55 protein-coding genes, 1 tRNA gene and 1 other RNA gene (1 of these 57 cut by a window edge) are annotated in these 55,408 nt (G+C 70.0%); 32 read left to right on the top strand and 25 right to left on the bottom strand.

Features of this window, described 5'->3' with window-relative positions; genetic code table 11:
- Positions 1-179: 179 nt before the first annotated feature.
- Complete coding sequence (locus V6S02_RS10405) at positions 180-1,547, bottom strand: ABC transporter substrate-binding protein (RefSeq protein ID WP_336400750.1); 1,368 nt, start codon at positions 1,545-1,547, stop codon at positions 180-182.
- Between the two features lie 221 nt (positions 1,548-1,768).
- Here V6S02_RS10405 and V6S02_RS10400 point away from each other — a divergent pair, with 221 nt between their 5' ends.
- Entirely contained in the window at positions 1,769-2,908 is a 1,140-nt protein-coding gene (locus V6S02_RS10400) for a LacI family DNA-binding transcriptional regulator (protein ID WP_336400749.1), read from the top strand.
- On the opposite strand, the gene V6S02_RS10395 is transcribed toward V6S02_RS10400, so the two are convergent.
- Positions 2,826-3,191 (bottom strand): DUF2834 domain-containing protein, encoded by a 366-nt coding sequence (locus tag V6S02_RS10395; protein WP_336400748.1) that lies wholly within the window; start codon positions 3,189-3,191, stop codon positions 2,826-2,828. The genes V6S02_RS10400 and V6S02_RS10395 overlap by 83 nt on opposite strands.
- 31 nt (positions 3,192-3,222) lie before the next feature.
- Between V6S02_RS10395 and V6S02_RS10390 the strand changes: the two genes are divergently transcribed.
- Entirely contained in the window at positions 3,223-3,795 is a 573-nt protein-coding gene (locus tag V6S02_RS10390) for an AAA family ATPase (RefSeq protein WP_336400747.1), read from the top strand.
- A 40-nt stretch (positions 3,796-3,835) separates the two neighbouring features.
- Here the strand turns inward: V6S02_RS10390 and V6S02_RS10385 are convergent, their stop codons facing one another.
- A complete protein-coding gene (locus tag V6S02_RS10385; protein WP_336400746.1) occupies positions 3,836-5,188 on the bottom strand; it encodes an HNH endonuclease signature motif containing protein in 1,353 nt (450 codons plus the stop codon).
- Positions 5,189-5,334: 146 nt separating this feature from the next.
- Here V6S02_RS10385 and V6S02_RS10380 point away from each other — a divergent pair, with 146 nt between their 5' ends.
- Positions 5,335-5,850 carry a GNAT family N-acetyltransferase gene (locus tag V6S02_RS10380; protein WP_336400745.1) on the top strand — a complete coding sequence of 172 codons (516 nt, stop codon included), beginning with the start codon at positions 5,335-5,337 and terminating at the stop codon, positions 5,848-5,850.
- A gap of 85 nt (positions 5,851-5,935) precedes the next feature.
- Here the strand turns inward: V6S02_RS10380 and V6S02_RS10375 are convergent, their stop codons facing one another.
- The 5 genes from V6S02_RS10375 to msrB form a co-directional block, all read right to left on the bottom strand.
- The gene (locus V6S02_RS10375; protein ID WP_442927911.1) at positions 5,936-6,967 is read right to left on the bottom strand and encodes a fatty acid desaturase family protein; all 1,032 of its coding nucleotides are present in this window, start codon (positions 6,965-6,967) and stop codon (positions 5,936-5,938) included.
- Positions 6,968-7,220: 253 nt separating this feature from the next.
- Positions 7,221-7,424 (bottom strand): cold-shock protein, encoded by a 204-nt coding sequence (locus V6S02_RS10370; protein WP_124293899.1) that lies wholly within the window; start codon positions 7,422-7,424, stop codon positions 7,221-7,223.
- A 139-nt stretch (positions 7,425-7,563) separates the two neighbouring features.
- A complete protein-coding gene (locus V6S02_RS10365) occupies positions 7,564-7,776 on the bottom strand; it encodes a DUF2945 domain-containing protein (protein ID WP_124293898.1) in 213 nt (70 codons plus the stop codon).
- A 92-nt stretch (positions 7,777-7,868) separates the two neighbouring features.
- A complete protein-coding gene (gene msrA / locus V6S02_RS10360) occupies positions 7,869-8,429 on the bottom strand; it encodes a peptide-methionine (S)-S-oxide reductase MsrA (RefSeq protein ID WP_336400744.1) in 561 nt (186 codons plus the stop codon).
- The gene (gene msrB / locus V6S02_RS10355) at positions 8,426-8,893 is read right to left on the bottom strand and encodes a peptide-methionine (R)-S-oxide reductase MsrB (protein WP_336400743.1); all 468 of its coding nucleotides are present in this window, start codon (positions 8,891-8,893) and stop codon (positions 8,426-8,428) included. Before msrB ends, msrA begins: the two co-directional genes overlap by 4 nt.
- Positions 8,894-9,083: 190 nt before the next feature.
- Between msrB and V6S02_RS10350 the strand changes: the two genes are divergently transcribed.
- Both V6S02_RS10350 and V6S02_RS10345 read left to right on the top strand, forming a co-directional pair.
- Positions 9,084-9,578, top strand: a complete 495-nt coding sequence (locus tag V6S02_RS10350; protein ID WP_336400742.1) for a pyridoxamine 5'-phosphate oxidase family protein — start codon at positions 9,084-9,086, stop codon at positions 9,576-9,578.
- Entirely contained in the window at positions 9,575-10,786 is a 1,212-nt protein-coding gene (locus V6S02_RS10345; RefSeq protein WP_442927910.1) for an NAD(P)/FAD-dependent oxidoreductase, read from the top strand. Before V6S02_RS10350 ends, V6S02_RS10345 begins: the two co-directional genes overlap by 4 nt.
- A gap of 1 nt (position 10,787) precedes the next feature.
- Here V6S02_RS10345 and V6S02_RS10340 read toward each other — a convergent pair whose 3' ends face one another.
- The gene (locus V6S02_RS10340; RefSeq protein WP_124293894.1) at positions 10,788-11,372 is read right to left on the bottom strand and encodes a helix-turn-helix domain-containing protein; all 585 of its coding nucleotides are present in this window, start codon (positions 11,370-11,372) and stop codon (positions 10,788-10,790) included.
- 93 nt (positions 11,373-11,465) lie between these two features.
- Between V6S02_RS10340 and speB the strand changes: the two genes are divergently transcribed.
- The 4 genes from speB to V6S02_RS10320 are packed head-to-tail and all read left to right on the top strand — an operon-like array spanning position 11,466 to position 14,861.
- The gene (speB, locus tag V6S02_RS10335; protein ID WP_336400741.1) at positions 11,466-12,431 is read left to right on the top strand and encodes an agmatinase; all 966 of its coding nucleotides are present in this window, start codon (positions 11,466-11,468) and stop codon (positions 12,429-12,431) included.
- On the top strand, positions 12,428-12,817 hold the full coding sequence (locus V6S02_RS10330) for a YybH family protein (protein ID WP_336400740.1): 390 nt from the start codon (positions 12,428-12,430) through the stop codon (positions 12,815-12,817). Before speB ends, V6S02_RS10330 begins: the two co-directional genes overlap by 4 nt.
- Positions 12,818-12,848: 31 nt before the next feature.
- Complete coding sequence (locus V6S02_RS10325; protein WP_336400739.1) at positions 12,849-14,225, top strand: purine-cytosine permease family protein; 1,377 nt, start codon at positions 12,849-12,851, stop codon at positions 14,223-14,225.
- Between the two features lie 6 nt (positions 14,226-14,231).
- Entirely contained in the window at positions 14,232-14,861 is a 630-nt protein-coding gene (locus tag V6S02_RS10320) for a cyclase family protein (RefSeq protein WP_336400738.1), read from the top strand.
- 1 nt (position 14,862) lies between these two features.
- Here the strand turns inward: V6S02_RS10320 and V6S02_RS10315 are convergent, their stop codons facing one another.
- The gene (locus tag V6S02_RS10315) at positions 14,863-15,264 is read right to left on the bottom strand and encodes a glucose-6-phosphate dehydrogenase (RefSeq protein ID WP_336400737.1); all 402 of its coding nucleotides are present in this window, start codon (positions 15,262-15,264) and stop codon (positions 14,863-14,865) included.
- Between the two features lie 22 nt (positions 15,265-15,286).
- Positions 15,287-15,682 carry a hypothetical protein gene (locus tag V6S02_RS10310; RefSeq protein WP_124293888.1) on the bottom strand — a complete coding sequence of 132 codons (396 nt, stop codon included), beginning with the start codon at positions 15,680-15,682 and terminating at the stop codon, positions 15,287-15,289.
- Positions 15,683-15,737: 55 nt separating this feature from the next.
- Here V6S02_RS10310 and V6S02_RS10305 point away from each other — a divergent pair, with 55 nt between their 5' ends.
- The 4 genes from V6S02_RS10305 to V6S02_RS10290 all read left to right on the top strand — a co-directional run bounded on the left by V6S02_RS10305 (position 15,738) and on the right by V6S02_RS10290 (position 19,911).
- The gene (locus V6S02_RS10305) at positions 15,738-16,253 is read left to right on the top strand and encodes a glycine cleavage system protein R (protein ID WP_336400736.1); all 516 of its coding nucleotides are present in this window, start codon (positions 15,738-15,740) and stop codon (positions 16,251-16,253) included.
- Between the two features lie 74 nt (positions 16,254-16,327).
- Entirely contained in the window at positions 16,328-17,443 is a 1,116-nt protein-coding gene (locus V6S02_RS10300; RefSeq protein WP_336400735.1) for an NADH:flavin oxidoreductase/NADH oxidase, read from the top strand.
- A 136-nt stretch (positions 17,444-17,579) separates the two neighbouring features.
- Entirely contained in the window at positions 17,580-18,164 is a 585-nt protein-coding gene (locus tag V6S02_RS10295; RefSeq protein WP_124293885.1) for a PadR family transcriptional regulator, read from the top strand.
- A 37-nt stretch (positions 18,165-18,201) separates the two neighbouring features.
- Complete coding sequence (locus V6S02_RS10290) at positions 18,202-19,911, top strand: ABC1 kinase family protein (protein ID WP_336400734.1); 1,710 nt, start codon at positions 18,202-18,204, stop codon at positions 19,909-19,911.
- Between the two features lie 3 nt (positions 19,912-19,914).
- On the opposite strand, the gene V6S02_RS10285 is transcribed toward V6S02_RS10290, so the two are convergent.
- The 3 genes from V6S02_RS10285 to V6S02_RS10275 are packed head-to-tail and all read right to left on the bottom strand — an operon-like array spanning position 19,915 to position 22,621.
- Complete coding sequence (locus V6S02_RS10285; RefSeq protein ID WP_124293883.1) at positions 19,915-20,484, bottom strand: hypothetical protein; 570 nt, start codon at positions 20,482-20,484, stop codon at positions 19,915-19,917.
- Positions 20,481-20,834, bottom strand: a complete 354-nt coding sequence (locus V6S02_RS10280) for a hypothetical protein (RefSeq protein WP_124293882.1) — start codon at positions 20,832-20,834, stop codon at positions 20,481-20,483. Before V6S02_RS10280 ends, V6S02_RS10285 begins: the two co-directional genes overlap by 4 nt.
- Entirely contained in the window at positions 20,831-22,621 is a 1,791-nt protein-coding gene (locus V6S02_RS10275; RefSeq protein WP_124293881.1) for a TIGR03767 family metallophosphoesterase, read from the bottom strand. The genes V6S02_RS10280 and V6S02_RS10275 overlap by 4 nt, the downstream gene beginning before the upstream one ends.
- Before the next feature lie 223 nt (positions 22,622-22,844).
- On the opposite strand from V6S02_RS10275, the gene V6S02_RS10270 reads away from it, so the two are divergent.
- Both V6S02_RS10270 and V6S02_RS10265 read left to right on the top strand, forming a co-directional pair.
- Positions 22,845-23,657, top strand: a complete 813-nt coding sequence (locus tag V6S02_RS10270; protein ID WP_336400733.1) for a cation-transporting ATPase — start codon at positions 22,845-22,847, stop codon at positions 23,655-23,657.
- 84 nt (positions 23,658-23,741) lie between these two features.
- Positions 23,742-24,050: a hypothetical protein gene (locus V6S02_RS10265; protein ID WP_124293879.1), complete on the top strand. Its 309-nt coding sequence runs from the start codon at positions 23,742-23,744 to the stop codon at positions 24,048-24,050.
- 18 nt (positions 24,051-24,068) lie between these two features.
- On the opposite strand, the gene V6S02_RS10260 is transcribed toward V6S02_RS10265, so the two are convergent.
- Positions 24,069-25,058, bottom strand: a complete 990-nt coding sequence (locus tag V6S02_RS10260) for a lytic transglycosylase domain-containing protein (protein ID WP_124293878.1) — start codon at positions 25,056-25,058, stop codon at positions 24,069-24,071.
- A 200-nt stretch (positions 25,059-25,258) separates the two neighbouring features.
- Between V6S02_RS10260 and V6S02_RS10255 the strand changes: the two genes are divergently transcribed.
- Positions 25,259-26,011 carry an NUDIX hydrolase gene (locus V6S02_RS10255; protein ID WP_442927909.1) on the top strand — a complete coding sequence of 251 codons (753 nt, stop codon included), beginning with the start codon at positions 25,259-25,261 and terminating at the stop codon, positions 26,009-26,011.
- Here V6S02_RS10255 and V6S02_RS10250 read toward each other — a convergent pair.
- From V6S02_RS10250 to V6S02_RS10240, 3 genes are all read right to left on the bottom strand, one after another.
- A complete protein-coding gene (locus tag V6S02_RS10250; RefSeq protein WP_336400732.1) occupies positions 25,983-26,522 on the bottom strand; it encodes a hypothetical protein in 540 nt (179 codons plus the stop codon). The two genes, V6S02_RS10255 and V6S02_RS10250, sit on opposite strands and share 29 nt — an antisense overlap.
- A gap of 157 nt (positions 26,523-26,679) precedes the next feature.
- Positions 26,680-29,646: a helix-turn-helix transcriptional regulator gene (locus V6S02_RS10245; protein WP_336400731.1), complete on the bottom strand. Its 2,967-nt coding sequence runs from the start codon at positions 29,644-29,646 to the stop codon at positions 26,680-26,682.
- Positions 29,647-29,743: 97 nt separating this feature from the next.
- Positions 29,744-29,935: a hypothetical protein gene (locus tag V6S02_RS10240; RefSeq protein WP_336400730.1), complete on the bottom strand. Its 192-nt coding sequence runs from the start codon at positions 29,933-29,935 to the stop codon at positions 29,744-29,746.
- 158 nt (positions 29,936-30,093) lie between these two features.
- Between V6S02_RS10240 and V6S02_RS10235 the strand changes: the two genes are divergently transcribed.
- Complete coding sequence (locus V6S02_RS10235) at positions 30,094-31,173, top strand: DNA glycosylase AlkZ-like family protein (protein WP_336400729.1); 1,080 nt, start codon at positions 30,094-30,096, stop codon at positions 31,171-31,173.
- A gap of 13 nt (positions 31,174-31,186) precedes the next feature.
- Here V6S02_RS10235 and V6S02_RS10230 read toward each other — a convergent pair whose 3' ends face one another.
- Together V6S02_RS10230 and V6S02_RS10225 are read right to left on the bottom strand one after the other, a co-directional pair.
- Positions 31,187-32,230 (bottom strand): LLM class flavin-dependent oxidoreductase, encoded by a 1,044-nt coding sequence (locus V6S02_RS10230; protein WP_336400728.1) that lies wholly within the window; start codon positions 32,228-32,230, stop codon positions 31,187-31,189.
- A 26-nt stretch (positions 32,231-32,256) separates the two neighbouring features.
- Positions 32,257-32,892, bottom strand: coding sequence for an LON peptidase substrate-binding domain-containing protein (locus V6S02_RS10225; protein WP_124293871.1), 636 nt, complete (start codon positions 32,890-32,892; stop codon positions 32,257-32,259).
- A 104-nt stretch (positions 32,893-32,996) separates the two neighbouring features.
- Between V6S02_RS10225 and V6S02_RS10220 the strand changes: the two genes are divergently transcribed.
- From V6S02_RS10220 to V6S02_RS10210, 3 genes are all read left to right on the top strand, one after another.
- Positions 32,997-33,494 (top strand): DUF427 domain-containing protein, encoded by a 498-nt coding sequence (locus V6S02_RS10220; RefSeq protein WP_336400727.1) that lies wholly within the window; start codon positions 32,997-32,999, stop codon positions 33,492-33,494.
- Positions 33,495-33,536: 42 nt separating this feature from the next.
- Positions 33,537-33,625 (top strand) — tRNA-Ser (locus tag V6S02_RS10215).
- A 222-nt stretch (positions 33,626-33,847) separates the two neighbouring features.
- A complete protein-coding gene (locus tag V6S02_RS10210) occupies positions 33,848-35,341 on the top strand; it encodes a dicarboxylate/amino acid:cation symporter (RefSeq protein ID WP_336400726.1) in 1,494 nt (497 codons plus the stop codon).
- Between the two features lie 38 nt (positions 35,342-35,379).
- On the opposite strand, the gene V6S02_RS10205 is transcribed toward V6S02_RS10210, so the two are convergent.
- From V6S02_RS10205 to V6S02_RS10195, 3 genes are read right to left on the bottom strand one after another with little or no spacing between them, the layout of a single operon-like run.
- The gene (locus V6S02_RS10205) at positions 35,380-37,689 is read right to left on the bottom strand and encodes a transglutaminase family protein (RefSeq protein ID WP_336400725.1); all 2,310 of its coding nucleotides are present in this window, start codon (positions 37,687-37,689) and stop codon (positions 35,380-35,382) included.
- The gene (locus V6S02_RS10200) at positions 37,676-38,926 is read right to left on the bottom strand and encodes a DUF58 domain-containing protein (protein WP_336400724.1); all 1,251 of its coding nucleotides are present in this window, start codon (positions 38,924-38,926) and stop codon (positions 37,676-37,678) included. Before V6S02_RS10200 ends, V6S02_RS10205 begins: the two co-directional genes overlap by 14 nt.
- A gap of 4 nt (positions 38,927-38,930) precedes the next feature.
- Positions 38,931-39,914 carry an AAA family ATPase gene (locus tag V6S02_RS10195; RefSeq protein ID WP_336400820.1) on the bottom strand — a complete coding sequence of 328 codons (984 nt, stop codon included), beginning with the start codon at positions 39,912-39,914 and terminating at the stop codon, positions 38,931-38,933.
- Between the two features lie 161 nt (positions 39,915-40,075).
- Here V6S02_RS10195 and ffs point away from each other — a divergent pair.
- From ffs to V6S02_RS10155, 8 genes are all read left to right on the top strand, one after another.
- Positions 40,076-40,172, top strand: an RNA gene (gene ffs, locus V6S02_RS10190) — signal recognition particle sRNA small type.
- Positions 40,173-40,218: 46 nt separating this feature from the next.
- The gene (gene pta, locus V6S02_RS10185) at positions 40,219-42,372 is read left to right on the top strand and encodes a phosphate acetyltransferase (RefSeq protein ID WP_124293867.1); all 2,154 of its coding nucleotides are present in this window, start codon (positions 40,219-40,221) and stop codon (positions 42,370-42,372) included.
- Entirely contained in the window at positions 42,369-43,610 is a 1,242-nt protein-coding gene (locus tag V6S02_RS10180; RefSeq protein ID WP_336400723.1) for an acetate/propionate family kinase, read from the top strand. Before pta ends, V6S02_RS10180 begins: the two co-directional genes overlap by 4 nt.
- A 120-nt stretch (positions 43,611-43,730) precedes the next feature.
- Complete coding sequence (locus V6S02_RS10175) at positions 43,731-44,477, top strand: HAD family hydrolase (protein WP_336400722.1); 747 nt, start codon at positions 43,731-43,733, stop codon at positions 44,475-44,477.
- A complete protein-coding gene (locus V6S02_RS10170) occupies positions 44,474-47,005 on the top strand; it encodes a glycoside hydrolase family 65 protein (RefSeq protein ID WP_336400721.1) in 2,532 nt (843 codons plus the stop codon). Before V6S02_RS10175 ends, V6S02_RS10170 begins: the two co-directional genes overlap by 4 nt.
- 67 nt (positions 47,006-47,072) lie before the next feature.
- Positions 47,073-49,286 (top strand): DNA polymerase III subunit gamma and tau, encoded by a 2,214-nt coding sequence (locus tag V6S02_RS10165; protein ID WP_336400720.1) that lies wholly within the window; start codon positions 47,073-47,075, stop codon positions 49,284-49,286.
- Complete coding sequence (recR, locus tag V6S02_RS10160) at positions 49,286-49,879, top strand: recombination mediator RecR (protein WP_124293862.1); 594 nt, start codon at positions 49,286-49,288, stop codon at positions 49,877-49,879. Before V6S02_RS10165 ends, recR begins: the two co-directional genes overlap by 1 nt.
- Positions 49,876-50,829: a DMT family transporter gene (locus tag V6S02_RS10155; protein ID WP_336400719.1), complete on the top strand. Its 954-nt coding sequence runs from the start codon at positions 49,876-49,878 to the stop codon at positions 50,827-50,829. Before recR ends, V6S02_RS10155 begins: the two co-directional genes overlap by 4 nt.
- On the opposite strand, the gene V6S02_RS10150 is transcribed toward V6S02_RS10155, so the two are convergent.
- Complete coding sequence (locus V6S02_RS10150; protein ID WP_124293861.1) at positions 50,830-51,327, bottom strand: hypothetical protein; 498 nt, start codon at positions 51,325-51,327, stop codon at positions 50,830-50,832.
- A 122-nt stretch (positions 51,328-51,449) separates the two neighbouring features.
- On the opposite strand from V6S02_RS10150, the gene V6S02_RS10145 reads away from it, so the two are divergent.
- On the top strand, positions 51,450-52,736 hold the full coding sequence (locus V6S02_RS10145; protein ID WP_124293860.1) for an aspartate kinase: 1,287 nt from the start codon (positions 51,450-51,452) through the stop codon (positions 52,734-52,736).
- Here V6S02_RS10145 and V6S02_RS10140 read toward each other — a convergent pair.
- Positions 52,715-53,317, bottom strand: a complete 603-nt coding sequence (locus V6S02_RS10140) for a TetR/AcrR family transcriptional regulator (RefSeq protein WP_124293859.1) — start codon at positions 53,315-53,317, stop codon at positions 52,715-52,717. The two genes, V6S02_RS10145 and V6S02_RS10140, sit on opposite strands and share 22 nt — an antisense overlap.
- Positions 53,318-53,387: 70 nt before the next feature.
- On the opposite strand from V6S02_RS10140, the gene V6S02_RS10135 reads away from it, so the two are divergent.
- The 3 genes from V6S02_RS10135 to V6S02_RS10125 all read left to right on the top strand — a co-directional run.
- On the top strand, positions 53,388-53,969 hold the full coding sequence (locus V6S02_RS10135; protein ID WP_336400718.1) for a dihydrofolate reductase family protein: 582 nt from the start codon (positions 53,388-53,390) through the stop codon (positions 53,967-53,969).
- Positions 53,970-54,119: 150 nt separating this feature from the next.
- Positions 54,120-55,196 (top strand): aspartate-semialdehyde dehydrogenase, encoded by a 1,077-nt coding sequence (locus V6S02_RS10130; protein WP_336400717.1) that lies wholly within the window; start codon positions 54,120-54,122, stop codon positions 55,194-55,196.
- Between the two features lie 98 nt (positions 55,197-55,294).
- Positions 55,295-55,408 carry the start of a malate:quinone oxidoreductase gene (locus tag V6S02_RS10125; RefSeq protein WP_336400716.1) on the top strand. Its footprint extends 1,398 nt past the window's final position, so the window shows 114 of its 1,512 coding nt (coding positions 1-114); the start codon lies at positions 55,295-55,297; its stop codon lies off the right edge, out of view.

Here is a 55,408-nt window from a genome sequence, read left to right as displayed (position 1 = left end):
CGACACCGGGTACCTCGTGCGGCGGCGGGGCCGGTACGGCGGCACCTTCGTCGCCGACCCGCTTCCGCAGCCGGCGTGGGGGGGGGGGGGGGGGGGCGCGGGGGGGGGGGGGGGGGGGGGGGGGGGGGGGGGGGGGGGGTCGGGCCCCCCCCCCGCGACCTGGGAGCGTGAGCTCATGCCTACTGACCGACCTCGGCTTCGTAGTCGGCCTGGACCGAGCTCAGCAGGCCCGCCGCGTCCTGCTCACCGGCGACCAGTCGCTGCACGTTGGGCGTCCAGCTCTGGGCGTAGATCGCTCCGGTGGCGTTGGCGATGAAGTCCATCGCGCCGTCGGCGTCGTTGATCGTGGTGCCGGCGGCGAGGGTCTCGGCGGTGACCGAGCCCTCGGCGACCTCGGGCATGAAGGCATCGGCCGGCCCCATCGGGTGGGATCCGCCGACCTCGACCGTGATGGTGCGCGCCGTCTCATCCGTGGCGACCCAGTTCAGGAAGAATGCGGCGCAGTCGGGGTTCTCGGCGTTCGCGGAGATGCCGTACGTGAGGGGTGCCGACATGGCGCCGATCGTTCCGCCGTCTTCCAGCGGCGGCATGACGAAGAAGCCGGCGTTGTCGGGCATCTGGGTGTCGAGGTTGCCCGACTCCCAGTCGCCGCTGAAGATGAAGACGCTCTCGCCGCCGATGAAACGGCTCATCATCTGCGAGTAGTCCATCGAGTTGACGTCGTCGGCGAAGAAGCCCTCCTCGACCCAGCCCTGCAGGTGCTCGGCGGCCTCGAGGTTGTCGGGGGTGTCGATCGTCGCCCCCTCCTTCTGGAAGATCCAGTCGTTGATCGGTGCGGTCTCGCCGTACGAGGCCATCAGCAGCTGGAGCGGGAACAGCAGACCGCCGGTCGCGCCGCCGTTGAACTGGGCGATCGGCGTGAGCCCGGCGTCGCGAGCGGCGGCGAGGTAGCCGTCGAACTCCTCGAGCGTCGCGGGCGGCTCGGTCATGCCGATCTGCTCGGCGAGCTCCTTGTTGTAGAACACCCCGGTCATCGAGAAGTTCAGGCCCATCGCGTACAGCGGTCCGTCGCCGCGACGGCCCTCATCGTCGACGCGCAGCTGCTCGAGCTGCGAGGCGGGCCAGTCGGTCCACCCGAACGCCTCGGCGTACGGGTCGAGGTTCAGAAGGAGGCCACTGGAGGCCAGTTCCGACATCTGCGGCAGGCGCATGAGGTCGGGCGGCGAGTCCTGGAGCACCCGGGGCGCGTTCTGCGTGATGACGGCGAACTGGTCCTCGCGGATGTCGAAGGTGACGTTCGGGTACTGCGTGGTGAATTCGTCGGCCAGCTCCTTGGGAAGGGGGAAGCCGGTCTCGATGTACATGTCGAGGACGACGTCCTCCTCTCCGCAGGTGGGAGCGCCGTCCAGGGTCGGCGCAGCCGACCCGTCGGTGTCGGTCGCGCCGCCGCCGCCGGGAGGGGCGCAGGCGACGAGAGCGAGGGCGGATGCTGCGAGCAGGCCGGTGGCGAGGTAGAGGCGTGACCGGTTGCCGTGTGATTGAGACACCAATGTCTCCCTTCCTTGGGATTTCGATGGCTTCGATCGGGTGGGCGAGGAACGCAGGGGGCTGCGAGTACCTTGAGCTAACTCGATTCAGCATCGTGCTAAATCGTGTTAGCAAGGATCATCATGACCAGCGACCGCGTGTCTGTCAACTCCGTTGATCGCGACCCGCGGGGTGTTGTTACCCACCCGTTAGGATCGGCCTGGAACGAAGGACGAGTGACGTGACCCGACGCCGTGTGACCCTCGCCGATGTGGCTCGCGCCGCCGGTGTCTCGCGGACGACGGCATCGCTGGTGCTGTCGGATCGTGGAACCGAGCTGCGCATATCGGAGGCGTCGCAGCAGCGGGTGCGCCAGGTCGCCTCGGAACTCGGCTACCGTCCCAACATCCTCTCCGCCGACCTTCGCCGCGGATCCAGTCGCACGATCGGCTTCATCTCCGACACCATCGCCACCTCGCAGCTCGCCGGTGACATGATCAAGGGCGCCCTCGACCATGCCCATCGCGAGGGGTATCTGCTGTTCATCGGTGAGACCGAGGGGGATCTCGCCGAAGAGGAGCGCCTGGTCCAGACGATGCTGGACCGACAGGTGGACGCCGTGGTGATCGCCTCGATGTTCACCCGGGAGCGGCCGATTCCCGAGGGGGTGCGCGGCCGATCCGTCGTGCTGCTGAACGCTCTGCCTGACGAAGCGGGAGCGGTCACCGCGATCATCCCCGATGAATACGACGCCGGACGGCGTGCGGCGGAGCTTCTGCTGGCGGCCGGTCACACGCGCATCCACCTCGTGGGCGCCGGACCGGATCGTGACCAGGTGGCGCCCCAGACGGTCGCGGGTCGCGAGCGGCTCGCGGGCATCCTCGACGCGCTCGCCGATGCCGGCATCGCGCCGGCGAGCGGACGGATGTGCAAGGTCTGGCTCCCCGAGGACGGATGGAGGGCGACCGCCGACCTCGTCGCGTCCGGTGCTCGGGGCGAAGCGATCATCACCTTCAACGACCGGCTCGCCTTCGGCGCCTACCAGGCGCTGCAGGAGGCGGGCATGCGGGTTCCCGACGACTTCTCGCTGGTCTCCTTCGACGACCACCAGCTGGCCGGGTGGCTGCACCCGGGCCTGACCACTTTCGCCATTCCGCATTACGAACTCGGGCGCCGTGCCATCCAGTACCTCCTCGACGGAGAGGATGATGCGGTCGCCGCCGTCGAACGCATCGAGATGCCGTTGCGCTCGCGCGGCTCCGTCGCGCCGGTCGGCGGCGTCGCCGCCTCCGGTGCCGTCACCCCGTCGGAGCGGCCTCGTCCGTCGCGCGCTGCGCGGCCAGTCGGCGCTCGCGCATCGCGAGGAACAGCGGAAAAGTGAAGGCGATCGCCGTGATGCCCGACAGCACGATGTAGAGCCACCACCGCTTCATCCCGAGCCGTCGCCCCTCGACGACGATCACAACGCAGGCTGCGATCGCGACGACCAAGAGGTCGACGGTGATGGATGAGACCGCGGGGCCGCTGCTGACGAGGTCGCCGATGAAGTCGCGCATCTGCACGACAGCCCAGACGTTGAAGACGAAGGTGGCGACGAGTCCCGCCATAGCCAGGACGAGGAAGGCGATGGCGAGTGGGGGCCAGGGGTCGCGGGCGCGGGTCATGGGTCGAAGGCTAGCGCCGTATCATCGTGCGGTGCTCGCCTTCGACGATCCGCTGCCCCGCCGCCCGCGCCGGGTCGCGGTGGCAGGGGTGTCGGGGGCGGGGAAGACGACGCTCGCGGCGAGGATCGCAGAGGTCACCGGCGCGCCGCACACTGAGATCGACGCCCTCTTCCACGGAGCCGGTTGGACCGAGCGGCCAGAGTTCCTCGACGATGTCGGGCGGCTGGTGGCGGGGGAGTCGTGGGTGACCGAATGGCAGTACGCGACCGCGCGTCCTCTCCTCACCGCGCGTGCCGACATCTTGGTCTGGCTCGACCTGCCCTACTGGAGCTGCGTGTTCCCCCGGGTCGTGCGGCGGACCCTTCGGCGGCGGCTCCGCCGCGAGGAACTGTGGAACGGCAACATCGAGCCTGCGCTCCACACCTTCTTCACCGACCCCGAGCACATCGTGCGCTGGTCGATCAGCACCAGGCACAAGTACGACGAGCGGATTCCCCGACTGGCCCGTGATGACACGGCGCCGGCGGTGATTCGTCTGCGTTCGCAGAACGAGGTCGATCAGTGGGTCGATGGACCGCTGCGGGCCAGTGCGCGACTCTTTTGATCCCGCACCCTCGCCACCATGCTCACCCGCTCCTGCTCATTCAGAAGGGGGCGACGGTGAGTCCGTCGTCGTCGGTGGGGACGAACGCGACCCGTGAGGGTGGGTGGCTGTCGTAGGTCTTCCCGCCGGGGCTGGTGAATTTCAGCACCCCGCCGGGGAGTTGTTCCACGTGCCAGTTCGTCGCGTGTTTCAACGTGTGGTGCCTCACGCATTCGTTGCAGAGGTTGTCGTTGGAGGTCGGTCCGCCCAACGCGAAGTCTTTGGAGTGGTCTTTGTCGCACAGTTTCGCGGGCCTTCGACATCCGGGTGTTCGGCCGGTGACGTCGCGGGCGTTGAGGAACCGGGTCTGGGAGGGATGGAGCACGTATCGGTCCACGGCGGTGACGACCCCGGTGATGGGGTCGGTCATGACCCGGTCCCAGACCCTGGTCGTTCCCGCCATCTTTCTGGCTGTCTCGGGGTCGACCGGGGTGACTCCGTTGAGTTCGGCCCCCGACGTCGTCACCCCGGTGAGGGTGGTGATCGGGATGGTGATCTGCACTTCGGCCCGGATGGCGCTGAGCCCGCCCTGCGCCCCGTCGGTGGGGTCGATCACCGGGGACCCGGCGAGGAGCATGTCCAGGGCGAGGTCGCAGCGGATCTCATCCAGCGACCGGTCGTCGAACCACGGCTCCGTCGTTTCCTCCTCCGGCGCATCCGCTTCACCCTGCGTCGCGGCGTACTCGCGCCGCTTGGCGCGGTCGACGTCCTTGATCGTGGTGCCCTGCCCGGTGAGCCGGTTGAAGGCGCCGTGGATGTACACGTTCCCGCCGAGGATCGTCAGGGTCGACAGGGTGTCGTCGAGGTCGGTGACCCACACCCGGCGTTCCCGGATCGCGGTGTCGTGTCGTTCCTGCAACGGCCTCGGGTCGAGGACCGCGGCACGTTGGATGGCGTACTTCTTCGTCCTCGGGACGGTCTGACGTTCGGCTTCGACGAGGACGATGCGTTCGAACGCCGCCCGGTCGGTGGCATCCTCGATCACCCGGCCCGCGTCTTGGATCACCTGCGCATGCGCCCGACTGACCCGCCCCTCCACCAGCGCCGCCATCGTCTGAGGGAACAGCTCGATCAACTCGTGGGCGTCGTGCATCTGCGACTGCATCGACCGGTCATTCACCCTGACCGCCATCCCCAGTTCCAGCGCCATCGACCGCAGCGGCATGTCCCGTTCCCGCGATGAGACCGAGCCGATCCGTGACCGCTGCTCGAGCGTCAGCGCGTATGCGTCGGCGAGCAACCGGGTCTCCTTCGCCTCGAGCGCCGCCCGACGCCGCCGCAGCTTCGCCAGCTCATCCGCGAACACCCCGGCGCGCTTGTCCTCCGCCCGCCGCCGCTTCTCGTCCGCGTCCACTGGAAACCCCGTCTCGATGACCTATCAGAATCATCGCAGAGGGTTCCGACATTACGCATGGAAAAGAGGCACGTAGTGTCGTATATATCTTCGCAATCCGGATGCGCTACCGGCCGCCGCTCACGTCGAGACAGTACGCTCAACCGGTGACCTCGCACACCCTCCCCGATGGTGCGGTTCTCCGCCGCGCCCAGCCCGGCGATGAGCCGGGCATCCTCGACGCCATCTCCGCCCTCGCGGTCTACGAGCGAGAACCCGATGCGGTGGAGAACACCGTCGAGGCGCTGACCGCTTCGCTGTTCGGACCCGAGCCGCGTGTCTTCGCCCACGTCGTGGAACGCGACGGGGCGATCTTCGGCATCGCGATCTGGTTCCTCACCTACTCCACCTGGACCGGAACGCACGGCATCTGGCTCGAGGATCTCTACGTGCACGACGTCGCCCGGGGCCGCGGCTACGGTCGCGCGCTCATGCAGGCGCTCGCGGACGAGTGCGTCGAACGCGGGTACGCACGGTTCGAGTGGACGGTTCTCGACTGGAACGAACCCTCGATCGGGTTCTACCGGGCGATCGGCGCCCTGCCGATGGAGGAGTGGACCACCCAGCGTCTCAGCGGTGACGCCCTGCGAGCCCTCGCGCAGACCGCTCCCGAGCGGGGATGACCGCGGGGATCACCTCCCACACGCCCACACGAAAGCGGCGGGTGCGGCATGTCCTGCACCGCACCCGCCGCTTCGCGCGCCCATGTCAGACGCGGCGATATGTTCCCGTCATCGGGCAGTCGAAGGGGTCGCGGGCCGCGAGCCCCACCCGGTTCAGGTACGCGATCACAATGGCGTAGGAGCGCCACAGTGTGGTCTCGGTGTACGGCACATTCAGCGTCTCGCAGTGGTCGCGGACGATGTCACGGGCCTTGGCCAGATGCGGGCGAGGCATGTTCGGGAAGAGGTGGTGCTCCACCTGGTAGTTCAAACCGCCCATGAGCACGGTCGCCCACCATCCGCCGCTGACGTTGCGCGAGGTGCGCACCTGCTTGGAGAAGAAGTCGAGCTTGGCGTCCTTGGCGATGACCGGCATGCCCTTGTGGTTGGGGGCGAAGGAGGCTCCCATGTAGACGCCGAAGACGGCCAGCTGCACGCCCAGGAAGGCGAAGGCCATGCCCAGGGGCAGGAAGAGGAAGACGGGCACGAGCACGACGCCGAAGCGAAGGAACAGCAGTGCGAGCTCGGTGATCCGGCCCTTCACGGGCTGCCGGCTGAACAGGTGGCGGAACGCGATGGCGTGCAGGTTCAGCCCCTCGAGCGTCAGCAGGGGGAAGAACAGGTACCCCTGTCGCCGCGTGATGGCCCGCCGCAGGCCCCGGGCCGTCGCCGCATCCTCATCGATGAACGAGATCGTGTCGATCTCGATGTCGGGGTCCTTCCCGACGCGGTTCGGGTTCGCGTGGTGCCGGGTGTGCTTGCTGGCCCACCACGAGAAGCTCATGCCCACGACCCCGTTGCCGAGGATGAGCGCCAGCCGATCGTTCGCGGGGCCGGAGCTGAGGATCTGACGGTGAGCCGCCTCGTGCGCCAGGAAGGCCACCTGAGTGAAGAGGATGCCGAGGGCCGCGGCGATGAGGAGCTGGAACCAGCTGTCTCCCAGCAGGATGAAGCCGGCGATGCAGGCACCGAAGCCGAGTGCGATCGCGGCGCCCACCAGGGCGTAGAACCAGCGTGCGCGGGCGAGGAGGCCGGTTTCACGGACGATCTGCGCCACATCGGTGTAGGCGCGGGCCATGGGCGGGAATTCCGCCGTGCCGGCGTACGTCTGACGAACAGGTCCGAGGCGGGGCTCGAGGACGGTGGAAGAGATGGGGTTACCTCGGTTTCGATCGCGACCACTTCGGCCTGGAAAGCCAAAGGCGGATGCCGATCGCTTTCTTCAGCGTACGTACCCTCGTATCCACGAAGCGGTATACGCCGAGTTCCCAGAAAGCCGTCAGCCGGCGGGGAGACCTTTCGGTCACCCCCGCCGGCTGACGGAATGAAGATCAGAGTGCGCGGATGTTCGCAGCCTGCATGCCCTTGGGGCCACGCTCGGCGTCGAATTCGACTTTCTGCGCTTCGTGGAGCTCCTTGAAGCCCTCACCGGTGATCGCGCTGAAGTGCGCGAAGAGATCGGCCGAGCCGTCGTCGGGTGCGATGAACCCGTAGCCCTTCTCGGAGTTGAACCATTTCACGGTGCCAGTGGCCATCGTGTCTTTCCTTTTTCTTTTCGGGCCGCGGAGGCGACCGGGTGTGCCGCTCCCACAAGTGCGGAGCGGACGTGTTCAGCGCGGCCCGATAACAGACCCGCGTGAAGCCCGTCAACCGTAGCACGGCAACGGGTGCGGATCAGGAGAGCTTTCGCAGCGCGGAGCCCTTATGTGCGGCTTTGTCGCCGCTCTTCTCCGATTCGACGATGTACGCCGGCTCGTCGTCACTGGCGGTGAACTTCTGGCCGGCGAACTGGAAGTCCTTCGTACGACGCTCCACCACCGTGCCCTGGGTGCGTCCCTGCGACGTGCTCCAGCTGACGCGATCGCCCTTCTTGAGGTCCTTGGTCACGACATCCTCCTTCTCTTCCGAGAATGGTCGCGCCCCCGCGGCGTGGGACGAAGCCCTTGACCGCGGGGGCGAAACCTGCGAAGAGCGGCCGGTCAGACCGTCGATGTCGCCTCCGAGCGGCGGGGGAGGACCCACCCTGCGCGCGGGAAGTGGCAGGTGTAGCCGTTCGGGATGCGCAGCAGGTAGTCCTGGTGCTCGGGCTCGGCCTCCCAGAAGGGTCCTGAGGGCTCGATCGTCGTGACGGCCTTGCCGGGCCAGAGGCCCGAGGCGTCGACGTCGGCGATGGTGTCGCGCGCGACCCGCTCCTGCTCCGGGGTCAGCGGGAAGATCGCCGAACGGTAGCTGGTGCCGATGTCGTTGCCCTGACGGTTCAGCGTCGACGGGTCGTGGATCTGGAAGAAGAACGCCAGGATGTCGCGATATGTCGTCTGCGAAGGATCGAAGACGATCTCCACCGCCTCGGCGTGGCCGGGGTGGTTGCGGTAGGTGGCGTGATCGTTGCTCCCGCCCGTGTAGCCGACGCGGGTCTGCAGGACCCCGGGCTGCCTGCGGATCAGATCCTCCATGCCCCAGAAGCATCCGCCCGCGAGGACGGCGGTCTCGGTGCCGGGGAGGCGGGTGATCGCTCCGGTGTCGGTGGGTCCACTGGTCATGAGGCGTTCTCCTTCTGGGTGTTCTCGAACAGTCTGCGGTATGCGCCGTACCCCTGGGCCTGCAGGTCCGATGCAGGCACGAAGCGCAGCGCGGCGGAATTCATGCAGTAGCGCAGCCCACCGGCATCCCGCGGTCCATCTCGGAAGACGTGCCCGAGGTGGCTGTCAGCGATCGCCGACCGCACCTCGGTGCGCGGCAGGATCATCTTCCAGTCCGTCTTCGTCGTCACCGCTTCGGGGTCGATGGGGCGCGTGAAGCTCGGCCACCCCGTTCCGCTGTCGAACTTGTCGGTGGAGGAGAACAGCGGTTCTCCCGACACCACGTCGACGTAGATTCCCGGGTCGTGGTTGTTCCAATGGGAGTTGCGGAACGGCGGCTCGGTGCCGTCGCGCTGCGTGACCTGGAACTGCAGGTCGGTCAAGGCGCTGATCGCCTCGGGGGTCTTGCGGTACTCGTTCGTCACGATTCCTCCTCACGCGGCTGGCTGCCGCGTCACAGTAAGAGAACCGTCGGCAGGACGGATTTGGTCCCGTGAAGCTGGGAGCCGCCTGCGAATCCGGCGCCACTGGCAGGGTGGTGGCCGCTTGTCAACCGGGGAGCGCCCCCTGTGCCTGGGGGATGGAATGGACGCAGACCTCGACGAAAGGGACGTGATGAACGAGACGGCCACCCCAGAGAACGACGAGCAGGCCAAGCTCCGAGAACTGCTGAAGAAATTCCGCTTCGCGATGGTGACCACGCGTGCCGCGGACGGTTCGCTCCAGGCGCACCCCCTCACCGTTCAGGAGGCGGAATTCGACGGCGACCTGTGGTTCGTGATCGCACGCCATGCGTCTGCCGTGCAGCACGTCCAGGCCGACCCTCGCGTCGGGGTGTCCTTCAGCTCGAACGACGCCTGGCTGTCGCTGTCGGGTCGTGCCGAGGTGGTGACCGACGACGCGAAGCTGCGGGAGCTCTGGAACGCCGGCGTCGAGGCCTGGTTCCCGAACGGTCCCGAGGATCCCGAGATCGTCCTCCTTCGGTTCGACGCCGAGGGAGGGGAGTACTGGGACAGCCCAGGTGGCCGGGTCGCCACCCTCCTGGCCTTCGTGAAGCACAAGGTGACCGGCGAGCGCCTCGAGGGTGAGCACGAGAAGTTCGACCTGTGACACCCATCGCGACGGTGACCCGCCGACACCGGGTCGTGGTGATCGGCGGCGGCAACGGCGGGCTCTCGGTCGCCGGTCGACTCGTCCGGCGCGGAGTCTCCGACATCGCCGTCATCGAGCCCCGCAGCGAGCACGTCTACAAGCCGCTGCTCTCGCACGTCGCGGGCGGGACGGCGCGACTTCACGAGACGCTGCGTCCGCAGGGTGAGGTGACCCCGCGCGGAGTCGCCTGGATCCAGGATGCTGCGAGCGACATCGATCCGGAACGCTCGACGGTGACCCTCGGCAGCGGCGAGGTCATCGGATACGACCACCTCATCGTCAGCGCCGGCGTGCAGCACGACTGGACGCAGGTGCCGGGGTTGTCTGCGGCGCTGACCACTCCGAACGTGGTGTCGAACTACGAGCCCGATCTCGCGGGGAAGGCGAGCGTGGCTCTGCGCGACCTCCGGCGCGGCACCGCGGTCTTCGTCCAGCCACCCGGCCCCGCCTCCTGCGCGGGGGCCGGGCAGAAGCCGATGTACCAGGCGTGCGACTACTGGCGTCGAATCGGCGTGCTCGACGACATCCGCGTCATCCTCGTCCTTCCCACTCCGACGATGTTCGGGATTCCCGAGATCGACGCCGAGCTGGAGCGGGTCGTCGCCCGGTACGGCATCGAGGTGCGCTACTCGACCGAGCTGGCGATCGTCGACGGTGACCAGCGTCACGTCACCCTCGAGTCGCACGGGACGCGGGAGAGGATCGATTACGACGTGCTGTCGGTCGAACCGTCCCAGTCGGCACCCGATTGGCTCAAAGCGACGCCGCTGTCCGCGGAATCCGACCCGGGCGGATTCGTCGCCGTCGACGCCGAGACCCTCCGGCACCCCCGATGGCCGAATGTCTGGAGTCTGGGCGATGCCGCGGACACGACGAATTCGAAGTCGGGTGGGGCCCTGCGCAAGCAGAGTTACGTGCTGGCGAAGAACCTCGCGGCCGTGATCGCCGGGCGTCGTCCGACGGCACGCTACGACGGGTACTCGGTCTGCCCGTTCACCGTCTCCCGCTCGACGGTCGTCTTCGCGGAGTTCGATGATCGCGGCGAGCTCAAGCCGACGATCCCCTTCTGGCGGTCGATGTACCGCGAGAACCGGCTGTCGTGGATCTTCGACCGACGCATCCTCCCCTGGCTGTACTGGCACGCCATCCTGCCGGGTCGGCTCTGACTCAGGCGGAGCCGCTCCAGGGGGCCGGGACGATGACCCAGAGGACGACCGCGGGGGCGCCGCCGTCGACCTCCCATGTGTGGGGTTCGCGGCCCGGGAAGGTCAGGGCGTCGCCCGGCGAGAGCGAGACCGTTCGATCGGCGAACCGCACGGTCATCCGGCCCGTGACGACGTGGACCACCTCGACGTCGCAGTTGATCGTGTAGAGCTCGCGGCCCCCGTGGGCGTCGGCGGCGAGCTCGGATCGCAGCAGTTGCACCCGCTGTTCGGAACGCGGCGAGAGGAGTCGATCGTCGACGTGGACGCCACCGAGATTGACGCGGGGAGCATCGTCCCAGGTCACGCGCTGCACTTCGGGCTCGGCGAACAGCGCACCCATCGGCAGGGACAGCACCTGGCACAGCTGCACGAGCGTCGACACGCTCGGTGAGGTCTCGTCCCGCTCGACACGGCTGAGGAATCCCTTCGACAGGCCGGTGGTCGTGGCCACCTGCGCGAGCGACATGCCCTGCGCAGTGCGAGCGGCGCGCAGCTTCGCGCCGATGGGGGCCACCTTCTCTTCGGCCGCCGGATGGATCGCCCTCACCGATCCTCCTTCCGCGTCGCTCTTGACGCCGGGCGTGCACGGGCGTAGCGTGCAGCGCAGCAGTTGCGCCCAGCGTACCAAAGGTTTACTAATATGCAACCCTCTTCTTCTTCGACACCGCGTGGCCCGGTGGATGCGAGCGTCGTCCCTCGATTCGCAGGCATCGCCACCTTCGCGCGCCTGCCGACCCTCGACGAGGTCGGACGCGCGGACGTCGCTGTCGTGGGCGTGCCCTTCGACAGCGGGGTCAGCTACCGGCCGGGCGCGCGCTTCGGACCCGCGCATGTGCGCGAGGCCTCGCGACTGCTGCGTCCGTACAACCCCGCCCAGGACGTCTTCCCCTTCGGGGCTCAGCAGGTCGCCGACGCCGGCGACATCGCCGCCAACCCGTTCGACATCGACGCAGCGGTGACCGAGATCGCCGCGGCCGCGAGGAAGCTCGGCGAGCGGGCCACGCGCCTGGTCACGATCGGCGGCGACCACACCATCGCCCTGCCGCTGCTGCGAGCGGTCAGCGAGCGCCACGGCCCGGTCGCCGTCATCCACTTCGATGCGCACCTCGACACCTGGGACACCTACTTCGGCGCGCCGACCACCCACGGCACACCGTTCCGGCGGGCGTCGGAGGAGGGGCTGATCGATCTCACCGCCAGCATGCACGTCGGCATCCGCGGACCGCTGTACGACAAGAGCGACCTCAGCGACGACGAGCGGCTCGGTTTCGCCATCGTGACGACCGACGAGATCGAGCGCGACGGCGTGGCGCGTGCGATCGAGCGGATCCGCACCCGCGTCGCCGGTGCGCCGGTCTATCTGTCGATCGACATCGACGTCCTCGACCCCGCGCACGCCCCCGGTACCGGCACCCCCGAGGCCGGAGGGCTCACCAGCCGCGAGCTCCTCACCATCATCCGCAGTCTCAGCGATCTGCCGATCGTCGGCGCCGACGTCGTCGAGGTCGCACCGGCATACGACCACGCGCAGATCACCGCGGTCGCGGCCAGCCACACCGTCTACGAGCTGCTCAGCGCGATGGCTCCGAAGGGGGCGAACGCATGAGGACCCCGACGCATGACGAGGTGATCCAGGCCGCGGCCGAGATCGTCGACGCCTACGCCGCCACCGACGGCGGGCGGTACTTCTCCCTGTTCGCGCCCTCGGCGACCTTCCTCTTCCACACCGAGCCGCGGCGGCTCGACGACCGCGCCGCCTACGAGCGGCTCTGGGACTCGTGGATCGGCGAGGGATGGCGCGTCGTGTCGTGCGTCTCGTCCGATCCGCTCGTGCAGCTCCGCCCGGGGTTCGCCGTCTTCACCCACACCGTGGACACCACGGTGGCGACCGAAGGCGGTGAGGAGTCCTTCCGCGAGCGCGAGACCATCGTCTTCGCCGTCGAGGACGCACAGCTCGTCGCCGTCCACGAACACCTCTCGCCTCTCAGCTGAGACCCTCCCTCTCCCTCTCCCAAGGAGCCCGATGATGTCGCTCTACACCCGCCTCGATCGCCGTCTGCAGTCCCAGTCCGATGACGCCGGGCCCGTCCGAGGGGACTATTCGCTCGGTCGCATCCTGATGATCTGGCTCGCTGCCAACCTCGTCGTGACCACCCTGCTCACAGGAACGCTGTTCGTTCCCGAGGTCGGCTTCGGCACCGTCATCGGCCTGATCGTCGGGGGAACGATCCTCGGCGCCGCGGTGCTCGTGACGGTGGGTGCGATCGGAACCCGCACGGGACTGCCGACGATGGCGCTCACACGGGGCCCGTTCGGCACGCGCGGCAGCCTTCTCCCGGTGGCCGCCAACGTCGTGGTCCTCATGGGGTGGAGCTGGGTGCAGGCGATGCTCGCCGGACTGGCCCTGAACTACATCGTCGCAGCGGTGACGGGGTTCTCCAGCCCCGTGCTCTTCGCCGTGATCTGCCAGACGATCGTCGTCGTCCTCGCGATCTTCGGTCATGCGGGGGTGGCACGGGTGGAGCCGTGGTTCGCAGCGGTCATCCTCGCCATCGCGGTCTACATCTTCGCCGTCTCGTTCGCGACCTTCAGCCCGGCGGAGTTCGCCGCCATCCCGGCTCCTGAGGTGCCGTTCTACACGCCCGGTCTCGTCTTCGACGTGGTGCTCGCCACCGCCATCTCGTGGACGGTGCTCTCAGCCGACTTCAACCGCTTCGCACGCTCGACCCGCGCCGGTGTCATCGGCGCGGGCGTGGGCTACACTCTTTCGACCGTGATCGCGATGTCGCTCGGAGCGACGGCGATCGGATATGTGGTCCTCAGCGGTGGCGAGGCGATCCCGTTCGATCCCGCGACCGTCGTGGAACCCTTCGGCGCCCTGTTCGCGGTGGCCATCTTCCTCTCCGTCATGGCGACGAACACGATGGTGGTCTACGGGATGGTGACCACGGTGGTCAACGCCGTACCGGGGTCACAGGTACGGTTCCTTCCCGCCGCCCTCGTGCTGGGTGTCATCTCGATCATCGGTGCGACGTTCTTCGGGCTGCTGGATCAGTTCACGACCTTCCTCGTGACGATCAGCGCGCTGTTCGCACCGGTCTTCGCAATCATGATCGTCGACTACTACGTCATCAAGCGGGGTGACTACGACGGCGACATCCTCCGGCCCAACGGCGGCCGCTTCTGGTACACCGGGGGTGTCAACCTCCTGGCGGTGGCAGCCTGGGCAGTCGGTGCGGTCCTCGCCTATGTGTGGGCCTACGTCTGGCCGCTGCCGTTCGGAGCGACCGTGCCCGCCTTCGTGGTCACCTTCCTGCTCTACCTGCTGGTCTCCCTTCGCACCCGCCGGAGCGGACCGTTCGCGCCGGAACGCCATCTCGCTGAGAGTCGGATGGACTGAGGCGCCGTGATCCACGATCTCAGCCATGTCGTCTCCGACGGGATGCCGGTGTACCCGGGTGATCCCGAGGTGCACGTCGAGGCCGGGCTGACCATCGCGGCGGACGGGGTCGATGTCGCTCGGCTGACCATGGGCTCGCACACGGGCACGCACGTCGACGCGCCCTCGCACACCGTCCCGGGCGGACGGACGATGGCGTCGGTGGGTCTCGACGAGCTCGTGGGCGACGCCATCGTGTTCCGGGTTCGGGTCGGCGAGGGCGAGACCTACGGCTGGGCCGAACTCGACCCGCGGGGAGATCTGCCGGAGACGCTGCCCTCGATCGCCCTGATCAGCACCGGCTGGGACGCCTTCTTCACCGATGATCGGCGGCGCCTGCGGCATCCGGCCCTCGATCCCGCTGCCGCGCGGATTCTCATCGACCGCGGTGTTCACGTTATCGCCGTCGACACCCTGAGCCCCGACCCGACGGGCGCTGCCGACTTCCCCGTGCACGACGTCGTCCTCGGCTCCGATCACCTCATCGTCGAGAATGTCCGCGGGGTCGCGGCGCTGCCCGATCACGTGCGCGTGGGGTTCTTCCCGCTGAGGATCTCCGGCGACGGTGCGCCGGTGCGCGCGGTCGCCTTCACCTGAGTCAGGCGATCCGCTCGCCGCACATGCCGCAGATCCCGGTCGCCGACACCTCGATGAAGCAGTCGGGGCACACCGGCCGGGGTTTGTCCTCCACCACCCGGCGTTGCGGCGTCGTCTGCTCGCGCGGCGCACGGGGAGCTCGCGCCTTGCGGACTGGTGCCGGCGCGGCTGGTGGAGGGGGCGTCACAGCCGGCACGTGCGCGGCGCAGTAGAAGCGGACGAACCCCGAGTGATGATTCGGATGACGGTGCTTGACCGCGAAGAGCGCGGTGCGTTCCCACGTCGCCACCTCGGCCGGGCACCCCGAGCAGCGCGCGGGATCGCCGGGAGCGACGTCGGCGGCGGGGACGGGGGTGTCGAACGGGAGGGCGTCTCGCCAGTCCGCTGAGGATGCGACTCTCATCTCGGTGGGCCTCCCGGAGGTGTCATCGGCTGTCGGTGGTCGACGCCGACGCCGCGCTGTTCATCGTAGGCGCCGCGCGGGGCGGGTCGCTCTCGGGGAACGCTGTGGTCACCGACCATTCGGTGACGCTTCGGAGAACGCCGCGCAACGCGATCGCCTCGCGCCTGGCAGCGGCCGGCCCCTCGGTCGCATGGACATCGATCGCCAGCGGCGGGGGCTCACCGAACTTGGGGATCTCGATCTCGATCCACACTCCGTCGCGGAGGGGGATCCGAGGGTGCGCGGTGCCACCGCCGACCACGGTGCTGCCCGTCGCACGCGCGATGATCGCGAGGGCCGCGAGCTTGTCGACCGCGTCGGCGGCGACGAGGGTGGCCACGGCAGGCTCGGCGGCCGACGCATCAGGTGGGGCGGACATGAATCCAGTCAACCAGCCCCCGGCGACGCGTGGCGCGGAGTCGTACGCTGAATCTATGGCGATCCTCGTGCTCACCCTCGTCGGAACCGACCGCGCCGGCCTCGTGGCCGCGGTGGCCGAGGTGATCGACGCCCACGGCGGCAACTGGGAGCACAGCGAGCTGGCAGAGCTCGCCGGGGCCTTCGCCGGCGTCGTGCAGGTGTCGGTGCCCGAGGAGCGACTCGACGACCTGCAGGCGGCTCTGGATGCGGTCCCTGGGCTCGTCACGGTGAGTGTGCCGGGGAAAGGGGGCGGTGCGCCGCACGACACGACGTCGCGCCGCCTGTCTTTCACCGTGCTCGGCAATGATCACCCGGGGATCGTCCACGAGATCTCCGCAGCCCTCGGCTCCCACGGCGTGAGCATCGACCGGATGAGGACCGAGACCCGCGATGCGGCGATGGCCGGCGGTCGCCTGTTCGAGGCGACCGTCTCGGCCGTGGTGCCGCCCTCGGTCGAGGTCGCCGCGGTCATCGCCGACCTCGAGCGGATCGCCGCCGAGCTCCAGGTCGACGTCGCCGCGCGCGACTGAGCGCACCACCACTCCCTTCCCCGGTGGGAATTCCCTGCCGCGCCGGCGGCGTTGCGATCAATGGAGGTACGCCCGTGACATCCCCGCTGTTCAGCCCGCTCACCGTGCGCGGCATCACCCTGGCCAACCGGATCGTGATGGCGCCCATGTGCCAGTACTCCGCCGATCCCGACGGACCCGACGTCGGCGCACCGAACGACTGGCACGTTCAGCACTACGGTTCCCGGTCGCTCGGGCGCCCCGGCCTCATCATCGTCGAAGCGACCGCGGTCAGCGCCGAGGGTCGCATCTCGGCCTACGACCTGGGCATCTGGAACGACACGCAGCTGGCCGCACACCGCCGGCTCACCCGGTTCTTCCGCGACAACGGCGTGGCCGCCGGGATCCAGCTCGCCCACGCCGGGCGGAAGGCGAGTTCACCGCGACCGTTCGACGGCCCGTTCGGGAGTGACGAGCCTGCCGCCGACTGGCAGCCGGTCGCCCCGAGCGCCGTGGCGTTCGCGCCCGGCAAGCAGGTTCCGACGGCGCTGGACCGTGCGGGAATCGACGAGGTCATCGGGCAGTTCGCCGCCGCTGCGGAACGTGCGCGTGAGGCCGGCTACGACGTCATCGAGATCCACGCCGCCCACGGGTATCTGCTGCACGAGTTCCTCTCGCCCGTGTCGAACACCCGCACCGACGAGTACGGCGGCTCTTTCGAGAACCGCGTGCGGCTCCTCGAGCAGGTGACGGATGCGGTGCGGCAGGCGGTCGGCGACCAGACGCCGATCTTCGTGAGGATCTCGGCCACCGACTGGGTGGAACCGGCCGGCTGGACGGCGGATGACAGCGTGCGGCTCGCCGGCCTGCTTCGCGAGCGCGGCGTGGACGTCGTGCACGTCTCGACGGGCGGAAACGTCGCCGACGCGCGGATCCCCGTCGGACCGGGGTATCAGGTGCCGTTCTCCCGCCGCATCCGGCAGGAGGCCCAGGTGCTCACGGCGGCCGTGGGTCTGATCCGCGACCCCGAACAGGCCGAGGAGATCCTCGATGCCGGAGACGCCGACCTGGTCGCGCTCGCGCGGGAGTTCCTCCTCGACCCCCTCTGGCCCGTGACCGCCGCGCGCCACCTGGGGGAGGAGTGGTCGCTCGCGCCGCAGTACGAGCGGGCGGAGATCCTCGCGCGACGGGACGCACGCACATCGGTCTGAATCCGACGGCGCCCCAGGGTGCCCCGGGGCGCCCCGCGCCTGCGAGTTTGCTCCATGCCGACCCTCAGCGATGCATAACGACATATCGTTGAGTATCGCTCGACGTCGCGACCGCGACGGAGCGGAGGAGGTCATCATGAGCAACTCATTCTTCGGCGAAGCATTCTCGGGGCGCGGCGGGTCGGCGTCGGGATGGCCGATGTCGAACATCGCGGAGGCCATGGACCAGTTGCGCTCCGCCTTCGAGAAGGGCGTCGGCAGCGGGTCCGCGCCGCGGATGAACCGAGGCGACGTGCGCACGGCCGTCCTCACCCTTCTGCTGGAGCGCCCCATGCACGGCTACCAGATCATCCAGCTCATCGAGGAGCGCAGCGGCGGCAGCTGGAAGCCCAGCGCCGGCTCGGTCTACCCCACGCTCCAGCTCCTCGCTGACGAAGGCTTGATCGAGGCCACGGAAGCGGATGGGCGCAAGACCTACAGCCTGACCGAGGGCGGAATCGCCGAGGCCGAGGCCGCCGCCGAACGCGGAGCGCCCTGGGAGTCCGGCGGGGCGTCGCACCGCGAGTCGCCGCGCATGACCGCTCTCCCCAAGGCTGGTCTCGACCTGGCACAGGCCGCGGCACAGGTGGCGCGCTCCGGCTCGTCGGCTCAGGTGGAAGAGGCTGTCGCCGTCCTCGAGGACGCGCGCCGTAGGCTCTACTCCATCCTCGCCCAGAGCTGATTCGACGCCACTCGTGCGTCGGCGTCCAGGAGAATCGATGACCGACGCCCGACGGATGCGCGCCCGCTACCGCCGCATCACCCGCTTCGCGCTGCGCGTCATGCTGCAGACGTGGTGGTGGGAGCTGTTCCTTCCGAGGTTCGGACTCACCGCCCTCGTGGCGCATGGGCGCGCGCGGCGGATGCGACGGATCGCCCAGCGCTTCCACGCGCTCGCCGTGGACCTCGGCGGTCTCATGATCAAGGTGGGCCAGTTCCTCTCGTCTCGGCTCGACATCCTGCCGCCCGAGATCACGAAGGAACTGGAGGGCCTGCAGGACGAAGTGCCCCCGGTCGCGTTCGACCGGATCCGTGCGTTGGCCGAGAGCGAGCTCGGCGTGCCGCTCGAGCAGGCTTTCTCGTTCGTCGACCCGCAACCGGTCGCCGCGGCCTCGCTCGGGCAGGCGCACCGGGCGCGGCTGTCGACCGCTGACGCTGAGCTCGCCGGGTTCACCGACGTCGTGGTCAAGGTCCAGCGCCCCGGCATCGACCAGATCGTCGACGTCGACCTGCGGGCGCTGCGCAAAGTCGGCGTGTGGCTCAGCAGGGTGTCGCTGGTCTCGCGGCGGGTGGACATGCCGGAGCTCGTCGAGGAGTTCGCCGAGACGTCGCTGCAGGAGATCGACTACCTGCAGGAGGGCGTCAACGGTGAGCGATTCGCGCGGGATTTCGCCGATGACTCCCGCGTGGCGACGCCCGCGGTCGTGTGGGAGCGATCGACCCGGCGCGTCCTGACGCTCCAGGACGTGACGGCGATCAAGATCAACGACCGCGAGGCGCTCGTCGCCGCGGGGATCGACCCCACCGACGTCGCGCTGGCCTTCGCCTCGGTGATGTTCCAGCAGCTGTTCGGCAACGGCTACTTCCACGCCGACCCGCATCCGGGGAACATCTTCGTCACCCCCTCGGCGAGTGAGCCCGGTACCGCGGAGGAGGGCGGGGCGGAGGGCTGGACGCTCACCTTCATCGATTTCGGGATGATGGGCCAGGTCCCCGATTCGCTTCGCGCCGGGCTTCGTCGCCTCGTGATCGCCGTCGCGGCGCGCGATGGCGTGGGCCTCGTCGACAGCATCCGCGAGGTCGGGGTTCTGCTTCCGTCGGCCGACACCGCCGAGCTCGAGCGAGCCATGACGCAGCTGTTCGCGCGGTTCGGCGGCATGGGGTTCGCCGAGCTCGCCGAGGTCGATCCCCGCGAATTCCGTGACTTCGCGATCGAGTTCGGCGATCTCGTCCGGGCGCTTCCCTTCCAGCTGCCGGAGAACTTCCTCCTGGTCATCCGGGCGATGTCGCTGACCTCCGGTGTGTCGAGTGCGCTCGACCCCGCCTTCAACATCTGGGAGGCCGTCGAGCCGTACGCCGCCACCCTGTTGCGCGAGGAGCGGGGCAACGTCGTGCAGGCCGTCACGCGTCAGGCGGTCGACACCGTGGGGCTCGTCGCGCGCCTCCCGCGCCGGATCGACAAGCTCGCCACCCGTATGGAGGAGGGGCGCCTCGCGGTCGACGCGCCGCGGGTCGACCGTCGCCTCGCGCGGCTCGAGCGCCTCGGGCGTCGCCTTCTCTCGGCGGTGCTGTTCGGTGCCCTCCTCATCGGCGGCATCCTGCTCCGACCCGACGATCCGGTGTTCGGAACGATCCTCCTCATCGCCTCAGTGCCGCCGCTTCTGCATGCGCTCCTGGCGGGCGTCCTCGGTTCCCGCGGACCGGTCTGATCGTCACATCGCCTGGAGGTGCGCCGCCGCGGCGAGCAGAACCGCCGCCGCGGTGCCGAAGGCGATCCACATCGCCATTCCGCCCAGCAACCCGGTCAGGAACAGGCCTGCGGCGACCGCCACGACCGCGAGCGTGACGAGGGCGATGATCGCGCCGAGCGCGAGGAGGACTGATCGCCAGGGATGACGCCGAATCATGCGTCCCGCCTCCCGGAGGGCGTGCCCCATACCGGAACTCGCACCGGGGAGGACGAAGAGCGCCGCGAGCCCCGCGAGCGCCGCACCGAGCGGAAAGACCACGAGCAGCACCCCGACGACGATCAGGGTGATCCCCGACCATGCCGCGATCGGGAGCACTCGGACGGATGCTGCGCCGCGATCGAGAGCCATGATCGCCCACGTGAGGCCGCTGAGCTGCGCCCACAGGACGAGGAGCGAGGCGAGGGCGGCCAGCACGAACCACACCGGGGCCACGCGCCCGAGGCCCGGGACGGCGGTGGCGGCCTGGAGAAGGGCACCGATGACGATCGCGGCGGCGGCGACGAGGAGCGGAAGGGTGCGCGACCGCCTCATCCGCTGGATCCCCTCTCGAGGACGGTCATGAGCGAGCCCTCGTAGACGACCTCTTCGTCGACGCGGACGACGATCTGATCGGATGATGCCGCCTCGGAGACGGCGTCGATCGCGCGCTCGTCACGGGTCGACCCCTCGCACGCGACCGTCACCTCGTCGGCCGCGACCGTGCAGACCGGCGCGACGAGGATGTCGATCCCTTCCTCGAGGAGGATGTCGTTCACGGCGTACCGGACCTCTGCCAACCTGTCACCGCCGACCGGCGCGATCGCGGCGATCTGCGAACAGCCCGCGGCAGTGATTGCGACGGTGAGCGCCAACGCGGCCGCCGAGGCGAAGCGACCGATCATGAGGCGATCCGCTCTTCGTGCGCGAGGATGCGCGCCCGCTCCGTCATCCGCTGCGCCTCCAGGGAGGCGTCGGTGATGGTCTCCAAATCGAACGGGGAAGGGAGGAGGAGCTCGGTGTTGCGGTCGAGCGGAGATCCTCGACGCATGATCGGCGTCTCGGCCCAGTCGTTGGCGGCCAGCTCGCGGGCCCGCGCGGCGAGGTCACCCGTTCGGCCAGGCGCACCCGGTGAGACCGGAGAGGCGTGGTCGAGAACCGTGGTGAACAGCGACAGCGTGCCATCCCGGTTGTCGACGATCTCGACGACCTGCTGCTGCTGGGGGAAGTCGATGCACGAGGCCGTCGTGATCTCCCAGAACCCTCGGTCGCCTGATCGGTGGGCGAGGATCTGATTCAGATGCGTGTGCCCGTTCAGCCAGGCGATGGCGACGGGGAACTGCAGGATGAGATCGACCACCTCGGGCCCGTGACGCAGGATCTCGGTCTCGCCCGGGCGCTGAGCGGTGTTCTCCATGGTCAGACTGTTGTGGTGGCTGAGGATGAGCACGAGCTTCTGCTCACGCTGGGCGCGCTCGAGCTCGGTGCGGAGCCACCGGAACTGCACGTCGGGGAGGGCGCCGTCGGGGCCTGCGACGGCGTTGCAGGTGTCCAGGCCCAGCGCACGCACATGCGGACTCAGTTCGGCGCGCCACCACGTCTCACCCGTCTGGAGGTTCCGACGGGTGAACCCGTGCCCGATCGGCCCCGGCTCGGGCTGCGTCACGAAATGCTCGGCCATGAATTCCCGCGTCTCGTAGATACGGCGTTCCGGGTTCGCAGAGACCGCGCGGAAGCCCGAACGGCCCCACGCGAGATTGAGGGCGTCCCATCCCTGCTGGATGGCGCTGCCGCTCGCGGCCCAGCCGCGAAGGAACGTCGATGCCGTCGCATCCAGCGTGTAGGACTTCCGCCCGCCGACCGCGAGCGCATGCAGGGAGGGGCTGAGCTCGAACGTCCCGAGCAGGAGCGTGTCGTGGTTTCCGTACACGGCGTACCAGGGCGCGGGGAGCCCGGTCGAACGGATCTCGCCGGCGATCGCCCGCTCGAGCATGTCGGGGAGTGCCGGGAAGCCGTAATCGCCGAATGATCCGCCGGTCGGATCCTCGGGGCGATACGCCCAGATGGCTTCCGGCCACGCCTGCACGCCCTGGAAGACCGGACCCGCGGTGGCGGGGTCGATGGCCAGCCCGTCCATCAGATCGATGTACCAGCGCAGCTCGAGGTGCGAGTGCATGTCGGCGCTGTCACCCGTGACCACTGCGGCTCCCATCGGTGCTCCGGTGAGCGGACTGGACCGCGCGTCGTGGAACGCGCCCACCATCGCCGCGACCGTGTGGGGGCTCAGCGGATCGTGCGGGTGGAACGCCGAGCCCCATGCCGAATGATCCTGGACGATCATCGGCTCGATCCGGCCCGGCGACTGGGCGTCGATGACGTGGAGATCGGAGAGATGGCCGAGGTAGAGCAACGACCGTCGCCGCGACGTCCGGGACGGGTCGGGATCACGTCCGAGCACGTCCACGCGGGGGAGGTAGGGTTCGCCAGGTCCGGCGACCAGCCGGCGGTAGCTGCCCTGCACCGTCGGTCCGTACAGGATCGTCTGCAGGAGCGTGGAGGGGATGTCGGTGGTGCCGCTCGTCGCCGTCGGGGCGGCGGCGAGGAGGCGACCGAGATCGTCGGGGTCGAGGGACAGCGCGGCGGCGAGCGCGGCGGTGCGCGCAAGGAACTGTCGACGCGTGAGCGAGCGCATCGTGCCCCTTCGGTCAGGGCGGATCGGGTGACGCCATCATGCCAGGAACAGCGGAGGTCCGCGCTTCTTTTTCAAGCGAATCCATAGGTCCGCCTGGCTACCGTGGGGGAGGCAAGGGGAGTACTCCCGATTGCGGTGGACCCGTCAGTACGAACGCCCCGTGGCGTTCCGGCCCACCGGCCCGTGAGGGTGGAGGAGACCTTGACGTTCAGAAGGGATCGTCATGAGCAAGCTCTCCAAGCTGATCGGCATGGCCGCCAAGGCGCTGGACAACCAGGGCGGCTCCGCCCAGAGTTCCTCCTCCCCGGATTGGCGGGGGATCGTCCGAAGCGCCGCCGACGCACTCGGCGGTGACGGTCGTCCCCCCGCGGGCGCCGGGTCGACCGCCCCGCCGTCCTCGTCCGTGCCGCGCGGTCGTCCCTCGACCACGCCGCCACCGGGGGGCGGCACATCCTCCAGCCGTCCGAGCGAGGCCGACCGGGCGGCGATCGCCCGGTACGACTATCTGATGCAAACCGCCGACCCGCACCAGGTGGAGCAGATCCATCGCGAGGCGTTCGCCCGGCTCACTCCGCAGCAGCGCCAGCAGATCGAGTCGCGCATGCGGACAGAGTTCCCGCCCGCGGAGCGACCGCGGTCGGCCGCTCCGGAAGACCTCGCTCGTGCGGCGGGCCGCGCCGAGGCCCTGCGCCCTGGCCGGATGCGCGGCCTTCTCGGCCGGGTCGGAGGCGGTGCGGCGATGGTCGGCGCCGGCGGCCTCGCCATCGGAGTCCTCGGAGCGGTGGCGGGAGCCGCGGTGGTCAGCTCGGTGGCGACGCCGCTCCTCGAGCAGGCCGCGGGGGTCGGGGTCGACTTCGACGCCCTCGCCCACGGTGTCGACCTCACGGGCCTGGCGGACGGCGTCGACGTCTCGGGCTTCGCCGAGGGCGCGGAGGGCCTGGTCGGAGGCGCCGGGGACGTCGTGTCGGGATTCGGCGATCAGGTCTCGACCATCGGCGACCAGTTCGGCGCCCTCGGTGACTTCTTCGGACGGTGAGGCGGGCGACCCGGCCGTGCCGGGTCATCCCTGATCATCGGACACCGAACCGGTTCGACCTCGGCGGGGTCGGGGTCTGCGACCATGGAGGTCGTGCACGTGGTCTCGCTCGTGGTGAATCTTCCCATTGCGAAGCCTGACGCGCTCGCCGTCATCGCACTGGTGTCCGACGGCGAGGTCCAGGATGCCGGTTCAGCCGACCCGCGGGTGTGGGTCAGTGCGAAATCGTGGGCGATGGTCGATCTGCCCCGCTTCGCCGAACCGCCGCCGTTCGCCGTCGACGTCTGCTCGCACGAGCCTGCCGCGGCGCGGGAGGATGCGCTGCGCCTGGCAGCGGCCCTGGAACGCGTCGGCTGGCGGATCGAACCTTTCGGTGATCCGCCAGCCGAGTGAGTCGCGTCGGGTCTGAGCTCAGTACCAGCCGACCGACTGCGAGTGGTTCCAGGCGCCGCAGGGGGTGCCGTAGCGGCCGGAGATGTAGCCGAGTCCCCACGAGATCTGCGTGGCGGCGTTGGTCTGCCAGTCGGCGCCGGCCGAGGCCATCTTGTTGCCGGGGAGGGCCTGCGGAATGCCGAACGCACCGCTCGAGGCGTTGTAGGCCTGGTAGTTCCAGCCCGACTCCTTGTTCCACAGCGACACCAGGCATGAGAACTGGTCATCGCCCCAGCCGTAGTTGCCGAGCATCGCCCGGGCGGTCGCCTGAGCGCCCGCGGGGCTGTTGTCGCCGCCGGTGCTACCGCCGGTGGGGATGAAGCCACCGCCCCCGCCGCCGCTTCCGCTCGGGGTGCTCCGGGCCTGAGCGGCTGCCTCGGCCGCCGCTGCGGCCGCCGCCTCGGCCTCGAGACGTGCCTTCTCGGCGGCCTCTTCCTCGGCCTTCTTCGCCAGCGCTCCGTCGAGGCTGCCCCGCAGCTGGGTGACCCGCTGGTCGACTTCCGCCACCGCGTCGGTCACGTCGTCGGCGAGATCGGGCAGGAACGCCGCGGGCAGGACGTCGGCTGCCTGCAGCCTCGCGAGCGCCGCTTCGAGCTCAGCGGTGTCGACGGTCGGGTCGGCCTCGCCGATGTCGAGTGCTGCCGCCTGGATGTCGGCCTCGATCGTGTCGGCGGCGGCCAGGGCCGCGCCGGCCGCGTCGGTCGCCGTCGCGTCGACGTCGGCGGTCGCATCCGCCGCCGTGTTCGCGGCCAGGGGCGAGGTCGACGCCGTCGTGTACGAGGCGAGCGTGACCGGGCCGAAGGCGGTCGTCGACGATGCCGCGGCCGTGGGTGCGGTCGCGGTGATGCCGACGGCCGCGAGGACCGAGAAGCTCAGGCCGGCGACGACGAGGGCGGGCCGGCGGCGTGAGCGCCGGTCAGCGGCGCGACGGGTGCGGCGGGCGGAGGTGGTCGTCGTGGTGGAGCGCATGAAGTACCGGTTTCGTGTCGGGGGATGCGTCTTCGGGTGACGCGGCACGCGCCCGGGCGGGGCACAAGTCCCCGAGTCTGGTCTCTGAGTCTGGACGCTTCCCGTACGTTACCTGAATGTGATGTTCTCCTCGCGCGTCCGGAAAAGTCCTGATCGCCGGGCGGCGGAGCGGATGTCGGGGCGCCGCGTACGCTGTCAGGGTGACCCCAGCTCTCCGGGCGGATGCCGCGCGACAGGCGCTGCGAGAGCTCGTCCGCGCGGCGGCATCAGACCCCCGCGGCGGCCTCGGCGACCGTGTGGCGGAGCTTCCCGATGTCGCTGACGCTCGAGACGCCGCGGTACTGATCCTCTTCGGCGTGCTCGATGCCGAGCCCAGCGCCGGGGGAGCCGACGGCGGTGCGGTCTCGCGCGACCTGGACGTGCTGCTCCTCGCTCGGGCGCTGACGCTCCGATCGCATCCCGGGCAGGTCGCCTTCCCCGGGGGACGGGTGGATGACGGGGACGACGGACCCGTCGCAGCGGCGCTCCGCGAGGCCCAGGAGGAGACCGGGCTGGATCCCGACGGGGTCGAAGTGCTCGGCACTCTCGGTGCGATTCCGCTGGAGTACTCCCGACACCGGGTCACCCCCGTGATCGCGTGGTGGCGTCGCCCCTCCCCGGTGGGGGTCGTCGATGAGGCCGAGTCCGCGGATGTCTTCCGCGCGCCGGTCGCCGACCTCCTCGACCCGGCCAATCGCGGAGTGACGGTCATCCGACGCGAGGGCCGCGAATGGCGCGGACCGGGCTTCCTGGTGCGCGACGGCGTGCGCGAGCACCTCGTCTGGGGCTTCACCGGCATGCTGCTGGACGGTCTGTTCGACAGCGTCGGCTGGACCCGCCCCTGGGACGCCTCGCGCGAGCTCCCTCTCGTGCTGCCGGACGAGGCTAGCCGCCCATCTCCGGCAGCGGGGTGACCACCGCGAGCGAGCCTGCCTCCTGGCAGGCCGCAGTCGCCGCGTTGATCGCGTCGATGTAGCCCTGGTTGGCGCCCGACGGGTCGGCGGCCGCCTGCACCTGTACCTCGTAGATGAACGGGGTGATCTCCGTGTCGTAGGTCGGCATGTAGACCCAGGCGTCCTGCAGGGCGGCCAGACGCGAGACGTACTCGACCTCGTCGATCCGACCCGTCTGGTACTCGAAGTTCGTGCGGATCGCCACGCCGCTGAGCGCGCTGATCTGCCCGCACTCCCAGGCCAGGACCGGATCCGGTCCGGACGGTGTCGGCGCGATCGGGGCGGTGGGCGTGGGGGTGGGCGTCTCCCCGTCCGCGACGATCCGTTCGACGATCCCGCAGCCCGACAGCGCGGCGGCGAGGACGAGGCCGATGCCCCCGGCACCCAGACCCCGGACGACGCGTACCGGCACCCGGCCCGCGCGGTGCCCGTTCGCCGTCGCCCTTTCGTGAAGCGCTCCCATTTGCGGCATCCCCCCTCTTCCCGCGGCCAGCCTACGACCCGCGCCTTTCCCGCGAGAGTGCATCTGGGCGCCGAGGATGCGGACGGACCCCGCGCTCTCGGCGCGCAGATGCACGTTCGACGGTCGAGCGGCGACGACGTGACGGGTGCGGTCGACGCCGCGCCTGTCAGAGGCTGCGACCGGCGTCGGTGCTCGCGATGAAGAGCGCCGCCGCCTCGGCCCGGTTGGACGCGCCCACTTTCGAGAGGATCGCCGACACGTGGACGGAGGCGGTCTTCGGGCTGATGTACAGCCGCGCGCCGATCTGTGCATTGGTGAGCCCCTCGGCGACGAGGGCCAGCACCTGACGCTCACGAGGGGTCAGGCCGGGCGAACCGGCGGCATCCACCGCTCGAGACGACTCGATCGCCCGGCGGCGAAGTCCTGCGCGTTGGGCGAGGTCCTCCGCCCAGAACGCGGCCCGAGCGACGCCGAGCCGCGGGGCGTCTGCGATGACGGCATCCAGCGCGCGCGCCGCCGCATCGCGGTCGCCTCCGTCGATGAGGGCGGCGGCAAGGCTCAGGTGTGCGATCTGTCGATGACGAACCGGCAAGACCCCCGTCTTCGCCTCATCGACGACGGCGCGCCAGAGGCGTACGCGCTCGTCAGGGTCGCGGCGAGCGGCATCAGCGAGCACGGCGTCGATGGCGTCGACGATCACGGGGGTCACGCCCGTCCGCGGCCACGCCCGGGTGGCGTCCATGATCGCCGTGCGCAGCTCGTCCGAGTCCACGCGCGCCTCACCGCCGGCATGCATCGGCGACACCGCGCGCAGCATCAGGGCCGCGGTGAGCGTCGTGAAACGCCGAGCCGCAGATGCGCCCCCTTTCGCGATGTTGCGATGAAGCCGATCGATCCGCTGGGTCCACGCCGAGCTGTCGTCAGGGTCGGTCGTGACCCGCAGACCGGACGACGACATCAGCACCGCGTCGACGGTCTCCGGTTCCCACATCTCGTGCTTGTCCGGGTGCGATCGCCGGGCCTCCTCGATCGTCGCGTGCTCGACGGCGAGCAGGGTGTCGTGCTCGCCCGGTTGATCGTTCCACGCGTAGTGGGCGGCCAGCATGCGGATGACCGACGCCCGCGACGGCCGGTCGAGGAGCCGCCTGGCCCGCGCGGCGTAGCGCCTCGCCTCGTCGGGTCGCCCTGCGCAGAAGTGCGCGTGCGCGATCTGCACGGCGATCGATCCGCCTGAGCCGCGCTCGATTCCGCCGCGTACCGCGTCGGCGAAATGCGCCTCTCCGACGAGCGCGGCGTCGTCGTAGCGTCCCAGCCGGGCCAGAAGGTCGACGTAGGCCGCTCCGACGTACGCGCGCACCGCGGGATTCACCTGCAGCTCCCGGGCACGCTCGAGCGGGGCGAGAGCGGCGATCTCGTCACCTGCGGCGTCGGAGTACCGCCACGACTCATTGACGAGGGCGATCGCGAGGGCGACGTCGTCCCCGGCGCCTTCGGCCAGGTGCACTGCCGTCCGCAGATACTCCTCTGCTCGGCCGTCCGCGTAGCTCAGCGCCAGATTCGACAGGATGCGCGACTGCAGCACGCGCGATGCGTCGGTGTCGATTCCCTCCAGCAGCGCGATGGCGCCGAGGAGCTCTTCGTGATCCGGATGACGGCCGGTGTTGAACTCCTGAACGATCTTCTGGCGAATGAGCGCCGCACGCACCATCGGATCCTGCGGATCCGTGGCGAGGCCCTCGAGTGCGGCACGGAGGGCACGGTCGGGATCGCCGAGGTCGTGCCAGGCCTGCGCCGCGCTCAGGTGCAGTTCGGGCAGGGTCGTCCCCGACCGCGTCGCGGCGTCGGGGACCTGCCACCACAGCTCCGTCAGCCTCTCCGCGAGCTTGACCGATGTCGCCGGTGCGAACGTGGCGCGAGACTGCTCCAGCGCGCGAACGGTGGCGTCGAAGGCCGGCGCCAGCTCCCGCGCGATCAACCAGTGCTCGGCGACCGCGGATACGGCGTCCGGAGAGTCGGCGCGGCCTGCGGCGAGGTATTCGGCGTACCGACGATGCACCCGCACGCGCTCGCTGGGCAGCATCTCGTCGTGGACCGCTTCCTGCGTCAAGGCATGACGGAAGGTGTAGCCGGCGCCGTCCGCGGCGATGACACGGGCCGCGATGGCATCGCGGACGGCCTGATCGATCGTGCGCTCGTCGTGTCCGCTGACCGCGGTGAGAGTGACATGCTCGGTGTGCATCCCGCCGGCAGCCAGGACACGGACGACCTCTTGGGCGGTGTCATCCAGCCGGGAGTAGCGCGCGAGGACGAGCTCGCGCAGGGTGTCCGGCAGTTCCGCGCTGCCGAGGTCGACGAGCTCCTCGACGAGGAAGGGGATTCCGCCGCTGCGCTCGACCAGGGCTGCCAGTTCGGTCTCGCCGAGGTCCGCTGTCGCCAGGAGCGCCACCTGTTCGGCGACCTCGGCCGCGCTCAACGGAGCCACCTCGATGCGGATGATCGCCCTCGTGCGGTCCAACTCGGCGAGGATCGGACGCAGCGGATGGAAACGATCGATGTCGTCGGACCGATAGGTCGCGACGATGATGAGGTGGCGGCCGCGCAACGTGCTGGCGAGTGTCTTCAGCAGGGCGAGTGTCGCGGCGTCGGCCCACTGCAGGTCCTCGATGACGATCACGAGATGCCGTGTCGTCGACAGGTTCTCGAGCACGACCTCGATCGCCTCGGCGAAGTCGCCGGTCGGAACATCCGCCGAGGGCGTCTCGGTCATGACCCCCGGGACGAACGCCGCGAGGGTCGCCGCAGCTGCCGGTGAGCCGGCCGCCTCACGGAGCGCCTCGGTGCCCACCGCGGCGTGGAGGTCACGCAGCACGCGACGCACCGGGCCGAACGGAGCGCCGATCGGGCCGAGGTCGACGCACTGACCGACGGCGACCACCACCGGCAGCTGCGCGTCCTGCCCTCTCGTCGCTGCGCTCAAGAACTCCTGCACGAGGCGCGTCTTCCCGATGCCGGCCTCTCCTCGCACGATGACCGAACGGGGTGTTCCACGACGCGCGTCGTCAAGAGCGTCGAGCAGCGCACCCAGCTCGATGCCACGACCGACCATGCGGGGACTCGAGGCGAGCGCGGGCATGGTCATATCGTGGCACCGCCCTCCGACAGCTGCGACAGGAATCCTCGCGGCAACCCGGCGCGCGCCCCGTCGCCGTGCCCGTGACCCCGCACTCCCGTCATGCCGCGGGGCCCGCCAATCCGAAGCACTCGACACTCGCCTCATCGCTCCGGGTCGCTTCGCTGATGCTGTGGACCGCGGCACCCGGGTCCGCCGTCTCGCGTCGTCGGGCCCGGGCCTGTCGAAGTCTCACCTCGGAGGCCAGCATCTCCGCACGCTGCGCCGCGATCCGGCTTGCGGCGTAGGTCATCGCGTCCATCGTCGTTCTCCCGTCGTTCGTTCTGAACGTCGACTTTCCTCCCTGAGGCGGGAGGCGCGGATCGGGCGATCGCCCTATTTCGCGACCGGGGGCGGGGACCCCGAGGTAAGGAGTCGCTCGCTGTCGGAGGCACGGGGGATACTCGACGCGTGACGCACCGACTCAGCCGGGAACAGGCGCGGCGCATCGTCGTGCGGGCGCAGCTCCTCGACGCCGACCGGCCTGGCGACGTGGTGGAGGTGGCTGAGCAGCTGGGGTACATCAAGATCGACCCGACCGCGGTGATCGCCACCTGCGAGCACACGGTGCTGTGGTCGCGGATCGGGTGGTCGTACGAGCCCGGCCAGCTGAAGAAGGCGGTGGAGATCGACCGCCTTCTGTTCGAGTTCCAGGGCGCGTTCCACCCGATGAGCCTGCTGCCGCTGCTTCGTCCCGCCATGCGTCGCCACCCCGAACGTGAGAGCAGCCGGCAGTGGCTGGAGGCGAACGCCGCTTTCCGTTCCGACGTCCTGGCCCGTTTACGGGCCGAGGGTCCGCTGACCTCGCGGGAGATCCCCGACACGGCCTCGGTGGCCCGGACGCCGGACGGGTGGTCGGGGTCGAACCAGGTGCCGCTGATGCTCGACCTCCTGGCGCGCCGGGGCGAGGTGGCCGTGACCAGGCGGGAAGGGCGCACGCGCGTGTGGGATCTCGCCGAGCGCGTGTACCCCCGCGATCTTATGGATCTGGACGACGACACCGCTGCGCGAGAGCTCGAGACCCGTCGCCTGAAGGCCGCGGGTCTGGCCCGGGAGAGGTCGGTCTGGACACGGGTGGGGAAGGCGGGGGAGCCGGCCGAGGTCGAGGGGTCGTCATGGAAGTGGCGCGTCGATCCCGATGCGCTGGAAGCCGCCCACGTCGACGTCGACGGCCGCGTGGCACTCCTGAACCCGTATGACAGCGTCCTGTTCGACCGTCAGCGCCTCGCCGAGATGTTCGACTTCGACTATGTGCTCGAGCAGTTCAAGCCCAAGGCCCGACGCCGCTACGGCTTCTTCGCCCACCCGATCCTGATGGGCGACCGCTTCGTCGGGATGCTGGACGCCAAGGTCGATCGCGACCGAGACCTCCTGCGGGTGAACGCCGTCCACGGGTTCCTGCCGTTCGAACCGGAGGAGACCGACATGATCCGGGCCGAGGTGAACGACCTCGCCGAATGGCTCGGCGCGCGCGTCACGGGGGTGGAGTAAGCGGCGATGAGGCTCAGCTGGCCACGAGGCTCTGCGTGGAGGGGGCCCACCCCAGGTGCGGTGCCACGTGGCGGGCGAAGGACTCCACCAGGCGCAGGTTGAACGCGACCCCGAGCTGGCTCGGGATCGTGAGCATGAGCGTGTCGGCGCTCATGACCGCGGCATCCTCCCGCAGCTGCTCCACCAGCACGTCCGGTGCGGCCGCGTAGGTCTTGCCGAAGGTCGAGCGGAAGCCGTCGATGTACCCCACCCCGTCGCCGTCCTGACGGCCGCCGAAGTACATCTCGTCCTCGGCCGTGGTGATCGGGAAGACCGAGCGGCTCACCGACACCCGCGGCTCGCCGGCATGTCCGGCTTCACGCCACGCGGCGCGGAAGGCGTCGATCTGCTCGGCCTGGAGCACGTCGAACGGCAGACCCCGGTCCTCGGTGAGGAGCGTGGACGACATGAGGTTCACTCCCATACGGCCGGCCCACTCGGCGGTCTCGCGGTTGCCCGCACCCCACCAGATCCGCGAGCGCAGACCGGGGGAGTACGGCTCGATGCGCTGCAGTCCTGTGCCGCCGCCGAACGGGCTGGACTGGTCGCGTTCGGCGATGCCGTTGCCCTCGATCGCATGCAGGAAGGTGGCGAAATGCTCCCGCGCGAGGTCGGCGCCCCGCGGATCCGACGCGCCCGTGTACCCGAACGCCTCGTAGCCGCGCACCACCGTCTCGGGTGAGCCGCGGCTGACGCCGAGCGCGAGGCGACCGCCGCTGATGAGGTCGACCGACGCCGCCTCCTCGGCGAGGGAGAGAGGATTCTCGTAGCGCATGTCGATGACGCCGGTGCCCATCTCGATGTGCCGCGTCCGCGCGGCGATCGCGGCGAGGAGCGGCATGGGCGAGGACTGCTGCCGGGCGAAGTGGTGTACGCGGAAGAAGATGCCGTTCACGCCGAGGTCGTCCATCCCCTGCGCGAGATCGATGGCCTGGAGCATCGACTCGCCGGCGGTGAGCTGGCGGCCTCCGCCGAGCGGACCGTAGTGACCGAAGGAGAGGGTGCCGAAACTCTTCATGCCGACCACAACCCGATCGGGTCGATTCACATTCCCGCGAATGGATCGGATGTCTCGTCTCCGCCGCCCAGGACGGGTTCGATGTCGAGGGTCATGTCGATGATCTGCCGCAGGAGGCCGCCCAAGGTGGTGGCCTGCAGGAGGGTGAAGCGGTCGAGCTCGCCGAGCGGTGCGATCGCGGCGAGCTGCCATGTCGACTCGACGGGGTCTTCCGACAGTTCGATGTTCGGATCGTACGAGGCCAGGCCCGCCGTGTCGGCCTTCCCCAGCACGCGTCGCACGATGCTCTCGGCCTCCGTCCGCAAGGGTGTGAGGGCGTCGTCCCAGGTCAACGCCTCGAGGGGCGTGACCTCGGCGAGAGGATGCGGGTCGTCGTCGAGCCAGGTGTCGACCCTCACGCGTTGGTCGCCCACGGCGAGGACGAAGATGTCATCCTTGCCGACCTGCACCTGCGCGAGTCGTGCCATGGTGCCCAACGAGCTTCGCTGATCGCCGCCACCCGCCTCGGGTCCGCGCTCGATGAGCACCACTCCGAACTGCGGGTCCTCCTCGTCGAGCAGGCGCCCGAGCATGGTGAGATAGCGCGGCTCGAAGATCCGCAGCGCCAGGGGCGCGTGCGGGAAGAGCACACTGCCGAGGGGGAACATCGCCACCTGCGTCACCCCCTCAGTCAACCAGCGGATGACGCGGCGAGGGCGATTTCCCGCCGGTTCGCCGCTGCCTCGCATCCGGAGCCCACGGGGTCGGCGGGGCGTAGCCTGAAACCATGCGTCATCCGTCACCCGACCCCATCGCACCGGGGCAGGAATCGGTGTGGGACTACCCGCGGCCGCCGCGGATCGAGAAGGTCGACACCCGCGTCACCATCACCCTCGGAGGCGAGGTGATCGTCGACACCGGCGACGTCGTCCGCGTCCTCGAGACCAGCCATCCGCCGGTGTACTACCTGCCGATCGCGGCGTTCGTCGAGGGGGCGCTCACCGACGGTGTCGGGTCGTCGTTCTGCGAGTTCAAAGGTGCGGCGCGCTACCTCGACGTCCACGGCGGCGAGGAGCACCGGCCGGCCGCTGCGTGGAACTATCCACGACCGAGCGCCGGGTACGAACTGCTGGCCGACCGGGTTGCGGTGTACGCGCAGGTGATGGACCGCTGCACGGTCGACGGCGAGGTCGTCACCCCTCAGCCCGGACGCTTCTACGGCGGGTGGATCACCTCGCGCGTCGCGGGGCCGTTCAAGGGCGTCGCGGGCTCGATGGGCTGGTGACGACGCCGGGTTGCTCCTGGGCCGCGTGATAAAGTCGGCGACGGAAGCGTGTCCGAGCGGCCTAAGGAGCATGGCTGGAATCCATGTAGGCGGGGTAACTCGCCTCGCAGGTTCAAATCCTGTCGCTTCCGCGTCGAGGCCCTCATCCTCCGGGATGAGGGCCTCTCCCTTTCCCCGCGTCCCCCTCCTCCCACCCACCCCCTCGCGGGGAGGAGAGCGACGAGGGGGGAATGATCGCGGGGGTGTGCGTCGTTGTCATCCGGGGTCACACGACGGCGTGACCTCCCTGGCTCGCCGTAGCCTCGACCAGGCCATCCCCACCCCCGGATGACCGACGCCCCCACAGGAGAGATATGAGTTCCGCCCCGAGCGCTGCCACCGCGCCCTCCCGGCCCACGCCCGAGAAGACCCGCGCCCGCCGCATCCTGACCTCGTTCGGGTTCCAGATCACCGTCGCCCTCGTGCTCGGGGTCGCCCTGGGTCTGGTGGCCCGACAGATCGGCCCCCTCGCCGACGGCACCCCCAACGCGCTCGCCGCCACGGTGAACACGATCGGCGACTCCTACGTCACGCTGCTCAAGACCGCGGTCATCCCGCTCATCTTCTTCGCGATCGTCGCGAGCATCGCGCAGCTGCGGCGCGTGACCAACGCCGCCCGTCTCGCGGGGCAGACCCTGCTGTGGTTCGCCATCACGGCCCTCATCGCCGTGTCGATCGGGATCGTGCTCGGTGTGACCATCCAGCCGGGTGCTCGCGTCGATCAGGCCGCCCTCACCGCCGCCGAGCCCACGACGGTCGGCACGTGGTGGAACTTCCTCGTCGGTCTCGTGCCGCAGAACTTCCTCGGCCTCACCGTCTCGACGTCGGTCGACGCCGAGACGGGCGCCGCCTCGTCATCCGTCGGGTTCAACGTGCTCCAGGTGATCGTCGTCGCGGCCGCGGTCGGGATCGCCGCACTCAAGCTCGGCCGTCGCGCCGAGCCGTTCCTGGCCTTCACCGAATCCACGCTAAAGGTGATCCAGCGTGTGCTGTGGTGGATCATCCGCATCGCGCCGCTCGGCACCCTCGGCCTCATCGCCTCGGCGGTCGTGGAGTACGGCTGGGAGAAGCTGACCACCCTGGCGTGGTTCGCGCTCGCCGTCTACGCGGGCCTGGCGCTCGTGCTGTTCGTGGTCTACCCGACGCTTCTGCGCACCCACGGCCTGTCGATCCGGCAGTACTTCTCCGGCGTCTGGCCTGCCGTCCAGCTGGCGTTCGTCAGCCGGTCGTCCATCGGCACGCTGCCGCTGACCCAGCGGGTGACCGAGCGCAACCTCGGTGTCCCGCGCGAATACGCCTCCTTCGCGGTGCCCTTCGGGGCGACGACCAAGATGGACGGCTGCGCGGCGATCTATCCCGCGATCGCGGCGATCTTCGTCGCGCAGTTCTTCGGCATCGACCTGTCGATCTGGCAGTACGTGCTCATCGCCCTGGTCTCGGTCGTCGGCTCGGCCGCCACGGCCGGGACGACCGGGGCGACGGTGATGCTCACCCTGACGCTGTCGACGCTCGGTCTGCCGCTCGAGGGCGTCGGACTGCTCCTCGCGATCGACCCGATCCTCGACATGGGGCGCACCGCGGTCAACGTCGCGGGCCAGGCGCTCGTGCCGACGATCGTCGCCGCGCGCGAGGGCATCCTCGACGCCGGGCTCTACGACGCCCCCCGCGGCGCCGTGCCCTTCGACGACGACTCCGCCGATGACGTCGTCGTCGACGAAGACGGTCGGACGGATGCCGCGGAGCGGCCGAGCGCCGACGAGTTCGAGGGCCCCTCGGCGGACGCGCAGCTGCAACGCTCTTCCCGCTGACCCCATCCCGCCGCGAGCCGCCCGCCGCCGGCCGTCGGTCAGCCGGCCGGGCGGGAGGTGCCGCGGCCGGCGCCGGCGTAGAGCGACCCGGGGCGGATGATGAGCGAGCGCGGCACGACGAGCGCGAGAAGGCGTCGCGCGGGCTGCGCCGCAGCCAGCACCTCCGCCCGCACCTCGCTCGCCGCGGCCGCGGTCGCCTCGCCCTGACCGAAGCCGTGACGCCCGCCGGGCGCGTAGCTCGCCCGCTCGATCGCCCGGATGAGCACACCCATGGCCCCGGCGGGGGCCCCGGCCTCGGCGATGAGCCGGGCGCCGAGCGCCCGCGGACTCTCGCTGACCGGCGACGGGATCCCGAGGTCGATCGCGGTGTCCTGCACGATGGCCCACGCGGCGGCGGCGTCGCCGGACCGCGCGGCCGACAGCTGCTGCCTCCTCCGCAGATCTCTCACGATGAGCGGGATCGCCAGCACCACGAGGACGGCGAAGACCACCGTCACCGTCGGGAGAGCGTCGACCCCGTCGTCAGGGGCGGCGGTGCCGGCATCCGGGGTCAGCGGCTCGCCCGTGTCGGGGTCGACGGCGTCGGGCACGTCGGCGGGGGCCGATGGTTCGGGGGCGTCGTCCGCGCCGTCGGCGGTCTCTCCGGGGGCCGAGGCCTCGGGGGAGAAGCGGGTCGGCTGACCCAGGCCGTTGGTCGGTTCGAAGGGGATCCATCCGACGCCTTCGAAGTAGATCTCCGGCCACGCGTGCAGCTGTCCCGACATCACCGAGTACACCGTCTGGAAGTCCACGGCGTCGCCGGTCGAGGTTCCCGGCAGGTACCCCACGACGATGCGGCTCGGCATGCCGAGGGTGCGCGCCATCAGGGCGAACGCCGAGGCGTAGTGCACGCAATAGCCCTCCCGCACCTCGAGGAAGCGGGCGACCGCCTCGGCGCCGCTGCCGTCGAAACCCTCCTCGACGGGCGCTTCGAGCGAATAGCGGAAGTCGGCTCCGCGGAACCAGCTCTGCAGCGCCAGGAGCGCGTCGTAATCCGACGCCGCCCCGGCTGTCACCTCGGCGGCGAGCTCGCCGACGATGGGAGGCAGATCGACGGGCAGCCCGAGGGTGTCGGCGCGGACGCCCTCGCCCCCGGCCGACCGGGCGCGGATCTGCTCGAGCGTCGGACGAGGGACGCTGGAGAGCACCTCGTAGTCCTGACCCTGCGTCCCGCCCTGTCGGGCTTCGACGGTGCGGTTGTAGGGGAACGCCCCCCACACCCCGTCGAGTCCCTCGATGCCGGTTGCGGGGTACGACACGGGCAGCCACGAGGAATTGAGGTTGCGGATCTCCACCGTCGTCGAATACTCCGCGACCTGGATCTCGGGATCGACCGGGAGGGCGGTGAGCGCCTCGGCGCTGTCGAGCGGATAGGAACGCCCGCTGTCGGGCTCCCACACCGCGCCGGTGAACTCGGTGAGGGTCGTCGCCCGGAGGTAGGGCGGGGTGGGCGCGTCGCTGCGCATCTGCAGCACCTCGACCTCGCGCGGTCGCCGCAGGTCGTCGCCCAGCTGAAGGGTGGCGTCGATGCCGGGACCGGGGCCGAGATCCCCCGACCCCGGCCGGATCGCGGGCTGGGGGAGGAGCGGGGTGGCCACGAGGGCGACGACGACGGCGATGGCGCCGATGCCGATCGCCGTGGCCGACACCCCGGACGCCGACCCCCCGGACGCCGACGAGCCGGTCGCGCGGGTCGACTCCGCGCTCCCCGCCCCTTCACGCGTCCGGGTGTCGGTGCGGATGAGGAAGAGGATCGCGGCGGCCAGCAGCACGAAGGCGACCACGTCGATCTCCGCCGGCACCGCGATCGCGGGGATGAGGGAGACCGCGATCAATCCGACGCCCGCGAGCAGCGGCATCCGAGCCGTGAGGACGACGTGGTCGATGACCACGGCGAGGAGCCCCGTCGCCCCGACGATCAGCATCGAGAGCGGGGCGCTGGGAGTCAGCGGCGCGACCCCGAGCGCGATCTCCTCCCCGGCGGCGGCGAGGATGTCGGGAAGCTCGCGGAACGTCTCCACGGTCGGAATCACCAGGAGGAAGGCGGTGTCGCGGAGGAACACCACGGTGACGAAAGCCACCCACACGACCACCTCGATCAGCGACACCGCCAGCGCAGGCAGCCGGAAGCGTCGCGCGACATATCCGGTCGCGAGCACCACGGCCACGATCACCAGGGTGCCGAGGAGCCATCCCGTGGGGCGCACCACCCGCATGAGGGGGAGGAGCGCCGCGATCAGGGCGGCGAAGACCCCGGCCGTGAGGAGCAGATCCGCACCCCGGCGCGATGACGGCTCAGCGGAGGGCACGGCTCACCCCCCGCTCGCCCGCGGCGGCCCACTCCTGCACCAGATCGCCGTCGGGGTCGAGGTGGACCGCGTGCCAGCCGATGTCGCCCGCGCGGTCCAGCGCGCCGCTGCGCGGCGAGGCCGCGAGCAGCACGGCGAAGGTCGAGTGGTGGACGATCGGCGCGAGCGCGTCGACGTCGGCGGGGTCGAGGCGTCCGGTCAAGACGATCACCGGCCCGGTCATGACACCCGCGAACTGACGGGCCAGGCGCGGAAGGTGGTCGTCGCGTCGCGCCGTGACCGTCGCGAACTGGGTGACGAGGTCTTCCACTGCCGCGGTGTCTCCGCCGTCGATTCGTGCGGCGAGGGCGGTGCCGTCGCTGTCGAGCACGCTCACGCCGTATCCGTCGCGCACCAGCCGTGAAACCACCGAGACGCACGCCGCCACCGCCGTCTCGAAGGCGTCATCGGCTCCCGGCTCGTGGAGGGCTTCGGTCGACCACCGCAGCACTCCCCGGTCGAGGACGACGGTCGCCTCCGGGGTCGCTTCCTGCTCCTCCTGACGCACCATCAGCTCGTCGCGGTGGGCGGTCGCCCGCCAGTGGATGCGCCGCATCGAATCACCGGGCGCGTAGGGGCGGGCGATGAGATTGTCGGCGCCCTGACCGGGCTGATTGTTCTGCGTCTGGAGTGTGCCCCCGGCTTCACCGGCCAGACCCGTGAGGGGTGGCAGGTCGATCACGGCGGGGGTGACGGTGACACGGGTGCGCTGACCGTACAGGGTGCTGCGGCGAGCGAGGGCGAAGGGGTCGGCCGAGTGCACCCGCAGCGGACCGAGATGGTGGATGCCGCGGCGCACCCCGGTCACGGTGTAGGCGAGGTCCACCGTGCGATCCGAGCCCCGCAGCCCCGAACCGAGCGCAGGGAAGACCCCCGCCGCCGCGCCCGCCAGCCCGGCGGGGAGCGTATCGGTCCAGGTTCCGGGGGGCGTCGGCAGCGCGGTGCGGACGCCGACGCGCACGCGGACGAGCGACGCGCGACCCACCCCGACGGTGTCCGGCGCCAGCGAGCGGGTGACCGAGTCGGCGTGGCGGGTGAGGTAGAGCGAGGCCACCGCGGCGACGAGGACGGCGACCAGCAGCATCCCGAAGTACATCAGCTCGGGGATCCCGACCTCGCTCGCGACGACGAAGCAGACCAGCGCCAGAAGCGCCGCACCGGTTCCGCGCAGCGTCAGGGGCCAGAGTCGTCGGAGCATCGGATCACTGCCGTGCGGCGATCGGCACCCGCACGCTCGCGGCGATCTGTTCGAGCACCGACGAGATGACATCGGTCATCGACTTCGCCCGGGCGCCGCCGGCGGATCGGGTCGGGATGAGCCGGTGCGCGAAGACGGGGATGAGGAGCGCGGTGATGTCGTCGGGGATGACGAATCCGCGGCCGTCGAGGGCGGCCCAGACCTTCGCGGCCCGCACCAGCTGCAGCGTGGCGCGCGGGCTGGCCCCCAGACGCAGGTCGGCGTGGGTGCGGGTGGCCGCCGCGAGGGCGACGGCGTAGTCCTCGATCGCCGGTGCGACGTGCACGGCGCGGGCCCAGGCGATGAGGCCGGCGATCTGGGATGCGGAGGCGACGGGGCGGATGGCGTCGAGCGGATTGACGGTCTCGCGCTGACGCAGCATCAGGGCCTCGGAGCGGGCATCGGGATAGCCCATCGAGATGCGCATCATGAAGCGGTCGCGCTGGGCCTCGGGGAGGGCATAGGTCCCCTCCATCTCCAGCGGGTTCTGCGTCGCCACGACGAGGAACGGGTCGGGAAGGAGGTGGGTCGCTCCGTCGACGGTGACCTGCCCCTCCTCCATGGCCTCGAGGAGGGCGGACTGCGTCTTGGGGGAGGAGCGGTTGATCTCGTCGGCGATGACGATGTTGGCGAACACCGCGCCGTGCTTGAATTCGAACTCCCGCGCAACGGGATTGAACACGCTCACCCCGGTGACATCGCCCGGCAGCAGGTCGGGAGTGAACTGGATGCGACGCACCGTGGCATCCACACTCGCGGCCAGCGCTCGGGCGAGCATGGTCTTCCCGACGCCGGGGACGTCCTCGATGAGGAGGTGGCCCTCGGCGAGGAGGCACACCAGGGAGCTCCGCACCGCGTCGGGCTTGCCGTCGATCACCCGCTCCACCGAGGCCACGATGGCCTCGGTCAGTTGCGCGAACTCCTCGGCCGACGCCGGTCGATCGGGCAGGGCGGAGCGGACGGACGCGACCTGCTCGGTCGTGACGGGGTGATCCATGTGGTCCTCTCGGACGGCGCGCGGGCCGAGCATCGGCGCTCGTTATGCGATCGTAACCGCCGACGGGAGAGGAGGGCCTGGGAATCCCCCGACCTCTCCCGGGGTAGACTGGCGTCAGCTCTCCGCGAGGCGGCATCCAGGCCAACTCCCCCAGGACGGAAACGTAGCAAGGGTAACCAGGCTCTGCCGGGTTCGCGGAGAGTCTTACTTTTCCCGGGAACGTGCCCGGTGAGGGCCCCGCCCATAGGCTGGACAGGTGGCGCAGAGCATCTACATCACCTCGGCCGAGGGTCACTCGGGCAAGTCGACGATCGCGCTCGGCGTGCTCGACGCTCTCAGTCACGCCGCGTCGCGCGTGGGGGTGTTCCGCACGATCGCCCGTTCCACCATCGAGCCGGACTACGTCCTCGAGATGCTCCTCGACCATGACGGCGTCGACCTGCCGTACGAGGACTGCATCGGCGTGACCTACGACGACGTGCGCCGCGATCCCGAGCAGGCGCTGGCGACCATCGTGGAGCGCTACCACGCCGTCGCCGCGGCCTGCGACGCCGTGGTGGTGCTCGGCAGCGACTACACCGACGTCGGCAGCCCGGCGGAGCTCACCTACAACGCCCGCATCGCGGTGAATCTCGGAGCTCCGGTGCTTCTCGTGCTCGGCGGCCGCGCCCAGCACGGGCAGGGTGAGCAGCTGGGTACCACCATCGCCCGCACACCCGCCGAGATGGGCCAGATCACCGCGCTCGCGCTCGCCGAGCTCGCCCACGAGCGTGCCGAGCTGTTCGCCGTGGTCGCCAACCGCGCCGACCCCGATCGCCTCGACGACGTCGTCGCCGCGATCTCGGGCGTGGTCTCCGCGTCGCGGGGGGCGGGCGATTCCGCGGCGGGCGGCGTAGCGGTGCCCGTCTGGGCGCTTCCGGAAGACCGTCTGCTGGTCGCCCCGTCCGTCCGCGACGTCGCCCGTGCCGTCGATGGTCGCCTCATCAAGGGTGATGCCGACCTGTTGACCCGCGAGGTGCTCGGAGTGGTCATCGCCGGCATGTCGATGGTGAACGTGCTGCCGCGCCTGACCGAATCGGCGATCGTGGTGATCCCCGCCGATCGCACCGAGGTGCTGCTCGCTACCCTGCTGGCGAACTCGTCGGGCACGTTCCCGAGTATCGCCGCGGTCATCCTCAACGGTCCCTTCCCGCTGCCCGAGCCGGTCGACACCCTCATCGACGGCCTCGACTCGTCGCTGCCGATCATCGCCACCGACCTCGGGACCTACGACACCGCGGTCAGGATCATGGGGACGCGGGGCCGTCTCGCCGCCGACTCGCAGCGCCGATACGACACCGCCCTGTCGATGTTCGAGCGGCACGTCGACACCGACACCCTGGTCACCGCGCTGGGACTCGCCCGGCCCACCGTCGTCACTCCGCTGATGTTCGAGTACCGCCTGCTCGAGCGTGCACGCGCGCAACGCCGCCGGATCGTCCTTCCCGAGGGCGACGACGACCGCATCCTCCGCGCCGCCGCCACGGTGCTGGCTCGGGGCATCGCCGACCTGACGATCCTCGGCGAGGAGATCGAGGTGCGGAACCGGGCGATCGAGCTCGGGATCGACATCCGCGACGCCCAGGTCATCTCGCCCTTCGACGCCGTGCACGTCGACCGCTTCGCGCGCGAGTACGAGCGACTGCGCGCCCACAAGGGGGTCACCTACTCCCAGGCGGCCGACACGGTGACCGACGTGTCCTACTTCGGGACACTCATGGTCCACCTGGGACTGGCGGACGGCATGGTGTCGGGCGCGGCGCACACGACCGCCCACACCATCCGCCCGGCGTTCGAGATCATCAAGACCAAGCCCGGCGTCTCGGTGGTCTCCAGCGTCTTCCTCATGGCGCTGGCCGACCGCGTGCTGGTGTACGGCGACTGCGCCGTGATCCCCGATCCGACGGCGGAACAGCTCGCCGACATCGCCATCTCGTCCGCGGCGACCGCTGAGCAGTTCGGCATCGAGCCGCGCGTGGCGATGCTGTCGTACTCGACCGGGGAGTCCGGCTCCGGGGCCGACGTCGAGAAGGTCCGGGCGGCCACGGCGATCGTCCGCGAGCGGGCACCCGAGCTCCCCGTCGAGGGCCCGATCCAGTACGACGCCGCCGCCGACGCCGCGGTCGCGGCCGCCAAGGCCCCCGGTTCGGCTGTCGCGGGGCGGGCGACGGTGTTCGTCTTCCCCGACTTGAACACGGGGAACAACACCTACAAGGCGGTGCAACGCTCGGCCGGAGCAGTCGCGATCGGTCCCGTGCTGCAGGGGCTGAACAAGCCCATCAACGACCTCTCGCGGGGCGCGCTCGTCGACGACATCGTCAACACCATCGCGATCACGGCGATCCAGGCGCAGGGGGAGGACGGACAGTGAACCCGGTCCTCGTCGTCAACAGCGGATCGTCGTCGTTCAAGTACCAGCTCATCGACATGACGGGGGAGACCCTGCTGGTTTCGGGACTGGTCGAACGCATCGGACAGGCAGGCCCGGGGCGCGCGATCCACACCGTTCATCAAGCCTCGCTGACGGGCCCCGCGACCACGATGGTCGATGCCACCTTCGAGCGCGAGCTCCCGATCCCCGACCACACGGCCGGTTTCGCGGTCATGCTCGAGGCCTTCGCCGAGAACGGTCCGTCGCTGACCGACACCGCCCCGGTCGCGGTCGGGCACCGGGTCGTCCACGGCGGCGCACGGTTCTTCGAACCCACCCTGGTGACACCGCTCGTCGAGATCAACATCGACGAGCTGTCGGTCCTCGCGCCGCTGCACAACCCGGCGAATCTCGCCGGCATCGTCGCGGCCAAGAAGGCCTTCCCCGGCGTCCCCCACGTGGCCGTCTTCGACACCGCGTTCCATCAGACACTTCCGCCCGCCGCCTACACCTACGCGATCGACGCCGAACTCGCCGCCACCCATCGCATCCGGCGCTACGGCTTCCACGGCACGAGCCACAAGTTCGTCAGCGAAGCGGCCGCCGCCTTCCTCGGGCGCCCGACGACCGAGCTCCGTCAGATCGTCTTCCACCTCGGGAACGGGGCGTCGGTCACCGCGATCGAGGGCGGTCGATCCGTCGAGACCTCGATGGGCCTCACACCGCTCGAGGGGCTCGTGATGGGCACCCGCTCGGGCGACGTCGATCCGGCGGTGCTGTTCCAGCTCTCCCGTCGTGCCGGGCTCTCCATCGACGAGCTCGATGCGCTGCTGAACAAGCGCAGCGGACTGCTGGGGCTCGCCGGGGTGTCGGACATGCGGGACATCCAGGCCGGGATCGACCGCGGCGACGCCGCGGCCGCCCTCGCGTTCGAGGTCTACGTGCATCGGCTCCGGGCGTACGCGGGGGCCTATCTCGCGCAGCTCGGCGGGGTCGACGTGATCTCCTTCACCGCCGGCGTCGGTGAGAACGTCCCCCGTGTGCGCGCTGCGGCGCTGGCGACCCTCGGGTTCGCCGGCGTCCGGGTCGATCCTGCGCGAAACGACGCGCGCGAGCGCGGCATCCGGGTCATCTCCGCCGATGATTCGGCGGTCACCGTGCTCGTCGTCCCGACCGACGAAGAACTCGAGATCGCCCGGCAGACCCTGACCGTGGCGGGACGCACCCCGGCCCCGTAACGCGCTCGAAACCCCGGCGTTCACCCGCCTCGATCGCGGGCCACTACGCTTTATCCGTCCCTCTCGCTGCTCCGTGCCTCACCCCCCCCGGCAGGAGCCTCGCTCGCGTATGGAGAACCCGTGACCGCCCCCGCCCTTCCCGACCTCACCACCTACGACGGCGTGCTGTTCGATCTCGACGGCGTCCTCACCCCGACCGCCGAGGTGCACATGCATGCGTGGCGGACGATGTTCGAGGAGCTCTTCGCCGCGTGGGACGTCACCCCGCCCTACAGCGACGCCGATTACTTCGCCCACCTCGACGGCAAGAAGAGGTACGACGGCGTGGCGAGCCTGCTGCGCAGCCGGGACGTCGAGGTTCCCTGGGGAGAGCCGTCCGATGCCTCCACCGCCGACACGGTCTGCGGAATCGGCAACCGCAAGAACGACGTCTTCGCCCGGGTGCTCCGAAGCGAGGGCATCGCCCCCTACCCCGGATCGGTCGCCCTTCTGGACGTCCTCATCGCCGCGGAGGTGCCCATCGCGGTGGTGTCCAGCTCGAAGAACGCCGAGGAGGTGCTCGCCGTCGCCGGCATCCGCGACCGCTTCTCGGTCGTGATGGACGGCGTCATCGCCGAGCGCGACCATCTGGCCTCCAAGCCCGCGCCCGACGTCTTCGCCGAGGCGGCTCGGATGCTGGGCGTCGACCCCGCGCGCAGCGCGGCCGTCGAAGATGCCCTGAGCGGCGTGCAGTCGGCCGTGGCCGCTGGTTACGGGCTCGTGGTCGGGGTCGACCGTGGCGCCGGTGCCGAGACCCTGCGCGACGCCGGCGCCCACGTCGTGGTGAGCGACCTCGCGGAGTTCGTCGAGAAGGCGATCCCGGCATGATGGACCGCGACCGGTTCCCCGTCGATCCCTGGCGGCTGATCGAGAAGCGGTTCTCCCTGGAGGATCAGGGCGTCACCGAGACGCTGTTCTCCGTCGGCAACGGCTACGTCGGACTCCGGGGGAACACGCCCGAGGGGCGGCACGCCCACGAACACGGCACGTTCATCAACGGGTTCCACGAGACCTTCCCGATCCACCACGCCGAGCAGGCCTACGGCTTCGCCGAGGTCGGCCAGATCATCGTCAACGCGCCCGACGCCAAGATCATGCGGGTCTACGTCGACGACGAACCGCTCTCGCTCGACGTGGCGGACGTGCGCGAGTACCACCGCGAGCTCGACATGGAGAGCGGCGTGCTGCGCCGCCGTGTGCTCTGGGTGACCCCCTCCGGCAAGGAGGTGCTGATCGAGGACGAGCGCATGGTGTCGTTCGAGGAGAAGCACCTGGTGATCCTCCGACTCGACGTCACCGTGCTGAACGCCGACGCCCCGGTGACCATCAACTGCCAGCTGATCAACCGGCAGGACGGCGAGGACGTCTACGGCGGGTCTCCCGCGCCGGCGAAGAAGGCCGGATTCGACCCCCGGCGCAGCGACAAGATCCACGAGCGGGTGCTCCAGCCCAAGGAGTACTGGCAGGATCGCGACCGCTCGGCCCTGGCGTACCAGGTGACCGACTCGGGGATGACGCTGGCCGTCGTCGCCGACCATGTCGTGGAGACCGAGAACCACTACTCGGCACGGGGTATCGTCGAGCCCGACATCGCCAAGAACGTCTTCCGCGTGCAGGCGCGAGCAGGAGTCCCCATCCGGGTGACCAAGCTCGTCAGCTACCACACCTCGCGGGGCGTCCCCGCCCGGGAACTGGTCGACCGCTGCCGGCGCACCATCGACCGTGCCCTGGCCGAGGGCGTCGCACACCAGTTCGACCGGCAGCGGGCGTGGCTGGACGCGTTCTGGGCGCGCAGCGACATCCGGATCGAGGGCCAGCCCGAGATCCAGCAGGCCACCCGCTGGTGCCTGTACGAGCTGGCGCAGGCCGCCGCGCGGGCCGATCAGCAGGGCGTGCCGGCCAAGGGCGTCACCGGATCGGGCTACAGCGGCCACTACTTCTGGGACACCGAGGTGTACGTCCTGCCGTTCCTGGCCTACACGACGCCGCTGTGGGCTCGCAACGCGCTGCGGATGCGCTATCTCATGCTGCCCGCCGCGCGCCGGCGCGCCTACCAGCTCAACGAGGCCGGCGCCCTCTTCCCCTGGCGCACCATCAACGGCGAGGAGGCCTCGGCCTACTACGCCGCCGGTACCGCGCAGTACCACATCAACGCCGACGTCTGCTTCGCCCTGGCGAAGTACGTGCGGGCGACCGGCGACACCGACTTCCTGTACCGCGAGGGGGTGGACATCGCCGTCGAGACCGCGCGGCTGTGGACCACGCTGGGGTTCTGGCGCACGTCCAACGGCGACGCGATCGAGTCGTTCCACATCCACGGCGTCACCGGGCCCGACGAGTACACCACCGTCGTCAACGACAACCTCTTCACCAACGTCATGGCGCGCTTCAACCTGCGTTTCGCCGCCAGGACGCTTCGGGACATGGCCGAGGGCGATCCCGATGCCTACCGCGCGACGGCGGAGCGGCTGTCGCTGGATCCGGCCGAACCGGAGCATTGGGAGCGCGCGGCCGAGGCCATGCACATCCCCTTCAGCACGGCGCTCGGCATCCACCCGCAGGACGAGATCTTCCTCGAGCGCGAGGTGTGGGATCTCGAGGCGACGCCGGCCGACAAGCGTCCGCTCCTGCTCCACTTCCACCCGCTGGTCATCTACCGCTACCAGGTGCTCAAGCAGGCCGACGTCGTCCTCGCCCTCTTCCTGCAGGGGGAGCATTTCTCCGACGAGGACAAGCTCGCCGACTTCGAGTACTACGACCCGCTGACGACGGGGGACTCCACCCTGTCGGCGGTGGTGCAGACGATCCTCGCCGCCGAGGTCGGCTATCAGGAGCTGGCGCTGGACTACTTCCGGCAGGCGATCTTCGTCGATCTCGCCGACCTCCACCACAACGCGGCCGACGGCGTGCACGTCGCCTCGGCGGGTGGGGTGTGGACGGCGCTCGTCAGCGGCTTCGGCGGCATGCGCGATCACGCCGGCGAACTCTCGTTCGACCCGCGTCTGCCCGCCGGATGGGAGGAGCTGTCGTTCCCGCTCCGGTGGCGTGACACTCCGGTCTCCGTGGCGATCCGCGCCGCCGAGATGCGAGTGCGGATCGAGGGGGAGGTGCCCCTGATCTTCAGCGTGCGCGGGACGCCCTACGTGGTCGCGCCCGGAGAGGAGGTCGTCGTTCCCCTGGAGAACCAAGGACCGGTCATCCCCGGCCGGCCGTCGCTGACGCAGTTCGCCGATGTGCGACTCGAGGACGGCACGACGCTGTCGGCGTCGGTGCCGACGGTCACCGCCTCCATCCCGATCATCACCTCCCCGGTCCCCGCAGCGGCTGGGGAGCCGGAGCCCGCGACAGAACGGTGATCCCGTTCGTTGCGGAGGGGGAGGAGACGGCAGAACGGATGTCGGAGGCACGCCGTAGGCTGTTCGGGTGACCACCGCCCTGTACCGCCGCTACCGTCCCGAGGCGTTCGGCGAGATGATCGGGCAGTCGCAGGTCACCGAGCCGCTCATGACCGCGCTGCGCAGCGATCGGGTCGGCCACGCCTACCTGTTCTCGGGTCCTCGCGGCTGCGGGAAGACGACGTCGGCGCGCATCCTCGCCCGCTGCCTGAACTGCGCCGAGGGTCCCACCGACACTCCCTGCGGCACCTGTGAGAGCTGCGTCGAGCTGGGGCGGGGCGGTGGCGGTTCGCTCGATGTGGTCGAGATCGACGCAGCCTCCCACAACGGCGTGGACGATGCGCGAGATCTTCGGGAACGGGCGGTGTTCGCCCCCGCGCGCGACCGCTTCAAGATCTTCATCCTCGACGAGGCGCACATGGTCACCCCGCAGGGCTTCAACGCCCTGCTGAAGCTCGTCGAAGAACCGCCCGAGCACGTGAAGTTCATCTTCGCCACCACCGAGCCCGAAAAGGTCATCGGCACGATCCGGTCGCGGACGCACCATTACCCGTTCCGGCTCGTGCCGCCCGCCGCGATGCTGGAGTACGTCCAGACGCTCTGCGAGAGCGAGGGCGTGACGGTCGAGACGGGCGTGCTCCCGCTCGTCGTGCGTGCCGGCGGCGGGTCGCCTCGCGACACCCTGTCGCTGCTCGACCAGCTGATCGCCGGGTCCGATGGCCCGGTCGTGCGATACGAGCGCGCCGTCGCTCTGCTCGGCTACACCCACGGCGAGCTGCTGAACGAGGTCGTCGACGCCTTCGCCGCAGCCGATGCCGCCGCCGCGTTCGCGGCGGTCGATCGCGTGGTGCAGACCGGGCAGGACCCGCGCCGTTTCGTCGACGACCTGCTCGAGCGGCTGCGGGACCTCATCATCGTCGGCGCCGCCGGACAGGGGGCGGCCGCGGTCCTGCGTGGGACGTCGGAGGAGGACCTGGCGCAGATGATGCGGCAGGCCGATGCCTTCGGCGTCGAGCGGCTCTCACGCACCGCCGACATCGTCATCGGCGCTTTGGACGACATGACCGGAGCGACCTCGCCGCGTCTGCAGCTCGAGCTCATGATCGCCCGCGTGCTGACGCACACCGGCTCGACGGTGGGAAGTGTCGGAGCATCGCCGGCCGCGCATGTCGTGGCCGCGCCGGCGCCGCCTGCGCATGTCGTGGCCGCGCCGGCGACGCCGCCGAGCCCGGCGGCCGTGACCCCGGCGGCGTCCTCCGGCGCGGAGTCCTCGCCGCCCGCCGAGGATGCGACCGACGTGCCCGCGACGGCCGCGCCGACACCGGTGCAACCGGTCGCCACACCGCCGGCCGGGCCCGTGACACTCGATCTCATGCGCAACGCCTGGCCGGAGGTACTGGCGCGGCTCGAGGATCTGAGCCGTTCGTCGTGGCTGGTCGCCTCGACCGCACGCGTCGCCGGCCTGCAGGACGACGTGCTCACGCTGTCGTTCCAGAGTCAGGCCGATCTGGTGAAGTTCAAGCAGCGGACCGCCGGCGCGGGACCCAGCGAAGACCTCCGTACCGCGATCCAGGGTGTCCTGGGCATACGGGTGAAGTACCTCGCCCGCCATGACGCCGGTGCCGGCGACGCGCCCCGCGACGAAGGTCCGCGCGACATCGGTGGGGAAGATGGGCCTCCGCCGCCACCGGATCCCCACGACGACCCCGGCCCCTCCGATCCTCCCGGTCGGGGCGGAGGAGCGCACCAGGCAGCCGCGGCGCGGCCTCCGCGGGGCGCGCCGATGCGCGGAGCGACCGATCGTTCGGTCGCGTCCGCGCCGGGCGGATCGGCGACCGGCGCCGTGGCGTCGGTCACGGAGTGGGCTGTGGCCCCGATCCCCGGCGGCGCAGGCGCCGCCGATGCCCGAGCGATGCCGGCTCTGGCCGTCGACGACGATCCGGAAGACGCCGCGATCGAGGTCGCCCGCGTCCGGGCGGCATCCGCGGGCCCCCGACGCGAGGGTCAGGTGCTTCCCGCCTCCGAAGTCGTGTCTTCGGCCGAGCCCGACGACGATTCAGACGCGGAGGTGGCGCCGACGGCCGTCGACGTGCCGGTGCCGCCGGTCATCGCTCCGCCGATCGTGCCGCCCGCGCGATCCTCCGGGGGCATGCAGAGGTACGGTGAGGCGGTCGTCCGCCAGGTGCTGGGTGCACGATTCGTCCGCGAGGAGCCGCACCAGGCACCGACGAGGTTCGGCTGATGTACGACGGCATCGTTCAGGACCTGATCGACGAGTTCGGCCGTCTTCCGGGCATCGGACCGAAATCGGCGCAGCGGATCGTTTTCCACATCCTGCAGACGCCGAACTTCGACGTCTCCCGCCTGGCGCACCTGCTCGCCGACGTGCGGGAGAAGGTGCGCTTCTGCGAGATCTGCGGCAACGTCTCCGAGCAGGAGCGCTGCGCGATCTGCCGCGACCCGCGTCGCAACGCCACGCTCATCTGCGTGGTCGAGGACGCCAAAGACGTCGCCGCGATCGAACGGACTCGGGAGTTCCGCGGGCTGTACCACGTGCTCGGCGGCGCCATCAGCCCGATCGCGGGAATCGGACCCGACGACCTGCGGATCGCGTCGCTCATGCAGCGCCTCGCCGACGGCACCGTGCAGGAGGTCATCCTCGCCACGAATCCCAACCTCGAGGGCGAGGCGACGGCGACGTACCTCAGCCGATTGCTCCACACACTGCAGATCACCGTCACCCGGTTGGCCTCGGGGCTGCCGGTCGGAGGCGACCTCGAGTACGCCGACGAGGTGACCCTCGGGCGCGCCTTCGAAGGCCGGCGCTCGATGTGACCGCACCCGTCACCGCCCCTCCGGCCGGAGGTCGGTTCAGCACGCGCGGCTGGATCCTCTTCGCGGTCATGTCGGTGCTCTGGGGCATGCCGTATCTCTTCATCAAGGAGGCCGTCGAGACGATCTCCCCGGCGGGTGTGGTCGCGGGCCGAACGCTTGCCGCTGCCCTGCTGCTGCTGCCCTTCGCGCTTCGCGCGAAGGCGATGCGCCCCGCGTTCGCCAAGATCGGGTGGGTGCTGGCGTTCGGAGCGGTCGAGATGGCGGGACCGTTCTTCCTGCTCAGCCACGCCGAGTTGACGCTGTCGTCAGGTCTGACCGGACTCCTCGTGGCCACGGTGCCGCTGTTCGCGGCGGTCATCGCCGTCGTCGGCGGTGACCGTGCCGTCCTCCGCCCCTCCCGGATCCTCGGCCTCGTGATCGGATTCGTCGGCGTGGGCGTGATCGTCGCCGGGCCCGCCATCTCCGAGGGCGACGTCGCCGCCGGCCTCGTCGCCGTCGGCGAAGTGCTGCTGGTGGCCGTGCTCTACGCCACCGCTCCCTTCATCGTCGCCCATAAGCTGCGCGACGTTCCTCCGCTCGGCACCATCACCGTTTCGCTCCTGGCGGTCGGACTGTGCTACCTCCCGGTGGCGCTGATCGTGCAGCCGGCCCCACCGAGCGCGCGGAGCCTCTGGGCGCTCGGCCTCCTCGCCGTGCTGTGCACGGCGCTCGCTTTCATCGCCTTCTTCGCCCTGATCCGCGAGGTCGGCCCCGCCCGTGCGCCGCTGTTCACCTACGTCAACCCCGTCGTCGCCATCCTTCTCGGGGTGATCGTTCTCTCCGAACCCCTCACCGTGGGACTGCTCCTCGGCTTCCCGCTGGTCATCCTCGGCTGCTGGCTCGCCGCCACGGGCGGCACCCTCCGGCCGCGTCGCCCCGCGGTCGATCCGCCACCGGTCGCCCCGGGCTGATCAGCGCAGCACCTCGACCAACGCGATCCACGACACCAGCAGCGCGGAGGCGATCGTCAGGAGCGCGGCAGCGGCGGCGGCATACAGCCCGGCGGGGTGACCGACGACGAGCGCGAACCCGGCCACAGCGTAGGCGGCGATCGGCACGAAGCCGATCACGGCCTTCACCGCCGCCGGTCGCGTGTCGTCACCGGGTGGGGGCGTGCGGACGATGACACGCGCCGCATGTCCCTGGAAGAGGGCGGCGATCAGGGTGAGGACGAGGACGGTCACGCCGTAGGCGACGGCGCCGAGGTCGGGGACCAGGCCGATCGCCGCGATCGAGAGGGCGACCACGAGGGCGACGATGCCGGCCCCCAGACGGGCCGTGACGGTCGTCGCCTGGATGACCTCTCGGATGTTGACGCTCGCGGCGACGATCACCAGGCCCGCGAGAGCCGCGGTGGCACCCACGATCGCCACGTTGAAGTCCGACCACGCAGCCAGGTCCGCCGTCATGGTCGGCAGGCTACATGGAAGTCGGGGAATGCGAACGTCCGTAAGATGGTGCATCGGCGCGCCGTCCCGTCGCGCGCCGTCGCCGGGCGCTGTGGCGCCAGACGTACGCGGGGGTCTTGCACGTGGCGTTGATCGTCCAGAAATACGGTGGCTCGTCGGTCGCCGATGCCGAGAGCATCAAGCGGGTCGCCAAGCGGATCGTCGACACCCGGCGCGCCGGTCACGAAGTCGTCGTCGCCGTCAGTGCGATGGGCGACACCACCGACGAACTCCTCGAGCTCGCGGGCAAGGTCGCGCCGATGCCGGCTCCGCGCGAGCTCGACATGCTTCTGTCCAGCGGCGAGCGGATCTCGATGGCGCTGCTGGCGATGGCCATCCACTCGATGGGCTTCGAGGCGCGATCGTTCACCGGCAGCCAGGCGGGCATGATCACGGATGCGACGCACGGTGCGGCGCGCATCGTCGACGTCACGCCGGTACGCCTTCGAGAGGCGCTCGATGACGGGGCGATCGTGATCGTCGCGGGTTTCCAGGGGTTCAACCGCGACACCCGCGACATCACCACGCTCGGTCGCGGCGGGTCGGACACGACCGCCGTGGCCCTGGCCGCCGCGCTCGAGGCCGACGTGTGCGAGATCTACAGCGACGTCGACGGGATCTTCACCGCTGACCCGCGGGTCGTGCCCAAGGCGCAGAAGCTGGGGAGCATCTCCAGCGAGGAGATGCTCGAGCTCGCGGCCAACGGGGCGAAGGTGCTCTACATCCGCGCGGTGGAGTACGCCCGCCGGCACGGGGTGCTGATCCACGCACGTTCGACGTTCAGCCCGGACGTCGGGACGTGGGTCGTCGGTCCGGGCCAGAGTCTTCCCGACGGGGAAAAGGGAGAGAACATGGAAGAGCCGATCGTCGCCGGAGTCGCCACCGACCTCAGCCAGGCCAAGATCACCGTCATCGGTGTTCCCGATGTACCCGGCAAGGCGGCGGACATCTTCAAGATCGTGGCCAAGTCGGGCGCGAACGTCGACATGATCGTCCAGAACGCCTCCGCAGCGGCGACCGGTCTCACCGACATCTCCTTCACTCTGCCGAAGTCCGACGCGACGGCGGCACTGAAGGCCCTCGCCGGCGAGCAGTCGGAGGTGGGGTTCCAGAGCCTCGTCCACGATGACCAGATCGGCAAGCTCTCGATCGTCGGTGCCGGGATGCGCACGCATTCGGGCGTCGCGGCGACGCTGTTCGAGGCTTTGAGCGTCGCGCGGATCAACATCGAGATGATCTCGACATCCGAGATCCGCACCTCCGTCGTCGTCCGGGGTGACAACCTCGGCGAGGCCGCCCGCGTCGTCCATACCGCCTACGGTCTCGACGGCGAGACCGAGGCTGTCGTCTACGCCGGCACGGGGCGCTGACCCGCGGCCGGGTCATCGCCCAGGATCCCCCGCACGAAGGCGTCGACAGCGGCGTCGGTCGAGATCTCCGGATCGATCGACACCGTCAGCCTGTCCAGGACCAGCCCCTCCAGGGCGTAGTGGAACAGCGCGATCTCGAAGTCGCCCCCGGGGAGGCCCGCACTCCGGTTGAACGCGACGTCGGCGGCGAAGCCCGTGCGCATCCATTCCCCCAGGGGGACGGCGATCTCCGGATTGCGCGCGGCCTCGATGCGGAGGGTGAACAGCGCGAGGGAGACGTCGCGGTCGGCCAGCAGTCGGCGGACGATGTCACGCGCGTAGTCGGCGAACAGAGAGGGCGTCGGGGCGCGATCCTGCCACGGGGCGTACACCGTCGGGTCCGGCGCCAGTCGCTCGCCGATCCGGTGCACCAGCGCCGCGATGAGCGCGGCGCGGTTGCGGAAGTAGTTCGAGGTCGTGCCCACAGGCACGCCGGCCTGAGCGTCGACGGCCCGATGGGTCAGTCCCCGCATCCCCTCTCGCGCGATGACGGACAGTCCCGCGTCTGCGAGCGTCTGCCGCCGTGCATCGTTCCGGGCCACGCCCTCACCCTAGCGTGACCACGACATCTGTCGTATGTTAACCACAACAGATGTTGTGAAAGGTGAAGCCATGACGGACCTCGTCTACTACGTCGCGACCAGTCTCGACGGGCGGATCTGCGCGCCCGACGGGGGGTTCGAGGCCTTTCCGGTGACCGGTGATCACCTGGAGGCGATTCAGGTCGACTGGGCGGACACGCTCCCCTCCGCCTTCTACGAACAGTCCGGATCGACCGCGCCACGCGAGAGGTTCTCCACCGTGCTGATGGGATGGAACACCTTCGCCGCCGGACTGAGCGTGACCGACTCGCCGTACGCGCATCTCGACCAGATCGTCTTCTCGCGCACCCGCACCCAGGCCGACGTGGGTGCGGGGGTGCGCGTGGAGCGGGGGGACCCCCGCCGTGTCGTGGCAGACCTGAAGGCGCGCGGCGGCGGTGACATCTGGCTTTGCGGGGGAGGCGATCTCGCCGGGCAGCTGCTCGACGACATCGACCGTCTGGTGCTGAAGGTCAATCCCGTCGTCTTCGGCGACGGGCGTCCGCTCTTCGCCGCCGGCTATGACCCGACGGCGTTCACCCTGGAGACCAGCCGGACCTTCCGCTCCGGCGTCCTCATCAACGAGTACGCCCGTCGTCGTCCGGGAACGTGAGGCGCATGTCCAGCCTCGCGCTCTCGCATCCGCGTATCGGCTCCATCCAGTTCGCCGTCTCCTTCGGTGCCGCCGCACTCGGCTGATCGAGGCGGGCCAGCGGCGTCACACAGGAAAAGGCCCGCAGCCCGAGCGATAGACTCCCTACCCATGGCCCGCATCTCCGACTCCGGTCTGTCCCTCGCCGTCGTCGGTGCCACCGGTCAGGTCGGCACCGTCATGCGCGAGATCCTCCTGGAGCGCTCCTTCCCGATCCGTGAGCTCCGACTCTTCGCCACTTCCCGCTCCGCGGGCACCGCGGTGGACTTCGCCGGGCACACGGTGGTCATCGAGGACATCGCCACCGCCGACCCGCAGGGCATCGACATCGCCCTCTTCTCGGCCGGCGCGACCGGCAGCCGGGCACACGCGCCGCGTTTCGCCGAGGCGGGCGCCGTCGTCATCGACAACTCCAGCGCCTGGCGCATGGACCCCGAGGTGCCCCTCGTCGTCAGCGAGGTCAACCCCCACGCGATCGACGAGGCCGCCAAAGGCATCATCGCCAACCCGAACTGCACGACGATGGCGGCCATGCCCGTGCTGAAGCCGCTCGACGCCGAGGCGGGTCTCGAGCGGCTGATCGTCAGCACCTACCAGGCGGTCAGCGGATCGGGACTGGCGGGCGCGGAGGAGCTGCTCGGCCAGGTCGAGGGTGTGCTGGCACAGGGCGAAACGCTCCGTCTCGTCCATGATGGCTCCGCGGTGGACTTCCCCGAGCCGAAGAAGTACGTCGCACCGATCGCCTTCGACGTGATTCCGCTCGCCGGCAACCTCGTCGATGACGGCGAGAACGAGACCGACGAGGAGAAGAAGCTCCGCAACGAGAGCCGCAAGATCCTCGAGCTTCCCGACCTCCGTGTCGCGGGCACCTGTGTGCGGGTACCGGTCTTCACCGGCCACTCGCTCAGCATCCACGCGGAGTTCGCCCGCGAGCTCTCGCCGTCACGGGCAGCCGAGATCCTCGCCGATGCTCCCGGGGTCAGTCTCGAAGAGGTGCCGACGCCGTTGCAGGCGGCGGGGAAGGACGCAAGCTTCGTCGGCCGGATCCGCGCCGACCAGTCGGCCCCCGAGGGGCGAGGACTCGTCCTGTTCATCAGCAACGACAATCTCCGCAAGGGCGCCGCTCTCAACGCGGTGCAGATCGCCGAGCTCGTGGCATCCCGACGGTTCGCAGGAGCCGGCGCCTGACCCACCGGTCTTTCGACGACGAGAAAGTTCCGCCATCCTTTCGGCGCTCGGACCCGTGCTCTGATCGGGAGGTTTTCCGCGGCGCGTAGAATCGTTCCGTGACTGATTCCTCCGATTCCGAGACCCCACCGGCGGCACCAGACGAGGTCATCGACGTCGTCTTGATCGGCGGGGGCATCATGTCGGCCACCCTCGGAACTCTGCTCAAGGAA

This window comes from Microbacterium sp. CCNWLW134, from assembly GCF_037083565.1.
Taxonomy (GTDB): domain Bacteria; phylum Actinomycetota; class Actinomycetes; order Actinomycetales; family Microbacteriaceae; genus Microbacterium.
Note: the sequence above shows the minus strand (reverse complement) of the source record. Positions and strands in the feature narration are given on the sequence as shown.

Bases quoted from the DNA above. Each gene is read 5' to 3' on its own strand.
- V6S02_RS10395 (WP_336400748.1), bottom strand. From the start codon at position 3,191: ATGACCCGCGCCCGCGACCCCTGGCCCCCACTCGCCATCGCCTTCCTC.
- V6S02_RS10375 (WP_442927911.1), bottom strand. From the start codon at position 6,967: ATGGCCCGCGCCTACACCGATGTGGCGCAGATCGTCCGTGAAACCGGC.
- V6S02_RS10370 (WP_124293899.1), bottom strand. From the start codon at position 7,424: ATGGCCACTGGCACCGTGAAATGGTTCAACTCCGAGAAGGGCTACGGG.
- msrA (WP_336400744.1), bottom strand. From the start codon at position 8,429: ATGACCAGTGGACCCACCGACACCGGAGCGATCACCCGCCTCCCCGGC.
- V6S02_RS10350 (WP_336400742.1), top strand. From the start codon at position 9,084: ATGAACGAGACGGCCACCCCAGAGAACGACGAGCAGGCCAAGCTCCGA.
- speB (WP_336400741.1), top strand. From the start codon at position 11,466: ATGCAACCCTCTTCTTCTTCGACACCGCGTGGCCCGGTGGATGCGAGC.
- V6S02_RS10330 (WP_336400740.1), top strand. From the start codon at position 12,428: ATGAGGACCCCGACGCATGACGAGGTGATCCAGGCCGCGGCCGAGATC.
- V6S02_RS10325 (WP_336400739.1), top strand. From the start codon at position 12,849: ATGATGTCGCTCTACACCCGCCTCGATCGCCGTCTGCAGTCCCAGTCC.
- V6S02_RS10315 (WP_336400737.1), bottom strand. From the start codon at position 15,264: ATGAGAGTCGCATCCTCAGCGGACTGGCGAGACGCCCTCCCGTTCGAC.
- V6S02_RS10310 (WP_124293888.1), bottom strand. From the start codon at position 15,682: ATGTCCGCCCCACCTGATGCGTCGGCCGCCGAGCCTGCCGTGGCCACC.
- V6S02_RS10305 (WP_336400736.1), top strand. From the start codon at position 15,738: ATGGCGATCCTCGTGCTCACCCTCGTCGGAACCGACCGCGCCGGCCTC.
- V6S02_RS10295 (WP_124293885.1), top strand. From the start codon at position 17,580: ATGAGCAACTCATTCTTCGGCGAAGCATTCTCGGGGCGCGGCGGGTCG.
- V6S02_RS10290 (WP_336400734.1), top strand. From the start codon at position 18,202: ATGACCGACGCCCGACGGATGCGCGCCCGCTACCGCCGCATCACCCGC.
- V6S02_RS10285 (WP_124293883.1), bottom strand. From the start codon at position 20,484: ATGAGGCGGTCGCGCACCCTTCCGCTCCTCGTCGCCGCCGCCGCGATC.
- V6S02_RS10280 (WP_124293882.1), bottom strand. From the start codon at position 20,834: ATGATCGGTCGCTTCGCCTCGGCGGCCGCGTTGGCGCTCACCGTCGCA.
- V6S02_RS10275 (WP_124293881.1), bottom strand. From the start codon at position 22,621: ATGCGCTCGCTCACGCGTCGACAGTTCCTTGCGCGCACCGCCGCGCTC.
- V6S02_RS10270 (WP_336400733.1), top strand. From the start codon at position 22,845: ATGAGCAAGCTCTCCAAGCTGATCGGCATGGCCGCCAAGGCGCTGGAC.
- V6S02_RS10265 (WP_124293879.1), top strand. From the start codon at position 23,742: ATGGAGGTCGTGCACGTGGTCTCGCTCGTGGTGAATCTTCCCATTGCG.
- V6S02_RS10260 (WP_124293878.1), bottom strand. From the start codon at position 25,058: ATGCGCTCCACCACGACGACCACCTCCGCCCGCCGCACCCGTCGCGCC.
- V6S02_RS10250 (WP_336400732.1), bottom strand. From the start codon at position 26,522: ATGCCGCAAATGGGAGCGCTTCACGAAAGGGCGACGGCGAACGGGCAC.
- V6S02_RS10245 (WP_336400731.1), bottom strand. From the start codon at position 29,646: ATGCCCGCGCTCGCCTCGAGTCCCCGCATGGTCGGTCGTGGCATCGAG.
- V6S02_RS10240 (WP_336400730.1), bottom strand. From the start codon at position 29,935: ATGACCTACGCCGCAAGCCGGATCGCGGCGCAGCGTGCGGAGATGCTG.
- V6S02_RS10230 (WP_336400728.1), bottom strand. From the start codon at position 32,230: ATGAAGAGTTTCGGCACCCTCTCCTTCGGTCACTACGGTCCGCTCGGC.
- V6S02_RS10220 (WP_336400727.1), top strand. From the start codon at position 32,997: ATGCGTCATCCGTCACCCGACCCCATCGCACCGGGGCAGGAATCGGTG.
- V6S02_RS10210 (WP_336400726.1), top strand. From the start codon at position 33,848: ATGAGTTCCGCCCCGAGCGCTGCCACCGCGCCCTCCCGGCCCACGCCC.
- V6S02_RS10200 (WP_336400724.1), bottom strand. From the start codon at position 38,926: ATGCTCCGACGACTCTGGCCCCTGACGCTGCGCGGAACCGGTGCGGCG.
- V6S02_RS10170 (WP_336400721.1), top strand. From the start codon at position 44,474: ATGATGGACCGCGACCGGTTCCCCGTCGATCCCTGGCGGCTGATCGAG.
- recR (WP_124293862.1), top strand. From the start codon at position 49,286: ATGTACGACGGCATCGTTCAGGACCTGATCGACGAGTTCGGCCGTCTT.
- V6S02_RS10150 (WP_124293861.1), bottom strand. From the start codon at position 51,327: ATGACGGCGGACCTGGCTGCGTGGTCGGACTTCAACGTGGCGATCGTG.
- V6S02_RS10135 (WP_336400718.1), top strand. From the start codon at position 53,388: ATGACGGACCTCGTCTACTACGTCGCGACCAGTCTCGACGGGCGGATC.
- V6S02_RS10130 (WP_336400717.1), top strand. From the start codon at position 54,120: ATGGCCCGCATCTCCGACTCCGGTCTGTCCCTCGCCGTCGTCGGTGCC.